The 55,041-nt window shown below is 69.2% G+C and carries 55 protein-coding genes (1 of these 55 only partly in view); 20 read left to right on the top strand and 35 right to left on the bottom strand.

Annotated elements, in window-relative coordinates:
• Positions 1-338 (top strand): integrase core domain-containing protein (locus G398_RS0106520; protein ID WP_026852999.1); only part of this gene is annotated, 338 nt, incomplete at its 5' end.
• Here the strand turns inward: G398_RS0106520 and G398_RS0106525 are convergent.
• Genes G398_RS0106525 through G398_RS16760 form a run of 3 tightly spaced genes read right to left on the bottom strand, consistent with a single transcriptional unit; the run spans position 335 to position 4,112 of the window.
• Positions 335-2,266: a PP2C family protein-serine/threonine phosphatase gene (locus G398_RS0106525; RefSeq protein ID WP_026853000.1), complete on the bottom strand. Its 1,932-nt coding sequence runs from the start codon at positions 2,264-2,266 to the stop codon at positions 335-337. The two genes, G398_RS0106520 and G398_RS0106525, sit on opposite strands and share 4 nt — an antisense overlap.
• 7 nt (positions 2,267-2,273) lie before the next feature.
• The gene (gene fabG / locus G398_RS0106530; RefSeq protein WP_026853001.1) at positions 2,274-3,020 is read right to left on the bottom strand and encodes a 3-oxoacyl-[acyl-carrier-protein] reductase; all 747 of its coding nucleotides are present in this window, start codon (positions 3,018-3,020) and stop codon (positions 2,274-2,276) included.
• Between the two features lie 60 nt (positions 3,021-3,080).
• Positions 3,081-4,112: an alpha/beta hydrolase gene (locus G398_RS16760; RefSeq protein WP_043484042.1), complete on the bottom strand. Its 1,032-nt coding sequence runs from the start codon at positions 4,110-4,112 to the stop codon at positions 3,081-3,083.
• 117 nt (positions 4,113-4,229) lie between these two features.
• Here G398_RS16760 and G398_RS0106540 point away from each other — a divergent pair, with 117 nt between their 5' ends.
• From G398_RS0106540 to G398_RS0106565, 6 genes are read left to right on the top strand one after another with little or no spacing between them, the layout of a single operon-like run.
• Complete coding sequence (locus tag G398_RS0106540) at positions 4,230-4,709, top strand: MarR family winged helix-turn-helix transcriptional regulator (RefSeq protein ID WP_026853002.1); 480 nt, start codon at positions 4,230-4,232, stop codon at positions 4,707-4,709.
• Positions 4,710-4,747: 38 nt separating this feature from the next.
• Positions 4,748-6,136, top strand: coding sequence for a TolC family protein (locus tag G398_RS0106545; RefSeq protein WP_026853003.1), 1,389 nt, complete (start codon positions 4,748-4,750; stop codon positions 6,134-6,136).
• 11 nt (positions 6,137-6,147) lie between these two features.
• Positions 6,148-7,260 carry an HlyD family secretion protein gene (locus G398_RS0106550; RefSeq protein ID WP_026853004.1) on the top strand — a complete coding sequence of 371 codons (1,113 nt, stop codon included), beginning with the start codon at positions 6,148-6,150 and terminating at the stop codon, positions 7,258-7,260.
• A complete protein-coding gene (locus G398_RS16765; protein WP_084512125.1) occupies positions 7,257-7,691 on the top strand; it encodes a GxxExxY protein in 435 nt (144 codons plus the stop codon). Before G398_RS0106550 ends, G398_RS16765 begins: the two co-directional genes overlap by 4 nt.
• Before the next feature lie 49 nt (positions 7,692-7,740).
• The gene (locus G398_RS16770; RefSeq protein WP_043484045.1) at positions 7,741-9,303 is read left to right on the top strand and encodes a DHA2 family efflux MFS transporter permease subunit; all 1,563 of its coding nucleotides are present in this window, start codon (positions 7,741-7,743) and stop codon (positions 9,301-9,303) included.
• Between the two features lie 22 nt (positions 9,304-9,325).
• The gene (locus tag G398_RS0106565) at positions 9,326-9,991 is read left to right on the top strand and encodes a cytochrome c (RefSeq protein WP_157492309.1); all 666 of its coding nucleotides are present in this window, start codon (positions 9,326-9,328) and stop codon (positions 9,989-9,991) included.
• Between the two features lie 100 nt (positions 9,992-10,091).
• On the opposite strand, the gene G398_RS0106570 is transcribed toward G398_RS0106565, so the two are convergent.
• From G398_RS0106570 to G398_RS16785, 9 genes are all read right to left on the bottom strand, one after another.
• Positions 10,092-10,613, bottom strand: coding sequence for a ferritin-like domain-containing protein (locus tag G398_RS0106570; protein WP_026853006.1), 522 nt, complete (start codon positions 10,611-10,613; stop codon positions 10,092-10,094).
• Positions 10,614-10,623: 10 nt separating this feature from the next.
• Positions 10,624-11,499, bottom strand: a complete 876-nt coding sequence (locus G398_RS0106575; RefSeq protein ID WP_026853007.1) for a 2-oxoacid:ferredoxin oxidoreductase subunit beta — start codon at positions 11,497-11,499, stop codon at positions 10,624-10,626.
• An 8-nt stretch (positions 11,500-11,507) separates the two neighbouring features.
• Positions 11,508-13,298 carry a 2-oxoacid:acceptor oxidoreductase subunit alpha gene (locus G398_RS16775; protein WP_052571604.1) on the bottom strand — a complete coding sequence of 597 codons (1,791 nt, stop codon included), beginning with the start codon at positions 13,296-13,298 and terminating at the stop codon, positions 11,508-11,510.
• A 160-nt stretch (positions 13,299-13,458) separates the two neighbouring features.
• Entirely contained in the window at positions 13,459-14,397 is a 939-nt protein-coding gene (gene fabD / locus G398_RS0106585; RefSeq protein WP_026853008.1) for an ACP S-malonyltransferase, read from the bottom strand.
• Positions 14,398-14,531: 134 nt separating this feature from the next.
• Entirely contained in the window at positions 14,532-15,557 is a 1,026-nt protein-coding gene (gene plsX, locus G398_RS0106590) for a phosphate acyltransferase PlsX (protein WP_026853009.1), read from the bottom strand.
• 4 nt (positions 15,558-15,561) lie between these two features.
• On the bottom strand, positions 15,562-15,747 hold the full coding sequence (gene rpmF, locus G398_RS0106595; protein WP_026853010.1) for a 50S ribosomal protein L32: 186 nt from the start codon (positions 15,745-15,747) through the stop codon (positions 15,562-15,564).
• Between the two features lie 45 nt (positions 15,748-15,792).
• Positions 15,793-16,326, bottom strand: coding sequence for a YceD family protein (locus G398_RS0106600; protein ID WP_026853011.1), 534 nt, complete (start codon positions 16,324-16,326; stop codon positions 15,793-15,795).
• Positions 16,323-16,823, bottom strand: coding sequence for a type II secretion system protein (locus tag G398_RS19430; RefSeq protein WP_052571607.1), 501 nt, complete (start codon positions 16,821-16,823; stop codon positions 16,323-16,325). Before G398_RS19430 ends, G398_RS0106600 begins: the two co-directional genes overlap by 4 nt.
• A gap of 88 nt (positions 16,824-16,911) precedes the next feature.
• Positions 16,912-18,366 (bottom strand): sigma-54-dependent transcriptional regulator, encoded by a 1,455-nt coding sequence (locus G398_RS16785; RefSeq protein WP_052571608.1) that lies wholly within the window; start codon positions 18,364-18,366, stop codon positions 16,912-16,914.
• A 63-nt stretch (positions 18,367-18,429) separates the two neighbouring features.
• Here G398_RS16785 and G398_RS0106615 point away from each other — a divergent pair, with 63 nt between their 5' ends.
• The 5 genes from G398_RS0106615 to rfaD all read left to right on the top strand — a co-directional run bounded on the left by G398_RS0106615 (position 18,430) and on the right by rfaD (position 23,478).
• Entirely contained in the window at positions 18,430-19,548 is a 1,119-nt protein-coding gene (locus tag G398_RS0106615; RefSeq protein ID WP_026853012.1) for a glycosyltransferase family 4 protein, read from the top strand.
• Positions 19,539-20,504 carry a glycosyltransferase family 9 protein gene (locus G398_RS19435; protein ID WP_052571610.1) on the top strand — a complete coding sequence of 322 codons (966 nt, stop codon included), beginning with the start codon at positions 19,539-19,541 and terminating at the stop codon, positions 20,502-20,504. Before G398_RS0106615 ends, G398_RS19435 begins: the two co-directional genes overlap by 10 nt.
• A 27-nt stretch (positions 20,505-20,531) precedes the next feature.
• Positions 20,532-21,494: a DUF1573 domain-containing protein gene (locus G398_RS19440; RefSeq protein ID WP_052571611.1), complete on the top strand. Its 963-nt coding sequence runs from the start codon at positions 20,532-20,534 to the stop codon at positions 21,492-21,494.
• Between the two features lie 67 nt (positions 21,495-21,561).
• Positions 21,562-22,512 (top strand): DMT family transporter, encoded by a 951-nt coding sequence (locus G398_RS0106630; RefSeq protein ID WP_026853013.1) that lies wholly within the window; start codon positions 21,562-21,564, stop codon positions 22,510-22,512.
• A gap of 30 nt (positions 22,513-22,542) precedes the next feature.
• Positions 22,543-23,478 carry an ADP-glyceromanno-heptose 6-epimerase gene (rfaD, locus tag G398_RS0106635; protein WP_026853014.1) on the top strand — a complete coding sequence of 312 codons (936 nt, stop codon included), beginning with the start codon at positions 22,543-22,545 and terminating at the stop codon, positions 23,476-23,478.
• A 150-nt stretch (positions 23,479-23,628) separates the two neighbouring features.
• Here rfaD and G398_RS0106640 read toward each other — a convergent pair whose 3' ends face one another.
• The 18 genes from G398_RS0106640 to G398_RS0106725 form a co-directional block, all read right to left on the bottom strand.
• Complete coding sequence (locus G398_RS0106640; RefSeq protein ID WP_026853015.1) at positions 23,629-24,795, bottom strand: PP2C family protein-serine/threonine phosphatase; 1,167 nt, start codon at positions 24,793-24,795, stop codon at positions 23,629-23,631.
• Between the two features lie 25 nt (positions 24,796-24,820).
• Entirely contained in the window at positions 24,821-25,159 is a 339-nt protein-coding gene (locus tag G398_RS0106645; RefSeq protein WP_026853016.1) for an anti-sigma factor antagonist, read from the bottom strand.
• On the bottom strand, positions 25,153-26,346 hold the full coding sequence (locus G398_RS0106650) for a TIGR04552 family protein (protein ID WP_084512131.1): 1,194 nt from the start codon (positions 26,344-26,346) through the stop codon (positions 25,153-25,155). Before G398_RS0106650 ends, G398_RS0106645 begins: the two co-directional genes overlap by 7 nt.
• A gap of 68 nt (positions 26,347-26,414) precedes the next feature.
• The gene (locus G398_RS0106655; RefSeq protein WP_026853018.1) at positions 26,415-26,714 is read right to left on the bottom strand and encodes an ATP synthase F0 subunit C; all 300 of its coding nucleotides are present in this window, start codon (positions 26,712-26,714) and stop codon (positions 26,415-26,417) included.
• A 158-nt stretch (positions 26,715-26,872) separates the two neighbouring features.
• On the bottom strand, positions 26,873-27,604 hold the full coding sequence (atpB, locus tag G398_RS16800; protein WP_084512134.1) for a F0F1 ATP synthase subunit A: 732 nt from the start codon (positions 27,602-27,604) through the stop codon (positions 26,873-26,875).
• Between the two features lie 16 nt (positions 27,605-27,620).
• Positions 27,621-28,013: a hypothetical protein gene (locus G398_RS0106665; RefSeq protein ID WP_026853019.1), complete on the bottom strand. Its 393-nt coding sequence runs from the start codon at positions 28,011-28,013 to the stop codon at positions 27,621-27,623.
• A complete protein-coding gene (locus G398_RS16805; protein WP_043484051.1) occupies positions 28,000-28,239 on the bottom strand; it encodes an AtpZ/AtpI family protein in 240 nt (79 codons plus the stop codon). Before G398_RS16805 ends, G398_RS0106665 begins: the two co-directional genes overlap by 14 nt.
• A 226-nt stretch (positions 28,240-28,465) precedes the next feature.
• The gene (locus G398_RS0106675; RefSeq protein ID WP_043484054.1) at positions 28,466-29,929 is read right to left on the bottom strand and encodes an NADH-quinone oxidoreductase subunit N; all 1,464 of its coding nucleotides are present in this window, start codon (positions 29,927-29,929) and stop codon (positions 28,466-28,468) included.
• Complete coding sequence (locus G398_RS16810; protein WP_052571615.1) at positions 29,929-31,620, bottom strand: complex I subunit 4 family protein; 1,692 nt, start codon at positions 31,618-31,620, stop codon at positions 29,929-29,931. Before G398_RS16810 ends, G398_RS0106675 begins: the two co-directional genes overlap by 1 nt.
• Before the next feature lie 21 nt (positions 31,621-31,641).
• Positions 31,642-33,975: an NADH-quinone oxidoreductase subunit L gene (gene nuoL, locus G398_RS0106685; RefSeq protein WP_026853021.1), complete on the bottom strand. Its 2,334-nt coding sequence runs from the start codon at positions 33,973-33,975 to the stop codon at positions 31,642-31,644.
• Between the two features lie 20 nt (positions 33,976-33,995).
• The gene (gene nuoK / locus G398_RS0106690) at positions 33,996-34,298 is read right to left on the bottom strand and encodes an NADH-quinone oxidoreductase subunit NuoK (protein WP_026853022.1); all 303 of its coding nucleotides are present in this window, start codon (positions 34,296-34,298) and stop codon (positions 33,996-33,998) included.
• Positions 34,298-34,849, bottom strand: a complete 552-nt coding sequence (locus G398_RS0106695; protein ID WP_026853023.1) for an NADH-quinone oxidoreductase subunit J family protein — start codon at positions 34,847-34,849, stop codon at positions 34,298-34,300. Before G398_RS0106695 ends, nuoK begins: the two co-directional genes overlap by 1 nt.
• A 34-nt stretch (positions 34,850-34,883) precedes the next feature.
• Positions 34,884-35,387, bottom strand: coding sequence for a NuoI/complex I 23 kDa subunit family protein (locus G398_RS19445; protein WP_052571617.1), 504 nt, complete (start codon positions 35,385-35,387; stop codon positions 34,884-34,886).
• Between the two features lie 10 nt (positions 35,388-35,397).
• The gene (locus G398_RS0106705; protein WP_026853024.1) at positions 35,398-36,564 is read right to left on the bottom strand and encodes a complex I subunit 1/NuoH family protein; all 1,167 of its coding nucleotides are present in this window, start codon (positions 36,562-36,564) and stop codon (positions 35,398-35,400) included.
• A gap of 19 nt (positions 36,565-36,583) precedes the next feature.
• The gene (locus tag G398_RS0106710; RefSeq protein WP_026853025.1) at positions 36,584-37,684 is read right to left on the bottom strand and encodes an NADH-quinone oxidoreductase subunit D; all 1,101 of its coding nucleotides are present in this window, start codon (positions 37,682-37,684) and stop codon (positions 36,584-36,586) included.
• Between the two features lie 3 nt (positions 37,685-37,687).
• Positions 37,688-38,566, bottom strand: coding sequence for an NADH-quinone oxidoreductase subunit C (locus tag G398_RS19450; protein WP_052571619.1), 879 nt, complete (start codon positions 38,564-38,566; stop codon positions 37,688-37,690).
• Positions 38,566-39,075, bottom strand: coding sequence for an NADH-quinone oxidoreductase subunit B (locus tag G398_RS0106720; RefSeq protein ID WP_026853026.1), 510 nt, complete (start codon positions 39,073-39,075; stop codon positions 38,566-38,568). Before G398_RS0106720 ends, G398_RS19450 begins: the two co-directional genes overlap by 1 nt.
• Positions 39,066-39,452, bottom strand: coding sequence for an NADH-quinone oxidoreductase subunit A (locus G398_RS0106725; protein ID WP_483788286.1), 387 nt, complete (start codon positions 39,450-39,452; stop codon positions 39,066-39,068). The genes G398_RS0106720 and G398_RS0106725 overlap by 10 nt, the downstream gene beginning before the upstream one ends.
• A 101-nt stretch (positions 39,453-39,553) precedes the next feature.
• Between G398_RS0106725 and G398_RS16825 the strand changes: the two genes are divergently transcribed.
• Positions 39,554-41,185, top strand: coding sequence for a GspE/PulE family protein (locus G398_RS16825; protein WP_052571620.1), 1,632 nt, complete (start codon positions 39,554-39,556; stop codon positions 41,183-41,185).
• Positions 41,186-41,195: 10 nt separating this feature from the next.
• Here the strand turns inward: G398_RS16825 and G398_RS19455 are convergent, their stop codons facing one another.
• The 3 genes from G398_RS19455 to G398_RS0106745 are packed head-to-tail and all read right to left on the bottom strand — an operon-like array spanning position 41,196 to position 47,348.
• A complete protein-coding gene (locus tag G398_RS19455) occupies positions 41,196-43,664 on the bottom strand; it encodes a protein kinase domain-containing protein (RefSeq protein WP_052571623.1) in 2,469 nt (822 codons plus the stop codon).
• Positions 43,665-43,710: 46 nt separating this feature from the next.
• On the bottom strand, positions 43,711-45,597 hold the full coding sequence (locus G398_RS0106740; protein ID WP_026853028.1) for an FUSC family protein: 1,887 nt from the start codon (positions 45,595-45,597) through the stop codon (positions 43,711-43,713).
• Positions 45,594-47,348, bottom strand: a complete 1,755-nt coding sequence (locus G398_RS0106745; protein ID WP_026853029.1) for an ABC transporter ATP-binding protein — start codon at positions 47,346-47,348, stop codon at positions 45,594-45,596. The genes G398_RS0106740 and G398_RS0106745 overlap by 4 nt, the downstream gene beginning before the upstream one ends.
• Positions 47,349-47,458: 110 nt before the next feature.
• Between G398_RS0106745 and G398_RS21905 the strand changes: the two genes are divergently transcribed.
• Genes G398_RS21905 through G398_RS16840 form a run of 3 tightly spaced genes read left to right on the top strand, consistent with a single transcriptional unit; the run spans position 47,459 to position 50,162 of the window.
• Entirely contained in the window at positions 47,459-48,814 is a 1,356-nt protein-coding gene (locus G398_RS21905) for an ABC transporter substrate-binding protein (RefSeq protein WP_026853030.1), read from the top strand.
• The gene (locus G398_RS21910) at positions 48,811-49,458 is read left to right on the top strand and encodes a hypothetical protein (protein ID WP_026853031.1); all 648 of its coding nucleotides are present in this window, start codon (positions 48,811-48,813) and stop codon (positions 49,456-49,458) included. Before G398_RS21905 ends, G398_RS21910 begins: the two co-directional genes overlap by 4 nt.
• The gene (locus G398_RS16840; protein ID WP_052571624.1) at positions 49,455-50,162 is read left to right on the top strand and encodes a hypothetical protein; all 708 of its coding nucleotides are present in this window, start codon (positions 49,455-49,457) and stop codon (positions 50,160-50,162) included. The genes G398_RS21910 and G398_RS16840 overlap by 4 nt, the downstream gene beginning before the upstream one ends.
• Positions 50,163-50,249: 87 nt before the next feature.
• On the opposite strand, the gene G398_RS0106765 is transcribed toward G398_RS16840, so the two are convergent.
• Positions 50,250-51,500, bottom strand: a complete 1,251-nt coding sequence (locus tag G398_RS0106765; protein WP_169720625.1) for an L-serine ammonia-lyase, iron-sulfur-dependent, subunit alpha — start codon at positions 51,498-51,500, stop codon at positions 50,250-50,252.
• Positions 51,501-51,575: 75 nt separating this feature from the next.
• Between G398_RS0106765 and G398_RS0106770 the strand changes: the two genes are divergently transcribed.
• The gene (locus tag G398_RS0106770; protein ID WP_026853033.1) at positions 51,576-52,046 is read left to right on the top strand and encodes a peroxiredoxin; all 471 of its coding nucleotides are present in this window, start codon (positions 51,576-51,578) and stop codon (positions 52,044-52,046) included.
• A gap of 411 nt (positions 52,047-52,457) precedes the next feature.
• On the opposite strand, the gene G398_RS0106775 is transcribed toward G398_RS0106770, so the two are convergent.
• Positions 52,458-53,237 carry an enoyl-ACP reductase FabI gene (locus tag G398_RS0106775; protein WP_043484057.1) on the bottom strand — a complete coding sequence of 260 codons (780 nt, stop codon included), beginning with the start codon at positions 53,235-53,237 and terminating at the stop codon, positions 52,458-52,460.
• A 160-nt stretch (positions 53,238-53,397) separates the two neighbouring features.
• Here G398_RS0106775 and G398_RS0106780 point away from each other — a divergent pair, with 160 nt between their 5' ends.
• From G398_RS0106780 to G398_RS0106790, 3 genes are all read left to right on the top strand, one after another.
• Entirely contained in the window at positions 53,398-53,658 is a 261-nt protein-coding gene (locus tag G398_RS0106780; protein ID WP_211229054.1) for a type II toxin-antitoxin system Phd/YefM family antitoxin, read from the top strand.
• Positions 53,655-53,948: a type II toxin-antitoxin system RelE/ParE family toxin gene (locus tag G398_RS0106785; protein WP_026853036.1), complete on the top strand. Its 294-nt coding sequence runs from the start codon at positions 53,655-53,657 to the stop codon at positions 53,946-53,948. Before G398_RS0106780 ends, G398_RS0106785 begins: the two co-directional genes overlap by 4 nt.
• A gap of 590 nt (positions 53,949-54,538) precedes the next feature.
• Positions 54,539-55,041, top strand: partial view of a tetratricopeptide repeat protein gene (locus G398_RS0106790; RefSeq protein ID WP_157492311.1) — the beginning only. It continues 580 nt past the right edge of the window; 503 of the gene's 1,083 nt are visible here — the first part of the coding sequence; it begins with the start codon at positions 54,539-54,541; its stop codon lies off the right edge, out of view.

Below are 55,041 nucleotides of genomic sequence, written 5' to 3' on the forward strand. Positions count from 1 at the left end.
TTTCCCATTACGCCAGCCAGGGCGTCCGGGTTCAGCGCATCCTCACCGACAACGGCATGTGCTACCACTCGAAGCTGGTCCAAGCTGTCTGCGAGGCCCAAGACATCCGGCACAGCTTCACCCGGCCTTACCGCCCTCAGACCAACGGCAAGGCCGAACGGTTCATCCAGACAGCCCTTCGCGAGTGGGCCTACCGCCTGGCCTACCAATCCTCAGAACAGCGGAGCCAAGCCCTCAAAGCCTGGCTCCACCACTACAATCACCACAGGTCCCACTCAGCCCTCGGCGGTCTCGCCCCCGCTCAAAAGCTGAACAACGTCCTTGGCCGCGACAGCTAGCGCTTCAGGATGAGCAGCGTCAGGTCGTCCGCCAGCGGGCGCCCCTGGGTGAAGGCCATCACATCCCCGAGGATGGAGGCCTGCAGGTCCTCGGAGGGGCCCGCCAGCAGCGCTTCCAGGCGCGCCTCCCCGTAGAACGCGCCGTCGGGCGCCTGGGCCTCGGACAGGCCGTCCGTGTAGAACACCAGGCCATCACCCGGTTCCAGCACCCCTTCGCTGGCCTCCAGCGCCGCCCTGAACTGGGTGGCGCTGAGGCCCACGCCCAGCCCGCGCGGATGGAGGCGCGACACCCGCCCGTCCGCGCGGCGCAAGAAGGCGGAAGGATGGCCCGCCCGCACGAACCGGTAGCGGCCCGTGCGCGGGTGGAAGGTGCCGTAGGCCAGGGTGAGGAAGAGGTGGCGGTCGTGGCCCTGGCACCAGATCGCGTTGAGGCGGTCGGCCACCTCGACGGGATCGAGGGCCTGCTTGTCCAGGGCGGACAGCACCCCTTTGGTCTCCGCGGCGTAGAAGGCCGCGCTGGTGCCCTTGCCGCTGACGTCCAGGATGAGGAAGGCCAGGCTCCCGTCCGCCAGGGGGAACAGGTCGTAGTAGTCTCCGGCCACCTCGCGGGCCGGCAGGATGGTGGCCCGCACCGAAGGCATCCGCAGGGCCTCCAGGTCCGGCAGCAGGCGCATCTGGACCTCGCGGGCCACGCGCAGCTCCTCCTCCATGCGCAGGCGTTCCTCCCGCTCGGCGGCGGCGGCCTGGAGGCGCCCGGCCATCTCGTTGAAGGCGGAGGAGAGCTGGGCCACCTGGTCGCGGCCCCGGGGCCGGATGCGGGCGGAGAAGTCCCCGTGGCTGAGGCGCGCCACCCCCTCGTGCAGGCCGTTCACGGCGCGGCCCAGGGACCAGGCCAGAACCAGCCCCAGGACCGCCGCCACGGCCTGGGCCATGAGCAGGCCCACCAGCGCCAGGGAGACCATCACGATGGCCTTCACGGTGCCCTCGGACAGCGCCTGCCGCTCGCCGGAGCGGAACCCGGCGAAGAGGGCGTACAGGTTGGTCTCCGGCGTGGCGGTCAGCACCATGGGCCGCCCCGTGGACCAGTCGAGGATGGGGAAGGCCAGGGGCGGCAAGTGGAAGGGCGCGAACAGGCCGGATCCCTGGAGCGCCTGGCCCCTGGCCCAGCTGGCGAGGGTCTCCCGCTGGCCCACGAGGACGGGTGCCTCCTTGTCCGTCCGCCGGCCGCCGGCCTTGATCGTGAGCGTCTCCTCCCCCTTGTGGCCCTCCTTCCGGGGGGTGAGCTGGAACACCACCTGGCCTCCCGCCAGCGCCTGGGCCCGGTCGCCCAGCACGCCCAGGTTCAGCGACAGGAGGCGGTAGCCGCCGGCCTCCTTGCGCACGGCCCGCAGGTAGGTGTCCTTCCGCCCGGCCCCGGCGCCCGCATCCCGGCTGTCCGCCCAGACCATGCCCAGGAAGGCGCCGTCCACCCCCCCGGGCAGCTCGCGGACGTGGTCGACCCAGGCCCCGTGGTAGGTGCGCAGGGCCTGGAGGGCCGCCGCATCCGTGGGTTCCCCGTTGGCGGTCCTCAGGGCCTCCTCCCAGGCCGCCAGCGTCTGCTGGGTGGAGCGGCTCACCTGGGCGCCGAGCCCCAGCCAGCTCAGGGACAGGAGCATCAGGGCCAGGGCCGCCACTGGGAGCACGGACATCAGGGCGAGGATCACCCACAGCCGCCGAGAGACCCGGAACAGGAGCCGGTCCCAGACCCAGCGCAGGGCGCGGCCGAGGAGGACCAGCCCGCCGACCCAGGCCAGGAAGGCCGCGCAGCCGGAGTCCACGGGCCTCAGGGCCAGGGGCAGGCCGAAGGCCAGCAGCACCCAGGGCCAGTGGCGGCGAAGCCGGAAGGCGGCCCAGCCGCGGCGGATCAGGTCTCCCAGGCGACGGAGCATGGCGCGCTCAGGCCATCAGCATGCCGCCGTTGACACTGAGCACCTGGCCCGTGATGTAACCGGCCTCCTCGCTGGCGAGGAAGGCCACGGCGGAGGAGATGTCGTCGGGCGTGCCCATGCGGCCCAGGGGGATCTGCTTGGTGAACTCGGTCTTCACGTCGTCGGGCAGGCCGGCGGTCATGGCCGTCTCGATGTAGCCCGGCGTCACGGCGTTCGCGGTGACATTGCGGCTGGCCAGCTCCCGCGCCACGGACTTGGTGAGGCCGATGAGGCCCGCCTTGGCCGCCACGTAGTTCGCCTGGCCCGGGTTGCCCATCTGGCCCACCACGGAGGCGATGTTGATGATGCGGCCCCAACGCTGCTTCATCATGGGCTTGGTGGCGGCCTGGATGGCCGCCCAGGCGCCCTTGAGGTTGGTGTCGATCACCGCGTCCCAGTCCTCCTCCTTCATCTGGATGAGGAGCTTGTCGCGGGTGATGCCGGCGTTGTTCACCAGGATGTGGATGGCGCCGTGGCGCTCCACGGTGGTCGCCACGGCGGCCTTCACGGACGCGGTGTCCGAGAGGTCCGCCACCACCACGTCCGACTTCCCGCCGGCCTCCGTGATGGCGTCCGCCACCTCCTGGAGCTTCCTCAGCGTGCGGGCCGCGCAAACCACCGTGGCGCCCTGGGCGGCGAGCCGCTTGGCGATGGCTTCGCCGATGCCCTGGCTGGCGCCGGTGACGAGGGCGACCTTGCCCTGAAGGCTGAACATGGGACCTCCGAACGGATGAGGGACCAGTCTAGCAAGGGCCCCGGGCGCGGCCCCGTCCGGCTATTTCAGGGCCTCCAGCCACCGGGCCAGCGGCGCCAGGTCCGCCAGGGGGGTGTCGTCGCCGTAGGCCGCGAGGGCGGAGGCCCCGTCCAGGCCGGTGCGGGGCCGTGTCTCGCGCTTGAAGAGGTGGTTCGCCTCGGGCACCTGGATGACGGTGCCATTGAACCCCGGCGGCACGGCCTCCGGCTGCCAGGTCTGCACGTCGCGGTCCCCCCACGCCACCGCGCAGGGCACCGGCAGGCGCTGGGCCAGGGCCCAGGGATCCAGATCCAGGGTGGCGCGGACGAAGCCCCGGCTCTCTGGCTGGGCCAGGGCCCGGGCCAGCTTGACGACGCCCGGGGCCACTTGGGCGCCGGCCTCCGGCAGGGGCTTGTCGTGGCGGATGGAGGCCTCGGCCGCCTCCAGGTAGGCGAGGTTGGCCTGGGCCACCTCCGCCGGGGCCCCGGCCGCGTCGAGCTGAGCCTTCACCTGGGCGAGGATCACGCGCCCCATGCTGAGTCCGGGCATGGCCAGCAGGAGGGCGGCATCGGCCTCCCCGGCGGCCAGGAGGGACAGCAGGGCGCCCTCGCTGTGGCCCACCAGCAGCAGCTTCTTCCCCTTCGCCTCGGGCAGGGCGCGGGCGGTGCGCATCGCCGCCTTGATATCGCCCACCTGGGCGTCCAGGGAGATGTCGAGCTTGGGGTCCTTCGACCCGATGAACCGCTTGTCGTAGCGCAGGGAGCCGATGCCCCGGCCCTGCAGCCAGGCCGCCAGGTCCCGTCCGCCGTGGCTGGGCACGGGGATCAGGGGATTGGACCACTCCCGGTCCGTGGGGCCCGATCCCGCCACCATGACCGCGAAGTACGGGTGCGCTCCGCCGGCCCGGACGCTGCCCTTCAGGGGGAAGGCGTTGAAGCCCGGGAAGGCGATGGCTCGGTCGGTCGCGGCCGCCTGGACGGCCGGCGCGGTGGCCGGCGCGGGAGCCTGGACCGGCACCGGCTGGGCGAGGGCCCCGAGGGCCGCGGCGGAAAGGCAAGGCCAGACTGGGTTCATGATCTCTCCGGGCGGCGTGGGCATCCCCCACCCAGGTAGATGTTGACAGGGCGGCAGCTCGTTCCCAGAATCACTGCTCTGGCAGTTATTGCTTAGGCACCAAACCAGGAATCCACCATGGACCACGAGCCGGCGGCGGAGCCGCTCTACACCCCCGAGAACTACAACCCGGAAGACAGCCTGGGCCGCCTGATCGCGGACGTCTCCCGGAGCATCCTGGCGGGCTTCGATGAGGAGCTGGCCACCCAGGGCATGGGCATCACCGGGGCCCAGTGGGTGATCCTCATGCGCATCGCCCGGGGCTGCGCCACCACCGCGGCGGAGCTCTGCCGCTTCGGCCACTGCGACACCGGCTCCATGACCCGCATGCTGGACCGCCTGGAGGAGAAGGGCCTGATCCGCCGGGTCCCCAGCAGCAGGGATCGCCGGATCACCCGCCTGGAGCTGACGGAGGCGGGCCAGGAGCTGCTGCCCCACCTGCCCCCGGTGGCCGTCAAGGTGCTGAACGCGCACCTCAAGGGCTTCTCGCGGACCGAGCTGGACCAGCTCAAGGGCTTCCTGAACCGCATCCGGGCCAACAGCGGGCTGCCCGCATGACCCGCCCGACACCGCACTCAAGATCCATGGAGGCTCTCATGTCCTGCACCAGCTCGCGGGCCCTCGGGGCGCTCGCCCTCGCCCTGGCGGGTGCAGGCGCGGCCGGGGCCCAGACATCCCCTGCCCCTGCTCCAGCCCAGGCGGTCCAGCCGGCCCCCGCTCCGGCGCACCAGCCGGCCCACACCGTTCGGCTCACCCTGGTCCAGGCGCTGAAGACCGCCCTCGACCAGAACCCCCGAGTGCAGCAGTCCCTGCTGACCATCGCCGAGAGCGGCGACGACCGCAGGGCCGCCGCGGCCGCCCTCATGCCCCAGGTGGCGGCCCAGGCCTTCGGCCAGCGCAACAAGTACAACCTCGACGCCCTGATGGGCCTGCCGCAGCCAGGCGGCCCCGAGCTGGTGGGCCCCTTCAACTGGGGCCAGGCGGGCGTGGAGGCCCAGGTCTCCCTCTTCGACCTCAGCCTCTGGAAGAAGTGGCGGGCTTCCCGCCATGCGGAGGACGCCGCCCGCGCCCAGGGCCGCGCCGTGCGCGAGGAGGTGGCCGCCCTGGTGGTGGGCCAGTACCTGCGGGCCCTCCGCGCCGCCGCGGCCGTGAAGGCCGGCGAATCCCGGGTGGAGCTGGCCGAGGCCCTGGCGAAGCTGGCGGAGAACCAGCAGAAGCAGGGCGTCAGCACCAAGCTCGACACCCTCCGCTCCCAGGTGCAGCTGCAGACCGAGCGCCAGCGCCTCATCCAGGCCCAGACCCAGCGCACCACCGCCCTGGCCGGCCTGGGCCGCCTGCTGGATCTCGCCCCCGGCACCCGCATCGAGCTGGCCGACACCCTCACGGCTCCAGTCCTGCCCGGCGGAGGCTTCGACGAGGCCTACCGCGCGGGCCTGGCCCAGCGCCCGGAGCTGGCGGCCCTCGACGCCCGGGAGCGGGCTGCGGCGAACCTGCGCCAGGCGGCCCAGGGCCTGCGCCTGCCCACCCTGGTCGCCTCCGGGACCCTGGGGTCCACCGGCCTCCAGTCCGAATCCTGGGCCCACACCTACCAGGTCTCGGTGGGCCTCCGGATCCCGCTCTTCACCGGCGGCCTCGTGTCCTCGCAGATCTCCCGCGCCCGCTCCGAGGAGAGCCGGGTCCAGGAGGCCCGCCGCGATGTGCGCGCCCAGGTGGGCTACGAGGTGCAGGTGGCGCAGGCCGAGCTGGACGCCGCCGCCCACGAGGTGGAGGTCTCGAACCTGGCCGCCACCCTGTCAGATGAGGCCCTCCTCCAGGCCCGGCACCGCTTCGAGGCCGGCGTGAGCAACAACATCGAAGTGATCAACGCTCAGGATGAGCTGGCCCGGGCCACCGACAACCAGATCAGCGCCCTCTACCGCCTGAACCAGGCCCGCGTGGACCTGGCCCGGGCCACCGGCCAGCTCGAACAGACCTTCGCCCGCTGATGGAGACTTCCATGACCCAAGACGCCTCCCCCGTTCAGGATTCCCCCAGCGGCGCGGCCGCCGCCGGCATCTCCAAGGCCATCCGCGCCCTCCTCATCGGCACGCCCCTCGCCCTCCTCCTCGGCGGGGGCATGTGGCTCTACTCCCGCAACCGCGTGAGCACGGACGACGCCCAAGTGGACGGCCACCTGGTGCCCGTCTCCTGCCGCGTCTACGGCACCGTGGAGAAGGTGCTGGTGGAGGACAACCAGGCCGTGAAGGCCGGCGATCCCCTGGTGGCCGTGGACCCCCGCGACATCCAGGCCCGCCTCGACCAGGCCAGGGCCGCGCTCGCCCAGGCCCGGGCCCAGGTCGCGGGCGCCCAGGCCGACCTGGAGCGCTCCCGCGTGGCCTTCCAGCAGGCCAGGGGCTCGGACCTGGAGACGGCCAAGGCCAACCTCGATTCCAAGAAGGCCAGCCTCGACAAGGCGAAGACCGATGTCCAGCGCATGAAGCCCTTGGCGGAGCGCGAGGAGATCTCCGCCCAGCAGTTCGACGGCATCCGCACCCAGGCCGAGGTGGCCGATGGCGACTGGCGCGCCGCCCAGCAGCGCATGGCCTCCCTCCAGCGCGAGGCGGACATCCGCAAGGTGGCCGTGGGCGCGGCCGAGGCCCGCCTGGCCTCCGCCCAGGCCCAGGTGGAGCAGGCCCGCGCCGCCCAGGAGGGCCTGGAGCTGCAGCTCGGCTACACCCGCATCCTGGCCCCTGTGGATGGCGTCGTCACGCGCCGCATCGTGGAGGCCGGCCAGACCATCCAGCCCGGCCAGGGCCTGCTCACCCTCATCCCCCTGCACCAGACCTGGGTGACGGCGAACTTCAAGGAGACTCAGCTCGCGAAGGTGAGGCCCGGCCAGGAGGCCGAGATCAAGGTGGACATGAACGGCGTGGTGCTGAAGGCCCGCGTGGACTCCATCGCCGGCTCCACAGGCTCGCGCATGAGCCTGCTCCCCCCCGAGAACGCCGTGGGCAACTTCGTGAAGGTGGTCCAGCGCATCCCCGTGAAGATCCACATCGACGAGGCCGACGCCCAGAAGGTCATCCTCCGCCCCGGCATGAACGTCGAGGCCACGGTGTTCGTGAAATGAAACCACACTCGCAGAGGATCGCGGAGGAGGCTGAGGGTCGCGGAGACTTTCCCCATGCTGCCGTCACCGAATCCATCATCGCCGCAGCCATCAAGGTCCAGAAGGCCTCGGGGCCTGGGCTTCTCGAATCGGCATACCAGGCCTGCCTGATCCACGAGCTCAAGAAGGGCGGGCACGCGGTCCCCAGCCAGGTGCCGCTGGACATCCAATACGATGACCTCCGCATCGAAGGGGCCTACCGCATGGACCTCCTGGTGGATGGCGTCGTGGTCGTGGAGCTGAAGACCGTGGATCACCTGCTGGATCTTCACCATGCCCAGGTCTTCAGCTACCTCAGGTTCTCAGGCAAGGAAGTGGGCCTTCTTCTCAATTTCTGGTCCTGGCCCCTGAAAGACGGCGGCATCAAACGAATCGTGAGAACCAGAACTTGATCTCCGCGATCCCAGCTTTCTCCTCACTTCTCTGCGAGTGTCGTTTTCTATGAACTCCCACCGCCGCATCAATCCCTGGGTCATCGCCCTCACGGTGATGATCGCGACCTTCATGGAGGTCCTGGACACCAGCGTGGCCAATGTGGCCCTGCCGCACATCGCGGGGAACCTGTCGGCGACGGTGGAGGAGACCACCTGGGTGCTGACCTCGTACCTGGTGGCGAACGCGGTGGTGCTGCCGCTGGGCGGCTACTTCTCCAGCCTCATGGGCCGCAAGCGGTTCTACCTCACCTGCGTGACCCTCTTCACCTTGGCCTCCTTCCTCTGCGGCATCGCGCCGTCGCTGGGCTGGCTCATCTTCTTCCGCATCCTCCAGGGCCTGGGCGGCGGCGGCCTCCAGCCCATCTCGCAGGCCATCCTGGTGGAGACCTTCCCCCACGAGAAGCGCGGCGCGGCCATGGCGGTCTACGGCATGGGCGTGGTGCTGGCCCCCATCATCGGCCCGGTGCTGGGCGGCTGGATCACGGACAACTTCAGCTGGCACTGGATCTTCCTCATCAACATCCCCGTGGGCTTCCTCTCCTTCACGCTCACCAGCGCGCTGGTGCAGGATCCACCCACCTTCCACCGCATCTCCCTGAAGGAGGGCGCCCGCCTCGACTACCTGGGCATCGGCGTCCTCACCCTGGGCCTGGCCTCGCTGGAGATCGTGCTGGACGAGGGCCAGCGCAAGGACTGGTTCAGCTCGGGCTTCATCGTCTTCTTCGCCATCGTCGCGGTGGTGGCCCTGCTCTTCGCCATCCTCTACGAGCTGAAGAAGGAACGGCCCATCGTGGACTTCCGCCTGATGAAGGACCGCACCTTCGCGGTGTCCATCCTCATGCTCTTCGTGCTGGGCTTCGTGCTCTACGGCAGCCTGGCCCTGCTCCCCATCTTCCTCCAGACGCTGCTGGGCTACACGGCCCTGCTGAGCGGCTGGGTGCTGAGCCCCGGCGGCCTGGCCATCCTGCTGATGATGCCGGTGGTGGCCATGCTCCTGAAGAAAGTGGACACGCGCTGGCTCATCGGCTTCGGCTTCTTCACCTGCGGCCTGGGCCTCATCCAGATGGCGGGCTTCAACCTGCAGGTGGACTACCAGACGGCCATGTGGTCGCGCGTGGTCCAGAGCCTGGGCCTCGCCTTCCTCTTCATTCCCATCAATGTCTCGGCCTTCCAGCACATTCCCCACGAGAAGACCGCCTACGCCACGGGCCTCATGAACCTGGTGCGCAACATCGGCGGCAGCACCGGCATCGCCCTGGCCACCACGATGCTGGCCCGCCGGGCCCAGGTCCACCAGGCCAACCTCATCGGCAACCTGTCGCCCGGGGAACCCGCCTACCAGGGCTTCCTGGACCGGGCCGCCCAGCTGGGCGTCCTCCGCGGCGGACTCTCCCCCGCGGACGCCGCCCACATGGCCCAGGGCGCGGCCTACGGCACCGTGGTGAAGCAGTCCACCATGATGGCCTTCTCCGACACCTTCTGGTTCATGGGCATCCTCTGCTTCTGCCTCTTCCCCATGCTCTTCTTCATGCGGCGGGGACGCGCCACGGGCGCCGTCCCCATGGAGTGAGCCCGCGGGTACCATGGGCTCCATGAGCCTGCGGAACCAGCCCACCTCCGAACGAGCCTTCGCCACTTTCGTGGTCCTGGCCCTGGCCGCCTTCCTGGCCGGGGGCCTGGCCTTCACCCTCCGCCGAGAGCGGGCGGTGAGCGCCCAGGCCCCGGCGGCCCGGCCCCACCTCCTGGCCGTGCTCGAAGGCGTCATGGCCCCCAATACGAGCCCGGCGGAGCTGGCGGTGTTCCGCACCTGGGTCCAGGGCGGGGCCACGCGGGAGGGCTTCGCCCCCGTGGAGGCCATCGTCGCCAACAACTGCGCCAGCTGCCACGGCGAGGGCGGCCAGTTCCCGCGGATCACCGGCTTCGAGGACCTGCGCCCCCTGGCGCTGGAGGAGACCTCCGAGGGCCTCTTCGACACCCTCGGCGCCCGGGGCCTGCACCTGGCGGCCTTCCCGCTGGTGTTCCTCCTGGCCGCGGTGGTCTACCTGCGGCGCTCGGCCTGGCCCGGGCGCAAGGCGCTCATGGGGGCCTGCGCCGTGGCCGTGCTCTTCGACGCCGGCCAGTGGTGGCTGCGCCAGGGCCATCCGGGCCACGCCTGGGCGGCCTGGACGGCTTCGGGGCTTCTGTCCGCCGCCTTCCTGGCCCTGGCCGTGGTGGTACTGGCGGACCTTTGGCGGGGCCCCGTCGAGGACAAAGCATAAAGATCACCACCAAGACACCAAGGCACCAAGAAAAACGAAGCTGTTCTTGGTGCCTTGGTGTCTTGGTGGTGAGGCCTTTTCCCAGTTCGAGGTGGACGGCCTACTGGGCCGCGGGCTCGTCCACGAAGTCGTCGTCCGAGAGGCCGCTGTCCGGGGGCAGCTTGGCCAGCTCGGCCTTGACGAGGGCCTGGTGCTCGACCTCCTCGTCGCGGAGTTCCTCGAAGAGGGCGCGGACCTTCGCATCCTTCAGGGCGGGGAGGGCCGCCACGAAGAAGGCCTGGGCCTTGACCTCGGAGGCCAGAGCCGCCTTCATGGCCTGGCGCGGGCTCATGAAGGCGCGGGCTTCGTCGAAGTCCGGTGCCTCCACGTCGAAGATCTGGGCCCGGGTGACCGTCCGGGGGGCATCGCCGAAGAGCTGGCCCCGGCGCTCGGCCAGCTCCTGGCCGTGCTTGGCCTCGTTCACCGCCATGAGGCGGAAGAACTTCGCTGCCTCCGGCGTGCGGTGCTGGTCCATCTGCGCCGCGAAATCCTCGTAGCGCTCCTTGGCCTCGTCCTCGATCAGGACGGCCAGATCAAGGGCGTCCTTGAGGGTCAGGCTGGCGAAATCGATCCGTGCGGCCATGGGGCCTCCCTCACTTCTTGATGAAGAGGTCCAGGATGCGCTCCTTGGGGAGGGCGCCCTGGGACAGCTGGACCTGGCGCTCGCGGATCAGGGCGTCGTAGGTCGGCGGCGGCTCGGGGTTCCGGTAGAACACGCCGAGGTGCATCTTCTCGCCGTAGTGCTGGGCCAGGTCCATGGCCGCCAGGCGGTCCGCGGGATCGTGGCCGAGCTCCTTCAGCGAGGCGCTGATGGCCTTGAGGCCCTTGATCTGCTGGGCCTCCTCGCCGTAGGTCACGCAGGGGGACTGGACGTTCACGAAGGCGAAGCCGGGGTAGCGGATGGCCTCCTCGATGATCGCGGCCATGCCCGCCAGGTCCGTGGGCGAGGCCTGGGCCACGAAGCCGGCGCCGTAGGCTAGCGTGTAGAGGAGCGGATTGACGGGGTTCTCGAGGCTCCCGTAAGGCGAGGTGCAGGTGGTGCGGCCCTTCTGGGAGGTGGGCGAGAGCTGGCCCTTGGTGAGGCCGTATATCTGGTTGTCCATCACGATGTACGTGATGTCGATGTTGCGCCGGATCAGGTGGGCGATGTGGCCGCCACCGATGGAGAAGCCGTCGCCGTCGCCGCCGGCCGCCAGCACCAGCAGGTCGGGGTTGGCCAGCTTGATGCCCTGGGCGATGGGGAGGGCGCGGCCGTGGACGGTGTTGAAGCCATAGGCCGTGGTGTAGCCGGGGATGCGGCTGGAGCAGCCGATGCCCGAGATGAAGGCCACTTCATGGGGCGGACGGCCGATGGCGGCCAGGGCGCGGTAGATGCCCTGCACCACGGAATAGTCGCCGCAGCCGGGGCACCAGATGGGCTTCAGGTCGCTCTTGTAGTCCTTCGCTTGGAATTCGCAGGTAGCGCTCATGGTCGACCTCACTCCTGGGGCTGCAGTTTGCCTTCGTGGCTGCGCTGCAGCTCCGAAAGCAGATGGTGGAGGGCCGCGACGATCTCGCCGGGCAGGAAGGGGTTCGCGCCGCTGCGGGCCAGGGACTGCAGGCCCTTGGGCAGGTCGAGGTGCATGCGCAGCACCTTGAAGGTCTGGGCCAGGTGGGACTGCTCGACCACGAGCCCCTTCTGCACGGAGGCGAAGAAATCGGTGTAGGTCTGCTCGGCCACGGGATAGAGCAGGTAGGGCACCATGAGCTTCACGTCCAGGCCCTCGGCCTGGGCCATCTGCAGCGCCTCGCGGCACACGCCGGCCACGCTGCCCCAGGCCACCAGGGCCAGCGGCGCGTCGGGGTTGCCGGTGATCTCGAAGAGGTCCTTGCGCTCCTTCAGCGGGTCCAGCTTCTTGATGCGCTTGTCGTTCATGCGCTGGTGGACGGAGCCGCTGTTCGTGGGCGCGCCGGACTCCACATGCTCGATGCCGGAGGCCAGGTAGGTGCCGCCCTGCATGCCGGGATGGCTGATGGGGCTGATGTGGCTCTCGGTCTGCTTGAACCGCTTGTAGTCCTGCAGGTCCGCGCCCGAGGGCTGGAGCCGGTTGAGGATCTTGAACTGGCTGGTGTCGATGGGATCCAGCGTCTCCTTGCGGGAGGCGATCTCCTGGTCAGAGAGGATGATCACCGGCGTCTGGTAGTACTCGGCGATGTTGAAGGCCTCGACGGTGGTGCGGAAGGTGTCGGCCACGGAGGTCGGTGCCAGCACGGGCCGGATCACGTCGCCGTGGGCGGAGAAGGCCGCGGCGAAGAGGTCGGACTGCTCCGTCTTGGTGGGCAGGCCCGTGGAGGGGCCGCCACGCTGCACGTCCACGATCACCAGCGGCAGCTCGGCGATGCTGGCCAGGCCCATCATCTCGGACTTCAGCGAGAGGCCGGGGCCGCTGGTGGCGGTCATGGCCTTCTTGCCGGCGAAGGAGGCACCCACGGCGGAGCCGATGCCCGCGATCTCGTCCTCGGCCTGCAGCACCGCGCCGCCGTACTTCCAGACGTGGTTCGTGAAGAACTGCATGATCTCGGTGGAGGGCGTGATGGGGTAGCCGCCGAAGAACTGGCAGCCGGCGAAGATCGCCGCGGCGGCGCACATGTCGTTGCCGTCGGTCAGGAGCTTCACCTTGCCCTTGCTGGCAGAGGGCACGACGGTCATGTCGGCCTTGAGGGGGTGCTCCTTGGCGAAGGTCACTCCGGCATCGAAGGCCTTCTGGTTGGCTTCGACGAGCTCCATGCTCTTCTTGGCCAGCTTCTTGGAGATGCCCTTCATCACCGCTTCGCCGCCGATGCCGAACCAGCCGGCGATGAGGCCCAGCACCACGGTGTTCTTGGCGCGCTCGGTGCCGGCGTGTTCCTTGGCCATGGCGGCGATGGGCACCGCGATCACCTGCAGCGGGGTCACGCCCACCAGGGGGATCTGATTCTCGGGCACGCCGGTGGCGGCCTCGTAGATTACCACGGTGGTACCGGCCACGGGCAGCTCGGCGCCGAACTTGAGGAAGTCCTCCCAGTTCAGGGCCACGGCCACATCGAGGTTGCCGCCGGGGTTCAGGACGTGGTCGGTGCTGATGCGGACGCGGCAGGAGGACTCGCCGCCGCGGATCTGCGACCCGAAGCTCTTGGTCATCACGCCGTGATAGCCCTCGGCCGAGGCCGCCTGGAGGAGGGAGTCACCGGCAGAGACGATGCCATCGCCTCCTGAACCGGCCATTCCGAAGACAAGATCCTTGCGCATGGGCACCTCGGGCTGAGGATGATGTAGGCAGGCCCCGGGCCGCTTTGACGCTGCCCGGCACCGCACACTGGGAGACGCAGTGTCGTCTCCTCCACCCTACTCCCGGGGGGCATTGCTTTTCATCACACCTTCCCGGCCGGAAGGCCCTGCCAGCGCTGTGTCAGCCCAGTTGGGCGAGGTCTTCAGGCGCACCCAGACTCAGTGCGGACACCTCCAGGCCCCGCTCCTTGGCCTGGCGCTTCACGAGGCCCGCCAGAACCTTGCCGGGCCCCAGCTCGAAGAACGAGGTGACGCCCCGGTCCAGCAGCAGGTCCAGGGTGGCCTGCCAGCGCACGGCGCCGGGGATCTGCCGCACGAGGCCGTCCCGCAGCGCCTCGGGATCCGAGACTGCGGCTGCGTCCACGTTGTTCACCAGAGGGCAGGCGGGCGCCTTGAAGGCGAGGCCCTTCAGGATGGGCGCCATGCGGGCCTGGGCGGGCTCCATGAGGGGCGAGTGGAAGGGCGCGCTCACGGGCAGCTTCATAGCCTTGCGCCCGCCCCGGGCCTTGGCGGCCTCCAGGGCCGCATCTACGGCTTCGGCGTGGCCGGCGATGACGATCTGGCCGGGGCCGTTGAAGTTGGCGGGGACGACGATCTTCCCGGTGGCGGCGGCAGCCTCGGCGCAGCTGGCCTCCACGTCCGCCTGGCTCATGCCGAGGATGGCCGCCATGGCGCCCACGCCCACGGGCACGGCCTCCTGCATGGCCCGGCCGCGCTCGCGCACGGTGCGCACCGCGTCCTGGAAGCCCAGGGCCCCCAGGGCCACCAGGGCACTGTATTCGCCCAGGGAGTGGCCCGCGGCGAAGTCGGGCTTCGGCAGCCGGTGGGCCCAGGCGCGTACCACCATGGTGCTGTGGGTGAGGATGGCCGGCTGGGTGTGCTCCGTGAGCTTTAGCGTGTCCTCGGGGCCCCCGGCCATGAGCTGCGAGATCGGGAAGCCCAGGGCCGCGTCCGCATCCTGGAGGACGGCCCGCGCCGCCGGCTCAGCCGCGGCCAGCGCCACGCCCATCCCCACCGCCTGCGACCCCTGCCCCGGGAACAGCCACGCCACCTTGCTCATGTGGACCTCCTAGACATCCAAAAAACTCACCACCAAGACACCAAGACACCAAGAACTGCTCAAGAACAGCACTTTGCTTTTCTTGGTGCCTTGGTGTCTTGGTGGTAAATCCTTTTCCCTCTGTTTGGCTGGACTCAGTCTTGCGGGAGCAGCAGGGCCACGCGCTCCTGGATGCGCTCGTGGAGGCGGTGCTCGACGGCGCGCAGGGCGGCGCGGATGGCGTTGCGCACGGCCTTGTGGTCGCTGCGGCCGTGGCCGATGATGCTCACGCCCTTCACGCCCAGCAGCGGGGCGCCGCCGTACTCGGCATAGTCGAGCTTCTTCTTGAACCGCTTCATGGCGGGCTTGGCCAGGAGGCCCGCCAGCTTGGTGATGGGCGATTCCATGAAGCTGTCCCGCAGGCCGCCGATGATGCCCTCAGCCAGGGCCTCGCTGGACTTCAGCACCACATTGCCCACGAAGCCGTCGCAGGCGATGACGTCGAAGTTGCCGTTCCAGATGTCCCGGCCCTCGGCGTTGCCCTCGAAGCGGATCTCCATCTCCCGGAGCATGGCGGAGGCGTCCTTGGTCACGTCCGTGCCCTTGCCGTCCTCCTCGCCCACGCTGAGGATGCCCACGCGGGGCCGCTCCAGGCCCAGCACCTCCTCCGCGTACACCGAGCCCATCACCGCGAACTGGGCGATGTGCTCGGCCCGGCAGTCCACGTTGGCGCCCACGTCCAGGAGCACCGTGGGGGCCCCCTTCATGTTGGGCAGCACGCTGGCCAGGGCCGGCCGGTCCACGCCGTCGAGCTTGCCGATGACGAGGCTGGAGGCCACCATGGCCGCGCCGGTGTGGCCCATGGACACCACGCCGTTGGCCCGCCCCTCGCGCACGAGCTGGGCGGCCACACGGATGGAGCTGTCCTTCTTCTCCTTCAGGATGCTGGTGGCCTTGTCCTCCATGACGACGGTCTGGGAGGCATGCACCAGTTCCATGCGCGTCATCAGCTCCGGCGTGAAGCCGTGCCGGGCCAGCTGCGGACGCAGCACCGCCTCATCCCCGACGAGGATGAGGTAGAGCCCGGGCCAGGCCTGGAGGGCTTCCCGGGCACCCAGCAGCGTCGCATGGGGGGCATGGTCACCCCCCATGACGTCCAATGCGATGCGATGGCTGTCCACCGCCTTAGGCGGTCGCGGAGACGCGGACGGCCAGCTTGCCGCGGTAGAAGCCGCAGCTGGGGCACACGCGGTGGGGCAGCTTGGGGGTCTGGCAGTTGGGGCAGGTGCTGGCGCTCATGGCCTCCAGCGCGTCATGGGTGCGCCGGCGGTCGCGGCGGGCCTTGGAATGGCGGCGCTTGGGATTCGGCATGGCATGCTCCTAGCAAACAGAACGCAATGTTCCAGGTTAAGGGGTTCAGGATTCCGGGTCCAGCTTGATTCCCGCCAGGGCCTTGGTGAGGGCCCGGTTGAGGGCGGAGGGGGCCTGCGCGGATCCGGTCGGGCACTGGCAGGGGCCCTTGTTCCAGTTCTTGCCGCAGGTGGGGCAGAGCCCCTTGCAGTCCTCGGAACAGAGGGGATGCATGGGGGCCTGGAGCTCGAACTGCTCGCGCACCAGCTCGGCCTCGTCCAGGGTGTCCTCGGGCAGGAAGACCACGTCCAGGTCCTGGGAGCCCAGGGTGTGCGAGCCGCGGCCCACCAGGTCCGGGTCCTTGCTGCCCAGGAACTGGCTGGCCACGGAGATGGGGCGGTCCAGGGGCGCGAGGCAGCGGCTGCAGGCGCCCTGCCACACGGCCTGGCCCTTCACCTCCAGGAAGACATCGCCATCGGAGGCCAGGGCGAACACGGACCAGTCCAGGTCCCTCAGGGAGACATCCCCCTCCAGCGCCACCTCCGCGGTGGTGCCGTTCAGGCGGAGGCCCTCCGGGGGCAGCTTGTGGAGGTCGATCACTTCTTGGCTCCGGCATCCGCGGCGGGGGCATCGGCCTTGGGGGCCGCCGTGCTGCCCGACCCGCTGACGGGCGAGGAGGTGGTCACCTGGCCGGGGGTGCGGACGATGGGGCCGGCCTCGTCCTGGTTGCCCGGGTCGCCGGCGCACTTCAGCTCGTAGGTGGCCCGGCTGGACTTGCCTTCATAGGGCTGGCCGAAGGGGTCCTGGGCGGTCATGCCGACCTTGATGAGGCTCTCCTTCACCAGGGAGGAGTTGCCGTCCACCATGGCGTCGAAGCTGCCGAAATCCGGGAAGCGGCCGTGCTTGAGGTAGTACTGGTCCAGCCCCTCGGCCACGATCTTGAGGTCATCCTGGGCCTTGAGGTAGCGGGCCTGGGCCGAGTGCTTCTTGTACTGCGAGAAGCCCAGCGTGCCCAGGACGGCGATGATCATCATCGCCACCAGGAGTTCCAGCAGGGAGAATCCGCGGTCGCGGCGGCGGGCGGGGGTCGGGGTCATGGATGGATCCGGGATGAGGGCTCGTCTGCGGGGCATCCGAGCGTTCCAGTGTGCCAGGAATGGCTGAAAAAGCAAGGTTTCATCGGCTTCATGCGTCCTTGGGGCCCTCGGTTCCAGGGCCTTCGTCGACCGGGGGGGGCGGGAAGTCCGCGGGCCAGGGGAAGTCCTGGGGAAGGGCTTCCAGGCCCCCCAGCTCCGCCAGCCAGTAGCGGTAGGCCCGGAAGCTCATGCCCAGCCGCTTGCCGGCCTTGGTCTTCACGCCGCCCACCTCCTCCAGGGCCCGGCGGAGGAAGTGGCCCTTGAGGGCCGTGAGCCAGGCCTCCAGGTCGAACCCGTCGCAGGGGATCATCAGGGGCACCGGGCGGCCCGCGCCCTCGGCGGGGGCCGCCTGCCCGAAGCCGTCCGGCAGCAGGTCCCGGGTGATGGGCCCGCCGGCGTTCAGAGCCACGCAGCGCTCCATGAGGTTCTCCAGCTCCCGCACGTTGCCCGGGAACCGGTAGGCCAGCAGCTGGGCCATGGTGTCCGCGTGGAGCTGCATGGGGGGCTTGGCCAGCTTCTGGCAGGAGCGCCGCAGGAAGTGCTCGGCCAATACCGGCAGGTCCTCGGGCCGCTCGCGCAGGGGTGGCAGCTCGATCTGGAGGATGTTCAGGCGGTAGTAGAGGTCCTCGCGGAAGGCCCCGGCTTCGGTCCGGGCCCGCAGGTCCCGGTTGGTGGCCGCGATGACGCGCACATCCACGGCCCGCTCCTCCGTGGCCCCCAGGCGCCGCACCCGGCGCTCCTGGAGCACCCGCAGCAGCTTCACCTGGAGGGAGAGGGGCATCTCCCCGATCTCGTCCAGGAACAGGATGCCCCCGCCGGCCTCCTCGAAGAGCCCCCGCTTCATGGCCCCGGCGCCGGTGAAGGCCCCCTTCTCGAAGCCGAACAGCTCGCTCTCCAGCAGGGCCTCGGGCAGCGCCCCGCAGTTCACGGCCACGAAGGGCCCCTTGGCGCGGTCCGAGTAGCGGTGGATGAGCCGGGCCACCACCTCCTTGCCCGTGCCGCTCTCGCCCGTCAGCAGCACCGTCGTATCCGCCCGGGAGACCTTGCCGATGAGGGCATTGATCTTCCGCATGACGGGCCCCACGCCCACCAGCTCGCCCAGGTCCTGGGGCGGGGGGGCGGCCGGCTCCGCCGCGGCCAGGAGGCCTTTCAGCGTGCCGATGAGGTCCTCGTGCTTGAAGGGTTTGGTGATGAAGTCCACGGCCCCCTGGTTCAGGGCCTGCACCGTGGTCTCCGTGGTGGCATAGGCGGTCATGATGACCACCGGCGTCTCCAGGCCCTCCTCCTTCATCCAGGAGAGCAGCTCGATGCCGGAGCCGTCCTTGAGCTTCAGGTCCGAGAGAACCCCGTCGAAGGTGGTCTCCCGCAGGGCCCGCTCCCCCTCCTCGATGCCGGCGACGGCCTCGCAGCGGAAGCCGGCGTCCTCCAGGGCCAGGGTCAGGACCTCCCGGAGGCCGGGCTCGTCCTCCACCAGCAGGATCCGTTGGGTCGTGGCAAGGGACATGGCAACCTGGAGAAGTGACGCGCTAGGTCAGTTATCCTATCTTGCACCCTTGGTTGGAGTCCCGTGAAGCACGTCGTCTTTGCCCACCGGAAGCTGTCCTTCGGGGGGGGCGAGCGGGTGCTCCTGGAGCAGGTGGCGGCCTTGGCGCCCCTGCCCGTGAAGGTTTCCGTGATCTTCCGGAAGGAGCCGGGCAAGCGCGACATCGAACCCGAGCTGCGCCAGCGGAACCCGAACGTCGTGGAGGTGCTCCACCTGCCTGGCGCCTTGGGCGCCTTCCGGTGGCTGCGGCAGACGCGGCCCGACCTCCTGGTGCTCTGCAACCACAAGGGTGTGCAGCGGGCCCTGCCCTGGCTGGCCCGCTTCGGCCGGCGCATCCCCACGGTCCTCACCCTGCACGAGCACTACGAGCGCCACCTGCGGAAGTACCGCGGCGTGAGGGGCCTGGTGGACCGCTGGATCTGCACCTACGACTTCACCGCCGCCGTGCGCGAGCACCTGGGGACCGCCCCCTGCCGCATCATCCACCCCCTGTATCCCCGGCCCGAGGTCCGGCCCGTGGACGCGGAGGCGAGGCGCGCCGCGCGGCGCGCGCTGGGCGTGCCGGAGGAGGGCGTGGTGGTGGGGTACGCCGGCCAGATGGACGCCCGGAAGGCCACCGCCGACGTGGTCCGGTTCGCCGCCCGGCTGGGTGAGCGGCTGAGGGAACCCCTGCACCTGCTGCTGGCAGGCCGGGAGGATCGGGACTACGCGCAGAGCATCCAGGACGCCCTTGAGGATGAAAACCTGGCCAGCCGCTGCACCCGCACGGGCCCGCTGGAGGACCTTTCGCCGGCCTTCGCGGCCCTGGACCTCTACGTCATGACCAGCCGCAACGAAGGCTTCTTCCCCCTGGCCCTCATCGAGGCCCTGGAGCGGGGCGTGCCCGTGCTGGCCCCCTCCGTGGGCGGCATCGGCACCATGCTCAGGGATGGCGAGGGCGGCTTCCTCATCCCCAAGCCCGACGACCGGAAGCCCATCGACGGCGCCCTGCTCCAGGCCGGCGCCGCCCGCATCGCCCCCCTGCTGGCGGATTCCGCCGCCTGGGAGGCCCAGCGGGCCAAGGCCCACGCCTTCGGCACGGCCCTCACCCGGAACTACGATGCCGCGGCGAAGTTCCGCGAGGCGGTGGCGCCATGGCTGTGATCCCCGAGGGCGCCACCTGGGTGCGCTTCCCGCGATTTGTGGGGGACGCCGCCATGCAGCTGCCCGTGCTGCGCCTGCTGCGGGAGATCGGCGCGGGGCCCCTGGTGGTCTGGGGGCCGAAGGCCACCGTGGGCCTGGTGGCGGACACCTGGTTCTGCGACGCGGCCCTGCCCGACGAGGGCAAGCCCGGCCCCTTCGCCATGGCCCGCATCCTGAGGCGGCACCGGGCCGCCCGCAGCATCCACTTCCCCAAGTCCCTGCGGCCCGCCCTGGCGGCCTGGCTGGCCCGGGTGCCCGAGCGCATCGGCGTGGACGAGAGCCTGGCGGGCCCCTTCAACACCCACAGTGGCCCCTTCTGGGAGGCCGATGGGCCCTTCCTGCTGCGCTACCACGCCGTCCTGAAGCGGCGCTGGCCGGACCTGCCCCCCATGCCCTACGCGGATTTCGACCCGGCCGTGCCCATCGAAAAGCCCCGTGAGCGCTACCTCTGCCTCATGCCCGGCTCCACCTGGCCCTCCAAGGCCTGGCCCGTGGCGCACTACCGGGCCCTGCTCCTGAAGGCCCGGGCCGAGGGCTTCGCCGTGGCGGTCCTGGGCTCGCCCGACGAGGCGGAGACCTGCGCGGCCGTGGCCGGAGTGGAGGGGATCGACCTCTGCGGGAAGACCACCCTCAAGGAGGCCGCCGCCTGGATGCGCGGGGCCGCCGCCGTGCTGGGCAACGACTCGGGCCTCAGCCACCTGGCCGCCGCCACCGGCGCGCCCGTGCTGGCCCTCTACGGCGCCACGGATCCCGGCGGGTCCACCCCCTGGGGCCCGGCCAGCCGCGGTCTGCGCAAGGACGGCATCCCCTGCGCCCCCTGCTTCAAGCGGGATTGCTTCACCCCGGGCCACCCCTGCCTGGCGGGCATTGGACCCGACCAGGTGTGGGGCGAGTTGCGGAGTCTCATCTCCGGATAGAATCACAGGTCTTCCACGAGGTCCCGCATGCTCCGCCGCCTCCTCCTCGCCTGCGCCGCCGTCTCCCTCATGGCCCAGGCCCCCGCCATCAGCTTCGACAAGACCCACCACAACTTCGGCCGCATCACGCCGGACCGGAAGGTGGCCGCCAAGTACCGCGTCAGCAACACGGGCAACGCCATCCTCAGCATCACGCAGGTGCGGCCCAGCTGCGGCTGCACGGCCACGGTGATCGGCAAGTGGTCCATCGCCCCGGGCGAAAGCACGGATCTCGAGGCCACCTTCGACCCCCGGGGCCTCAAAGGTGGCGTGCGCAAGTCCATCGAGGTGATCTGCAACGACCCGAAGACCCCGGCCACCAGCCTGACCCTCGAGGCGGAAGTGGTGCAGGAGATCATGCCCTCCGTGGAGTCGGTCTACTTCCACCACGCGCCCAAGTCGTCCACCTCGCGCAGCACGGTCCGCTACGCCAGCGGCAACGGTGAGCCCGTGCAGATCGTGGACGTGAAGGCGCCCGGCGCCCCCTTCCTCTCCTTCGCCTACCGGCAGGAGGGCAAGGACCTGGTGCTGGAAGTGGCCTTCGACGGCCGCAAGGTGCCCGCAGGCCGCTTCCGCGGCGTGGAGCAGGCCACGGTGCGCTTCACGAACCCCCGCATGAGCCAGATGGGCCTGAACATCCAGTGGGAGCTGAAGCCCTCGGTCCAGGCCACGCCGGCCGAGCTGGTCTTCCAGGACGCCGCCGGCCGGGAGCTGCGGCAGAAGCTCGCCCTCAAGCAGGCTGACGGCCACGCCTTCCGCGTCACCGGCAGCCGCTGCTCCCTGTCGGGCGTCCGGGTGGAGGGCCTGGGCCCCCGCTCCGCCAGCCAGGACCTGTCGGTGGTGCTGCCCGCCACGCTGAAGGCGGGCCGGTACAGCGAGGTGCTCTCCCTGACCACCGATGACCCGGATCAGCCTGAATTGACGATCCGCCTGGCCGCCATCTTGAAATAACAGCAGAACGTCAAAGCCTTCGCGATTCCTCCTTCGTCCATCCGGAACGGGGCGATAGCCTGGAGGGATGCCGGAGTCCCGCAGGTCCCACCTCATCGCCGTCTTCGCCATGGCGGCCATCGCGGCCATCTGGGGCGGCGGGTTCCCCGCCACCAAGTACTGCCTCCAGGCAGGCCTGTCCGTGGGGGCCCTGCTGACCCTCCGCTTCGCCGTGGGAACCCTGGGCCTGGGCCTGATGATGCTGCTGCTCCGGGTGCCCATCCGGCGGCAGGAGGCCCTGGACGGCCTCTGGCTGGGGCTGGTGCTGGCGGCCCTGTTCTGGCTCCAGACGGACGGCCTGCGCTTCACCACCACCTCGAAGTCCGGCTTCATCACCGGCCTCTACGTGATCTTCACGCCCCTGGTGGCCCTCCTGGCGGGGGACCGGCTGCGGCCCTCCCACGGACTGGCCGCCCTGGTGGCCCTCGCGGGCCTGGCCCTGCTGGTGCGCGAGCCCGGCGCCGCCTGGGGCGGCTGGAACCGGGGCGACTCCGAGACCCTGCTGGCCTCGGCGCTCTGCGGCGTCCAGATCGTGATGACGGCCCACTTCTCGAGACGCTCCTCGGGCTGGGTGCTGGCCTTCATGCAGGTGGCCGTCACCGGGGCCCTGTCGCTGATCATCACCCTGGCCCTGCCCGCGCCCCACGGCTTCCAGGGCGCTGGCGCCGCGCTCTCCCGGGGCGGCACCTGGGTGTCCCTGGGCTTCATGGGCCTCCTGGCCACCACCCTGGCCTTCTACGTGCAGAGCACCATGCAGGCCCGCCTGGGGGCCACGGAGAGCGCCATCCTCTTCAGCACGGAACCGGTCTGGACGGCCGCCATCGCCATCAGCGGCGTCGTCCCCGGTGTCCTGGAGCACCTGGGCCCGGCCCAGCTGGCGGGCGGCCTCCTCATCCTCGCGGCCACCTTCGTGGCGGAGCTGGGGCCCCGGCTCCTGAAGCGGCTCCAGCGGCCGGAGGCGGAAGAGGCCATCGGATAGCCGGTATCCTGTTGAAGCAGAGGAGTGGGCATGTTCATCGTCACGGGCGGGGCGGGATTCGTGGGCAGCAACCTGGTGCGGGAGCTGAACCGCCGCGGGCACACGGACATCCTGGTGGTGGACAACCTGGCCCGGGCGGAGAAGGCCCGGAATCTGGCGGACCTGACGCTCTCGGACTACATGGACAAGCGCGAGTTCCGCGCCCGCCTGGACGCCGGCACGCTGGACCTGAGCCCCGAGGCCGTGTTCCACAACGGCGCCTGCTCCGACACCATGGAGACCGACGGCCGCTACATGATGGAGAACAACTACGGGGACTCGAAGGCCCTGCTCCACTGGTGCCTGGCCCGGAAGACGCCCCTGGTCTACGCCAGCAGCGCCGCCACCTACGGCGCCAGCACGGCCTTTGAGCCCGTTCCGGCCAACGAGGGCCCGCTCAACGTCTACGGCTACTCCAAGCTGGCCTTCGACCAGCACGTGCGGAGCCTGCTGCCCGCCATCCAGAGCCCCGTGGTGGGCCTGCGCTACTTCAACGTCTTCGGCCCGCGGGAGGGCCACAAGGGCCGGATGATGTCCGTGCTGCACCAGCTGCTGCGCCAGCTGAAGGAGGAGGGCGCCTGCCGGCTCTTCGAGGGCACGGACGGCTACGGGAACGGCGAGCAGCGGCGGGACTTCATCTTCGTCGGCGACATCGTGGCCATCAACCTGCACTTCGGCGCCGGGGCCATGGCCAAGGGCATCGTCAATGCAGGCACCGGGAAGGCCCGCAGCTTCAACGACATCGCGAAGACCCTCATTGCCCACCTGGGTAAGGGCCGCATCGAGTACATCCCCTTCCCCGAAACTCTGCGGGGCAAGTACCAGAGCTTCACCCAGGCGGACGTGCGCAGCCTGCGCGAGGCCGGCTTCACCGCCCCCTTCACGGAGCTGGAGGCCGGCATCCAGGCCACGCTGGCTGAACTCTAGGTTCGCCTCGGATCCTCGAAAGAAGCAGGAACACAGAGGGCACGGAGTTCGCACAGAGGACACAGAGAAAGACAGGTCGGGGTTGTTCTCTGTGCCATCTGTGGCTCTCTGCGTCCTCTGTGTTCCTGGTTTCCCTGCCAGGACAGACCTTCAGGCCCTGCGGTCCAGCACCACGAGCGTCACGTCGTCCACGAAGGGCGCGGGGGCGTTGAAGGTCCGGGCCTGGGCGATGATGGCGGCCGCGGCCTCCTCGGCGCCGGCGGGAAGCTCGGCGCAGATGCGGCGCAGGCCGGCCTCCTCGAGCATGGTGCGGTCCTCCCGCTCCACTTCCACCAGGCCGTCCGTGTAGAGCACCAGGCGATCCTCGGGCAGGAACTCCGCGTCGTGCTCCATGAAGGGGAGCTGCGCGTCCAGGCCCAGCATGAAACCCTTGCCGCGCAGCACCTCGGAGCGCTGGAGGCCGCCGCGGGAACCCCGCACGATGCGCAGGGGGGCGCAGTGGCCCGCGGCCACGTAGCGGATGCGGTCCGTGGCGGGGTCCAGGCGGCCCAGCCAAGCCGTGGCGAACTGCTCCGCCAGGGTGGAGCGGCACAGGTCCTCGTTCATGCCCAGGGCCCAGGCCAGGGGCTCGCCGCCGAGGCGCACCTGGTTCTCGAAGGAGGTCTTCACCATGGCCGAGATGAGGGCGGCGGTGACGCCGTGGCCACTCACGTCGGCGATCATCATGGCCGTGCTCCCGTCCGCCAGGGGCAGGACGGCGTAGATGTCCCCGCCGATGCCCGCCGCCGGCAGGTAGCAGTGGGTGTAGCTCACCCCGCCGCCCTCGCCGGGGAGCTTGGGCAGCAGGCCCATCTGGAGGGCCGCGGCGAGCTCCATCTCCTCGCGCACGCGCTCCTGGAAGGCCGTCAGCTCCTTGTTCTGGCGCCTGATCTCCTTCTGCATCCCGATGAGGCGGAAGGTGGAGTCCACCTTGGCCAGCACCTCCTGGGCATGGAAGGGCTTGGGGATCATGTCGTCGGCGCCCATGGAAAGGCTGCCGATGCGCGAGGCCGTGCCGTCCAGGGCCGAGAGGATGATGAAGTAGATGTCCTGGGTGGTGGGATCGCTCTTCACCCGTTTGCAGAGTTCGTCGCCCGACATCTCGGGCATGCGGAGGTCCGAGATGATGAGGTCCGGCTTGAGGCGGCCCATCTCGCCCATCGCCTCCGCGCCGTTGCCCGCGGTCAGGACCTGGTAGCCCGCCCGCTTGAGGTAGAAGCTGAGGATGTCCCGGATGGGCGCTTCATCATCCACCACCAGGACCACGCCCTTGGCCATGCCGATTCCCCGGTGGCGGCCGGTCTCAGGCGCCGCGGAGGGCGTCCTGCTCCGTGGCGAAGATGGAGAAATAGTTGGTGAGGTTCGTCTGGTCGAAGGTCTTCTTCACAGGTGCGGGGAGGCAGGCCAGGTGGAGCTTGCCGCCGGACTTGTCCACGCTGTTGCGCGCCGCGACGAGAAGGCCCAGGCCGGAGGAATCGATGAAGCTGACGCCTTCCAGGTTGATCACCAGGAGCTTCGGCTGGGCCGTGGCCACCGTCTCCCGGATCACATCCCGCAGCTGGGCGGTCACCTCGAAGTTGACCTTGCCCTGGATGGACACCACAGAGGCGGTGCCTTCTTGGCGGGTCTGGATGTTCAGCATGGCTCCTCCTGAAGGATTCCCTGAAGGACTCTCCGCCGGGCGGCGTCCCGCTGGCGCTGTTTGTATTCGGAATGGGATGCAGGACCAGATCGTGAGCTTTGGAACCCTGATTGTTCCATCACTTGGACTTCATGTGCGAAGAAGAAAGTAAACTCCTCCTGCTCCTGGATCAACTCTGGAATGCCGGCGAGGGCCGCAAGGTCCCCCTGCCCCAGGCCCCGGAGGCGCTCCTGGAGGGTCTCCAGGGCCGAGGTGCCGGGACCTGGAAGGCGGATCAGGGTGCGCGCCGTGAACTGGATGGCTGAGTAATCCTTACTGGAAAACGGGTTCTGTTCAATCCCGCCGCTCTTGAGGGCCAGGGCCCGGCTGAGGGCCTCGCGATCCGAGGGGCTCAGGTCCTGGATCTGGAACATGGGCGGCAGGGTCTCCGTCCAGGCCGCCAGGGCCTCCAGGTCGATCATCAGGTTCCGGCTCCGGCTGGGCTTGATGTGGGTGGGCATCAGCACGTGGTGGTCCAGCAGGAAGCGGATGACCATGAGCACGCCCAGGCGGTCCTCGGCCACGAAGCGGATGCCGATCTGGTCGTAGATGGTCTCGGCCACGTTCTCGGGCTTGTGGAGCATCTTGAGGAGCATGGAGACGCGGTCCTTGTTCTCCTTGCGCTCCACCGCCACCAGCGGCACCTCGTAGGCGCCCCGCAGCAGCCAGCGCCCGCCCTCGCACACGAGGAACTGGTCGTAGCGGTCGAAGACCTGGCGCTGGATCTCGGGCAGGAAGCGCAGGTTCACGTTGTGGTCCACGTGGAAGAGGGTGTGCATCACCCGCAGCACCGCGCAGGACCAGCGGCCGTCCAGGGTCCGCGGGCGCTCCGAGGCCCAGACCAGGAGGTCGAGGGGATCCTCCAGGGTCCGCAGCTCCCGCGGCACATGGAGGCAGGTCCCCTCCAGCACCACGCCCTCCAGGAAGTCGATGGCGTCTTCGTAGACGCGCCCCACGTGGGCCCGGTGGGCGGGGTTGCCCATGTCGTACCCGTAGTTCAGGGCGAAGGTCCAGGCCTCCTCGTGGGACTGGATGCGCAGGCCCTCCAGGTCGATGGGCGATCCCCCGCCCAGGATCACCTTCGTGACCTCCGGGGGCATGGGGAACAGAGCATGGTGGCGCATGACGTCGAGCATCTTTACCAGCATTCCTCAGTATGAATCATAAAAAAACGGGGCGCCCATGAAATGGCGCCCCGTCCTGGATCGTTCGGGTCCTACTTGATGGCGAAGGCGGCGACGAGCACGTAGATCACGAGGGCCTCGATGAGGGCCAGGCCGATGATCATGGTGGTGCGGATGTTGCCGGCGGCCTGGGGATTGCGGGCCACGCCCTCGCAGGCGGCGACCACGGCCTTGCCCTGGGCCAGACCGCAGCCGGCGGCCGCGATGGCGAGGGAGAGGTGGGCCACGAACTGGCCTTCGAAGAGGCTCTTGGTGGCGGCGGCGGGGGCGCCCTGCGCGAAGGCGACGGCGGCCAGGGTGAAGAGGAAGGCGGTGGTGAGGAACTTCTTCATGGTGGTGCTCCTAGGTGGTGCCCTCGGGGTTCGGAATCCCTCGGACAGTTGTGGTAACGAGAATGGATGGCGGCAAGGAGGCCAGGCTTAGCCTGGGCGACGCGCCGGGGGGTCCCGGGGGGGCCTTTGCCCGCTGCGCGGGCACCCCCCGGACAGCACTAATGCTCGTGCGAGACGGCGCCGCTCAGGTAGATGGTCGCCAGCATCGTGAACACGAAGGTCTGGATGAGGCCGAAGAAGAGGCCCAGGAACATCATGGGGATGGGCAGGAGGATGGGCAGCAGGCCGAAGAAGATGCCGGCCACCACGTGCTCGCCCGCGATGTTGCCGAAGAGACGGAGCGAATGGCTGAGGATGCGGCTGAGGAGGCCCAGGATCTCCAGCGGGAACATGAGGGGGGCCAGCCACCAGATGGGGCCGGCGAAGTGGGCCCAGTACTTCACGAACCCCTGCTCCTTCATGCCGTGGAAGTTGTAGTAGCCGAACACCACGAGGGCCGCGCCCAGGGTCACGTTCCAGTTGCTGGTGCCGGGGCTCAGGGCCGGAAGCAGGCCGAAGAGGTTGTTGAAGAAGACGAACAGCGCCATGGTCCCGATGAAGGGCAGGTAGCGCTCGCCGTGGTGGGCGATGTTGTCGTTGATCATGCCCTTGAGCCACTCCACCACGCCCTCGAACATCTGCTGGAGGGGACCGGGGATCCGGGCCAGGTTCTTCCGCACCAGCGCGGTGATGAGCATGGCCAGGAGGGCGGCCAGGGCGGCGTTGAGCAGGTGGTCGTAGCGCTCGATGACGGACAGCGCGGCCCCGTGGGCGAAGCCGGGCCAGGGATGGCGGGCCAGCCCCAGGACCTGGGTGAGCCACTGGGCGAGCAACGATGCGTGGTGTTCCATCTCGGTCGGACCTCAATCAGGCGGCGTCTTCGGGTTTCTGGAAGGCCAGGCGCAGCGCTTCCAGCAGGATACCGGCCACAAAGAGGAGCACCCCCATGGCCAGCGGCAGGGCTTCCGCCGGGTACCTCCCCATCATCCCACGCAGCACCAGCGCGATCAACGCCAGTTTGCCCATGGACAGGAAGCCGTAGAGCCACCTCCGGCGCACGGAGGGCGTCAGCATCCGAGCCGTCAGGAGACGGTGGAGGGTCCAGAAGGCCAGGCTGGCCAGGGCCCCCACGGCGAAGGCCAGGGCGGCCGTCCAGGAGCGCAGGAAGCCCCACAGGGGGATGCCCAGGAGCCCCAGGATCACCATGGCGCCGGTCACGCGGCGGAGGTGGTCCTCGCCCTCGCCGCTAGCCGCGTTCATCGGGGTCCTTCCCTTCCCTGCCCTCGTCCTGGAGCCGCTTCAGCTCCTCCTCGTCCCGCTTGGCCATGCGCCGGTTCACCTTGTAGAGCTCCCAGAAAGCCGCGGCAATGCCCCAGGCCAGGCCGGCCCACTGGCCCACGGCCGGCCGCCCGAACCAGCCACCGATCCAGCGGCCCAGGAAGAACCCCAGGGCGATGCAGAGGGGGAAGGTGAGGCCCAGGGACATGAGGTCCCCCCAGACCGCCCGCTCCCCAGGATCTGCGTCCCCGCCGCGCTTGAAAATCACCGCCCCCCCAAAAAGAAAAGGCGCGGGTCGCCCCGCGCCCCCCAGTGTAAGCCGAGGCCTTCAGACCACACGCCCCGTTCGATGCGCTAAAGAAGAAGCCCGGCTTAGCCGGGCTTCTTCGCGGGGGCCCGGGGGTATGCGCGCAGCGCGAAACCCCCGGACAGCATCACACCCAGGTGATCTTCGCGGCCCAATCCACCAGCCAGGGCCCGAAGGCCGTGGCCACCAGGACCAGGGCGCAGGCCAGGCTCACGATGAAGACCGAGGAGGCGCCCATGGGGGCGGCCTCGCCTTCGGGCTCGCGGAAGTACATCTGGGCGACGACGCCCAGGTAGTAGTAGGCGCCCACGACGCTGGTCAGCAGCGCGATGGTCGTGAGGGTGACGAAGCCCTGCTCGATGGCCAGCTTGAAGAGGAAGAACTTGCCGAAGAAGCCCGCCAGGGGCGGGATGCCGGCCAAGCTCAGCAGGAAGATCATCATCGCGAACGCCAGCACGGGGTGCTTGCGGCCCAGGCCCCGGAAGTCCTCGATGCGCTCGCCCTCGCCCTTGCCCTGGAGGTAGATCACCACGGCGAAGGCGCCCGTGTTCATCACGAGGTAGATGAGCATGTAGAGCCAGACGACCTGCGCCCCGGCCTTGGGATCGCCGGACAGGACGCCCAGCAGCATGTAGCCCACATGGGCGATGCTGGAATAGGCCAGCAGGCGCTTCATGCTCTCCTGCCGAACGGCGGTGACATTGCCCAGGATCATGCTGGCGCCGGCGATGTAGCTGAGGGGCATGACCCAGTCGCCGGACACGCCATGGAGCCCCGCGCCGAACACCCGCAGGAAGGCGGCCAGGGCGGCGGCCTTGGGGGCCGTGGCCATGAACAGGGTGATGGGCGTGGGGGCGCCTTCGTAGGCGTCCGGCGACCACATGTGGAAGGGGACGGCCGCGACCTTGAAGGCCATGCCCATCAGCACCATCAGCACGCCGGAGAACACCAGGAGGTTGCTGGTGGTGGGCGTGAGGGCCAGGGCCTGGTTGAGATCCGCCAGGTTAGTGGTGGCCCCGCCGCTGGCGCCATAGAGCAGGCTGATGCCGTAGACGAGGATGCCGCTGGAGAAGGCCCCCAGAAGGAAATACTTCACGCCCGCTTCCACGCTGGTGGCGCGGTCCCGCAGGTAGGCCACCAGGATGTAGATGCAGATGGCCATCAGCTCGAGGCTGAAGTAGACGGAGATCAGGTCCGAGGCGCCGCAGAGGAAGAGCATGCCCGCCAGGGAGAACAGGATCAGGGCGTAGTACTCCACGGTCTGCTGCTTGAGGCTGTTGAGCAGCTTGACGCTGAGGGACACGGTGACCGCGGCGCCCAGCACGCAGAGCATCTGGAAGCCCCGGGTGAGGCCGTCCATGCGGAACATGCGGGAGAAGCCCTCGCCGTCGGGCGTGCGGCCGATCAACATGGCGGTGATGGCGAGCACCACCAGGGTGATGGGCGCCCAGCGGTGCTTCTCCGTGCGGTTGAAGAAGAGGTCGCCGGGCCACAGCATGAGCGTGGCCACGACCATCAGGAAGAGTTGGGGCGTGATGAGATGCGTGTCCCTAAGGAGCGCATCCAGGAGCCCCTGCGCGAAGCCGCTCATCAGTGGCCTCCGCCGTGGCCATGAGTTTCGGGGGCAGGAGTTTCGTGGACGGGCGCCTCGTGGCCGGCAGGAGCGGCTTCATGGCCCGCCGGGGCGGATTCCTCGTGATGGGCCGGGGCGGCCATGCCCTGCATGCCGACCTTGGCGGCGGCGGCCTGCTGGGCGGCGAGGGCCTGGGCGGCGTGGAAGCCGGGGGTGATCTGCTCGACGAGCTTCTTCACCGGCGCGTCCATCACGTCCATTACCGGCTTGGGATACATGCCGATCCAGAAGGCGACCACCACCAGGGGCGCGAAGTAGAGCACCTCGCGGAGGTTGAGGTCGGCCATCTTCTCGTTGACGGGGGTGATGGATCCGAACATCACGCGCTGGTACATCCACAGCAGGTAGGCGGCGCCGAGGATGATGCCCAGGGTGGCGACGACCGCGGCCCAGGGGAAGGCCTGGAAGGCGCCCATGAGGACCACGCCCTCGCCGATGAACCCGTTCAGCAGGGGCAGGCCCAGGCTGCTCATGGTCATGATCATGAAGATGGTGGCGTAGATGGGCATGTTCTTCGACAGGCCGCCGAAGTCCGCGATCATGCGGGTGTGCCGGCGCTCGTAGACGACGCCCACCGCGAGGAAGAGCCCGCTGGTGCTGATGCCGTGGTTGATCATCTGGAGCATGCCGCCCTTGATGCCGTAGGGGTTCAGGGCGAAGAGGCCCAGCATGCAGATGCCGAGGTGGCTCACGGAAGAGTAGGCCACCAGCTTCTTCATGTCCTTCTGGATCATGGCCACCAGCGCGCCGTAGATGATGCCGATGAGGGACAGGATGAGAAAGGGCTTCAGCAGCATCTTGGTGGCGTCGGGCAGGATGGGCAGCAGGAACCGGACGAAGCCGTAGGTGCCCATCTTCAGGAGGATGGCCGCCAGGATGACGGAGCCGGCCGTGGGCGCCTGCACGTGGGCGTCCGGCAGCCAGGTGTGGAAGGGGAACATCGGGACCTTGATGGCGAAGCCGATGAAGAAGGCCAGCGCCAGGAGGATCTGGTAGGTCTTGCTCTGCTGGGCGATGATCGGCGCCATGGCCTGGAAGCTGGCCAGAGAGAAGTCATAGGCGCCCGTGGCCTGGTGCTGCAGGAAGTAGATGGCCAGGATCGCCACCAGCATCAGCACGCCGCCCGCCAGGGTGTAGAGGAAGAGCTTGATGGCGGCGTAGAGCTTCTGCGGGCCGCCCCAGATGGCGATGAGGAAGTACATCGGCACCAGCATCACTTCCCAGAACAGGTAGAAGAGGAACATGTCCTGGGTGATGAACACGCCCAGCATGGCCGTCTGGAGGACCAGCATCCAGATGTAGTACTCCTTGTGGCGCTCGGTGATGGAGCTGAAGGAGCAGGCGATGGCGATGGGGCCGATGAAGGTGGTCAGCAGCCAGAGCAGGAGGCTGATGCCGTCCATGCCGACGCTGAACTTCACGCCGATGGCGGGGATCCAGTTCCAGGCGTGGGCCCACTGGACGGCGTCGCTGGTCCGGTCATAGGCGAACCAGAAGATGGCGCTCAACAGGAAGCTGGCGATCATCACCAGGAGGGAGCCGATCTCGAAGACCCGGCGCTGGTCCTTGGGCACGAGAAGCAGGACCAGCGCCCCCAGAAGGGGCAGAAAGGTCGCCACCAGCATCAGTGTCGTGTTTGCGGTGAACATGGGGACTCCGACCAATGAGGGCTAGACGAGGAATTTCCAGAAGGCGATGACGAGGAAGCCGAGGATCATCACGAACGCGTAGTGCTGGACACGGCCGCTCTGGACACCGCGGAAGACCTGGCTGGTCTCCTGCACGATGTACTCGACGAGGTCCACAGTGCCGTCCACCAGGTACTCGTCGATCCAGTGCGACAGCCGGGCCCACAGGAGCGTGACGCGGGCCGCGCCATTCACCATGCCATCCACCACCCATGTGTCGAAGCTCCAGAGCTGGGCGGAGAAGCGCTTGATGGGCTCGATGAGGGCCGCCTCGTAGAACTCGTCCACGTAGTACTTGGCGTTCACCCAGCGGTAGAGGTTCGGGAAGCGGGCCACGAAGGCCTTGGCCCGGCTCCAGCTGGGATCCACCTTGTAGATCCACCAGGCCAGGCCCATGGCCGCGGGGGCCCACACCAGGGTGGCCCAGGCCATGAGGCCGTACTCGATGGCGGGCGGGACGTGCTCGCCATGGTGGACGGGCGCGGTCTGGTAGAGCAGCGGCTCGATCCACTTGCTGAAGAGCTCGGCGGGCACGATGGGCAGGATGCGGTGGAGGCTCTCGGGGTAGTTCAGGAAGCCGCCCACCACCGCCAGCCCCGCCAGGATGGCGACGGGCAGCCACATGCGCCAGGAGACCTCATGGGGATGGTGCCCGGCCACGAAGTCGTGGTCCTCCGGATTGTCCGTGTGGTGGTTGTGCGCCTGGTCCAGCTCGTGGGCATGGTCCTCGTGGACCGCGGCGTGAGCGTGGGCGCCATGGGCGTCGTGGGCGTCGTGGCCTCCATGTCCGTGCGCGGCGTGGTCGTCGTGGCCATGGGCCTCGGACTGGACCGTCAGGTTGTAGGGATCATCCCCGGCACCCCGGTAGTTGCCATAGAACGTCATGGCAATGAGGCGCGTCATGTAGAAGGCGGTGCAGAAGGCGCCGAGCATGCCAAGGATCCAGGCCACCAGGTTCAGGGTGGGGCCCGTGTAGTGGCCGTGCTGGTACCAGCCCTCGAACACCTTCCAGAGGATCTCGTCCTTGGAGAAGAAGCCCGAGAAGGGGAAGATGCCGGCGATGGCGAAGGTGGCCAGGATCATGCTCATGGCCGTGATGGGCATGAGCTTCTTGAGGCCGCCCATGTTCCGCATGTCCTGCTCATGGTGGCAGGCGGCGATGACGGCGCCGGATCCGAGGAAGAGGCTGGCCTTGAAGAAGGCGTGGGTGAAGACGTGGAACATGCCGGCGCTGAAGGCCCCGGCCCCCATGCCCATGAACATGAAGCCCAGCTGGGACACGGTGGAGTAGGCCAGCACCTTCTTGATGTCGTACTGGGCCAGGCCCATGGTGGCGGCCACGAAGGCCGTCAGGGAACCGAAGGCCAACACCACCGCGAGGGCCACGGGGGCATTCACGTAGATGAAGTTCAGCCGCGTGATCATGTAGAGGCCGCTGGTCACCATGGTGGCGGCGTGGATCAGCGCGCTGACAGGCGTCGGGCCCGCCATGGCGTCTGGCAGCCACACATAGAGGGGGATCTGCGCGGACTTGCCCATGGCGCCCACGAAGAGGCAGCAGCCGATGACGTTGAACCACCAGGTGGGGCTGGCCGTGTGGCCGTAGAGCGTGATGGCCGGCAGGGTCGCGATCCCGCGGACCGAGCCCATCAGGGTGTCGTAGTCGAGGGTCCCGAAGACCTGGAAGATCAGGAAGAACCCGAGCATGAAACCGAAGTCGCCGATGCGGTTGGTGACGAAGGCCTTCTTGCCCGCGACGGCGGCGAATTCCTTCTCGAAGTAGAAGCCGATGAGCAGGTAGGAGCAGAGGCCCACTCCCTCCCAGCCCAGGAACATCATCAGGATGTTGGCGCCCAGCACCAAGTTCAGCATGCTGAACACGAAGAGGTTCAGGTAGGCCATGAAGCGGTAGTAGCGGCCGTCGTTCCGTTCCTCGGCCATGTAGCCGGTGCTGAACAGGTGGATCAGGAAGCCGGCGCCCGAGACCAGCAGGGCCATGCAGCCACTGAGCACGTCGAACTTATAGGCCCAGGCGACCTTGTAGGTCGTGAGGCCGCCGAGCACGCGGGCCCCGCCGACGTCGAACCAGGTCCAGAGGGTCTGGTGGAGGGAGCGTCCGTCCGCAGGCAGGCCGGCGAGCTGGATGAAGTGCCAGAGGGTGAGGAGGAAGGCCACGCCCACGCTGCCGAGGGCGAAGAAGTCCACGACCTTCGTGTTCCGGAGCTTCCGGCCGGAGAGGCCGTTGATGAGGAAGCCGAAGAAGGGGAGGAAGGGAATCAGCCAGAGGTAGCTGCTCGGATGGGAGGCGGCGGTCATTGCGTGTTCCATGGTCGTCGTCATCCCTTCAGCAGGTTGATGTCGTCCACCTGGACGGTGTCACGCTTGCGGTAGAGGGCGACCACGAGCGCGAGGCCCACGGCGACCTCGGCGGCGGCGAAGCCCATCACCAGCAGGGCGAAGGCCTGGCCGGCGACCGAGCCGTTGTGGCGGGCGAAGGCGATGAAGTTCAGGTTGGCGGCGTTGAGCATGAGCTCCACGCACATGAGGATGATCAGGGCGTTGCGGCGGATGAGGACCCCCGCAATGCCGATGGAAAACAGGAGGAAGGAGATGAGGAGGACCGCGTTCAGGCTGACCATCACACCCGCTCCGTCTTTGCCAGCACCACGGCGCCCACCAGGGCCACCAGCAGGATCACGCTGAGGATCTCGAAGGGCAGGAGGTAGTCCGCGAAGAGGCCGCGGCTCACCGCCTGGGCGTTCTGATGCGCCACGTCGAGGCCCTTGGCCAGGTCCGGTCGGAGCACCAGGGCTTCCGGCGAGGCGGCCCCGAAGATCGTCTTGCGGAACACCGCGAGGAAAGCCGCGGCGCCGACGGCGACGGTGAGGACCGCGTAGCGCGACTGGAGCTGGAAGACCTCCCCCTCTCGCTTCTTGCTCATCTCCACGAGCATGACCACGAAGAGGAAGAGCACCACGATGCCCCCCGCGTAGACCAGGATCTGGGCCATGCCCAGGAACTCGGCCTCCAGCGAGAGGAAGCACCCGGCGATGCTGAGCATCGCGAACAGGAAGCCCAGCACGCTGTGCACGGCGCTCCGGGAGGCGATCATGAGCACGGCGCCGGCGAGGGCCATGACGCCGAAGATGGCGAACATGTTCCGGCCGATCGTTTGGATGAGATGTTCCATGGGACGTCCTCTGGGTATGCGCGAAGGGATGGGATCAGTCCTCGGCCACGCTGTACTTGCCCACCGGGGAGAGCTCGAACATGTTCTGGGCGGTGCCTTTCGTGCCCAGGGAGAAGTCCTCACGGTTGTAGGCGGCCAGCTCGAACTGGTGGTTGAGGATGATGGAATCGAACCCGCAGCTCTCCACGCAGAACTCGCAGAAGATGCAGCGCTCCATCTCGAAGTCGTAGCGGACGGGGAAGGGCATCTTGCGGCCTTCCATCTTGCCCTTCTCGATGGTGATCACCTGGGTGGGGCAGATCTTCTCGCAGGCCAGGCAGCAGACGCACTTGATCTCGCCCTGCTCGTCCTTGAGCAGCGTGAGGCGCCCGCGGTAGCGGGGCTGGACCTTGGCCGGGACTTCCGGGTACTCGCCCACGATGTGGAAGGGCACCTTGCGCCGGTTGGCGGTGAAGAAGACCTGGCCGAAGTGCTTGCCCGTGACGGACAGGCCCTTGGCGATGTCGGTGGGGATCAGGGTCCTCAGGAACTTGTTCATGGTCGGCCCCTTAGACAGCGAAGCAGCGGATGGCGGCCGCCAGCAGGAGGTTGACCAGCGCCAGCGGGATCAGGTACTTCCAGCCCACGGCCATGATCTGGTCGTACCGGTAGCGGGGGATGGTGCCGCGGACCCAGATGTAGGTGAAGAGCAGGAAGATGATCTTGGCCACGAAGAAGATGGCGTGAGGCTCGCCGAACCAGGACAGGAAGCCGGGCAGGTAGGGGTTCAGCAGGCCCTGGAGGCCGAAGGGCAGCAGCCAGGGGCCGCCCAGGAAGAAGGCGGAGGCCAGGGCCGACACGACGGTCATGTTGATGTACTCGGCCAGGTAGAAGAGGCCGAACTTCATGCCGGAGTACTCGGTGTGGAACCCCGCCACCAGCTCGTTCTCAGCCTCGGGCATGTCGAAGGGGAGGCGGTTGGTCTCGGCGAAGCCGCAGGTGAGATAGAGCAGGAAGCCGATGACCTGGGGCACCAGGGCCCAGATCGGCATGCCCACCGCCATGCGGGTGGCCATCTCGGTGAAGTTGAGGCTGGCGGCCAGGACCACCGGGGCCAGGAGGCTGAGGGCCAGGGGCACCTCGTAGCTCACCATCTGGGCCGCGCTGCGCAGGCCACCCAGGAGGGGGTACTTGGAGTTCGAGGACCAGCCGGCCAGGACGATGCCGTAGACGCCCACGGTCGCCACACCCAGGATCCAGAGCAGGCCCACGTTGATGTCGGCGATGCCGCCGGAGACGGGCAAGCCGCCCACGAGGGGGAACCAGGTGGGGAAGGTGAAGAAGGTGCCGGGCACGAAGGAGATGGCCGCGAACACCACCACCGCGGCCACCATGCTGATGGACGGCGCGAGGAAGAAGACGAACCGGTCCGCCTTATCGGGGATGATGTCCTCCTTGATGATCAGCTTCACCACGTCGGCCAGCAGGCCGGGGATGCCGCGCCAGTAGGAGAGGACGGGCACCTTGCCCATCTTCCACATGCCGCGGTTCAGGAAGCCGGAGAGGCCGGTGTGCCCGCTGGCGATGCGCGTGGAGCCCAGGCGCATCTGGAGGTGGCCGAGCACCTTGCGCTCGGCGAACACGGTGAGGGGGACGACGACGAAGACGAAGATCACCACCAGCAGGCACTGGATGAGGGTGATCACGATGGATTGGGTGAGGGTCGGGGTCGGCATGTCTTGGGATCCTCGTCGGCTAGCGGTCGATCTCGCCGAGCACGATGTCCAGGGAGCCGATGGCCGCGACGACGTCGGCGATCAGCCCACCCTCGGCCATCTTGGGCAGGGACTGGAGGTTGATGAACCCGGGGGCCCGCACATGGAACCGGTAGGGATTCAGCGAGCCCTTCTCGCCCACGAGGTAGTAGCCGATCTCGCCCTTGGGCGACTCGGTGGCGTGGTAGACCTCGTTGACCTCGGACCGCAGGATCTTGGGGAGCTTGGCCATGACGGGGCCTTCCGGCATGCCGTCCATGCACTGCTGGATGATGCGGGCGCTCTGCCGCATCTCCGCCATGCGGACCTCGTACCGGGCGTAGGTGTCGGCCTCGGTGCGGGTGGGCACCTCGAAGTCCATCTCGGCGTAGGCCGCGTAGGGGAAGGCCTTGCGGATGTCGTAGGCCACGCCGGCGGCACGCAGCATGGGGCCCGTGACGCCCAGGGCGATGGCGTCCTCGGCGCTGAGCTTGGCCACGCCGATGGTGCGCTTCTTCCAGATGCGGTTCTCGGTGAGCAGGGCCTCGTACTCGTCGAGGCAGTCGGAGAACTTGGCCAGGAACTTCCGCACCATCTTCTCGAAGCCCGGAGGCAGGTCCTCGCGCAGGCCGCCGATGCGGAAGGCGGTGGTGGTCAGGCGCGAGCCGCAGAAGGCCTCGTTGATGTCCAGCACGTCCTCGCGCTCACGGAAGGCGTAGAGGAACACCGTCAGCGCGCCGATGTCCATGGCGTGGGTGCCCAGCCAGATGAGGTGCGAGGCGATGCGGTTGAACTCGTTCAGCAGGGTGCGGATGTACTGCGCGCGGCGCGGCACGGTGATGCCGAGCAGCTTCTCGTTGGCCTCCGCCCAGCCCAGGTTGTTGGCCACGGCGGAGCAGTAGTCCATGCGGTCCGTCCAGACCTGGCCCTGGAAGAAGGACTGGTTCTCGCAGATCTTCTCCACGCCGCGGTGGAGGTAGCCGATCATGGGCCGGCAGTGGGTGACGGTCTCGCCGTCCAGCCGGAGCTTCACCCGGAGCACCCCATGCGTGGACGGGTGCTGCGGGCCCAGGTTGATTTCCATTTCCTCGTTCTTGAACATGGATCACTCCGCCTTGGGCTGCTTCAAGTTGATGCCCAGCTGGCCGGCCTTCTGGAGCGCGATCCGCTCGAGCATGCCGCCGCGGTCCTCGCGGAAGGAGATGTCGCGCTGGCCCCAGCCCACGGTCGGGTAGTCCTTCCTCAGCGGGTAGCCCTCCCAGTCCTCGGGGCAGAGGATGCGGGTCATGTCCGGATGGTTCTGGAAGCGGATCCCGAGCATGTCGTAGATCTCGCGCTCCATCCAGTTGGCGCTGGGGTAGAGCGAGCAGGCGCTCTCGGGCGCGAAGCCCTCGGGCACCAGGATGCGGAGCCGGAGCCGCTTGCGGCGGCTGATGCTCGTCAGGTGATAGACCACGCTGCAGGCGAAATCCTTGGCCGCCGGGTAGTGGGTGCCGGACTGGTCGGCCAGCATCTCGTATTTCAGGGCGGCCTCGTCGCGGCAGAACGCCAGCGCCTCGTGGATGGCCTCCTTCTTCACCTGGCAGACCAGCTCGCCGGCCTGCTCGAAGACCTCCTCGACCTTGTCGCCCAGGAGGGCCTGGAGCTTCAGGAGATCAGGGTCGGTGGCCTCCTGGGGCACAGGCGGCTTCATGTCCGTGTCGTCCTTGCGGGGGACAGGCCGGACCGGCGGCTTGGGGGCGTCCTTCCCTTCGGCTTCGGCCTTGGCCTTGGCGGTCTCGTAGTCGGCCAGGGTCTTCTGCCACTTGGCCTCATCGGCCTCGGCGGCGGCCTTCTGCTCGGCCACGTAGGTGCGGTGGCTCGGCAGGGGCACCGTCTTCGGCATGGTGATCTGCCGGTTCGGGGCGGCCTTGTAGTCGTAGACGTAGGGGCCGGCCGGCGCTTCCGGGGTTTCCGGAGTCTGGGGGGCGTTCGGTTCCGACATCAGCCGACCTCCTCGAAGATGTCCTTGTACCGGTCGGCCAGGCTGCTGGTCATGATCTTGTCCTGCAGCTTGAGGAAGCCGTAGATGAACGCCTCGGGCCGGGGCGGGCAGCCGGGGATGTAGACGTCCACGGGGATGACCTTGTCCACGCCCTGGATGGTGTGGTACGAGTCGAAGGGCCCGCCGGCGGTGGCGCAGGAGCCCATGGCCATCACCCACTTGGGCTCGGGCATCTGGTCGTAGAGGGTCTTGATGATCGGGGCCATCTTGTAGGTCACCGTGCCGGCGATGATCATCAGGTCCGCCTGCCGCGGGCTGGCGCGGAAGATGCCGGCGCCGAAGCGGTCGAAGTCGAAGCGGCTGGCGCCGGCGGCCATCATCTCGATGGCGCAGCAGGCCAGGCCGAAGGTCACGGGCCACACGCTGGAGGCCCGGGACCAGTTCATGACCTTCTCGACCTTGGTGGTGATCAGGATGTGCTCAAGGGCGGAGGGTTGGTTCATTCCCATGTCAGGGCTCCCTTGGACCAGATGTAGCCGTAGCCGAACAGCAGCAGGAACAGGAACAGGCCCAGTTCGATGAATCCGAAGATGGCCAGTTCCTTCATCTGGATGGCCCAGGGCATCAGAAAGACTGTTTCCACGTCGAACACGAGGAACATCACTGCCACCAGATAGTAACGAACGGAGAATTTCTCCCGCGCCTCGCTGGTCGTGACGATGCCGCATTCGTAGGTGGAGTATTTCGCCGCGCTGGGCCAGCTCGGGCGCAGGAGCCGCGACAAGTTCAGGATGATGATCGGCAGGGCCACTGCTACCAGGATCAGCAGCAGGATGGACGCGTACCCGCGCATGGAGCCTCCAGGACCAGTCATTGTGCGGCGCAGGTACGGCGCAGGTCAACGATCGAAGCCCACCGATGCATCGTTTGTGACCCATGCCCCAATCCGGCCCTCCGGGCCGGGGTGCCTTCCAGTAGGATGTTTCCATGACTTTTCCCAATTCCCCGGACCCCGCGGACGCCGTCGAGACCGGCGATCCGGCCCTGACTGACTTCCGGCCGGCCCGGGAGCTGTATCCCACCCTGGACCTGACCCGGGAACTGGTGGAATTCGCGCTTTTCCAGGCCATCCCCCTCGACCTGATGCTCAAGCACCACTTCGTGCCGGTGCAGGAGCGGGAGGGCGTCCTGTGGCTGGCCATGGCCGATCCCCTGGACATTCCCACCCAGGACCTCCTGCGGCAGCAGCTCAAGCGGCCCCTCCGGTTCGCCGGCGCCCCCCTGGCCCAGATCCAGGAAGTGCTGAAAAAATCGGAGAGCGGGCAGAAGGTCATGGACGAGGCCGGCGAGGCGCTCAAGATCCAGGTGCTCCACGAGGAGGATCTCGACGACGAGGTGCTCGACCTGGAGCGCCTGACCGACAAGGACGAGGCGCCCATCGTCCGCCTGGTGGACACCACCATCTTCAACGCCCTGCAGCGTCGCGCCTCCGACATCCACCTGGAGACCACGGCCACGGGCTTCCAGATCAAGTACCGCATCGACGGCAGCCTCTACCCGGCGGCCGAGCCCATCGACCGGCGCTTCGCCTCGCCCATCATCAGCCGCATCAAGGTCATGTCCGAGCTGGACATCGCCGAGAAGCGCAAACCCCAGGATGGCCGTTTCAAGCTCAAGGTGCGCGGCCGGGCCATCGATTTCCGCGTGAGCATCATGCCCACCATCCACGGCGAGGACGCGGTGATCCGCATCCTCGACAAGGAGAACCTCACCGAGGAGTTCCAGGCCCTGAGCCTGGAGATCCTGGGCTTCTCCGACCACGAGCTGAAGCGCCTGCGCCGCTTCTCCCGCGAACCCTACGGCATGTTCCTGGTGACGGGCCCCACGGGCTCCGGCAAGACCACCACCCTCTACGCCGTGCTGAGCGAGATCAAGGCCCCCGAGGACAAGATCATCACCATCGAAGACCCCGTCGAGTACCAGCTCGAGGGCGTCACCCAGATCCCCGTGAACGAGAAGAAGGGCCTCACCTTCGCGCTGGGCCTGCGGTCCATCCTCCGCCACGATCCCGACAAGATCCTCGTGGGCGAGATCCGCGACCCCGAGACGGCCCAGATCGCCATCCAGTCCGCCCTCACGGGCCACCTGGTCTTCACCACCGTCCACGCCAACAACGTGCTGGACGTGATCGGCCGCTTCCAGCACATGGGCGTCGAGGTCTACAACTTCGTCTCGTCCCTGAACTGCATCCTGGCCCAGCGGCTCATCCGGGTGCTCTGCCCCAAGTGCAAGCGGTCCGCCCACCCGCCCTCCCCCCAGGAGCTGGAGGAGAACGGCGTGGACGAGGCCTGGCTGCGCAGTGCCACCCTCTTCGACCGCGTGGGCTGCGTGGACTGCCACGGCACGGGCTTCCGCGGCCGGCAGGCCATCATCGAGTTCATGGGCCTCAACGACGAGATCCGCGAGCTGCTCATTCAGCGGGCACCCACCCGCGAGGTGAAGGCCGCCGCCCGCCGCGGGGGCATGCAGTTCCTCCGCGAGAGCGCCATCGAGAAGGTGCGACTGGGCATCACCACCTTCGCCGAGATCAACAAGGTGACCTTCCGCGACGGAGCCTGATCACCCCTGCTCAGCGTGCATCTGGCGGGGCCTTGGTGCGCTTCACAAGTTCGCGCAGCTCCGCCAGGGCCGGCTCGAGCGACCTCGGGAATTCCCCTCGGGCCTTCGCCGCCTCCGCTTCCGCCAGGAAGGTGGCGGCGTAAGCCCGAGCCGCCGAGACAGCCCGGGCATACCGTGGATCGCCATGGAGCTTCTGCATGTCGGGATCCACGAGCAGCCAGTCCAGGTAGGGCGGAAAACCCGAGTTCGTGCACTGGTCCAGCAGCCAGAGAGCCTCCTCACGCAGGCCTAGGCGGACCAGCAGGGGAGCATAGAATACGGTGCGGTTCACCCAATCCATGGCTCCCATATCCGCCAGGCGCCATTTCCCGTGGGCCTCCCGCGCCAGCCGCCTCCCGCCCTCCAAGTCCCCATCCATCAGGAACCGCATGAGCCGAGAGACCGTCTCCCATGTGACTTCCGTGTAGGCCTTCCGGGCCTCACCATAACGGCCCGCGTGGAACAAGGAGAAATACAGGATCCAGGTATGGAACCCCGGCTGGTTCTCCGCCCGTGCGGCCCGCTCCGCCATCGCGACCCCTTCAGCGGTGTGCCCCTGCATCGTCAGGCACATGGCTGCCCACGAGTAGCCCAGCGGGTTCAGCGGATTCAGCTCCACGCTCCTCAGACCGGCAGCTTTCTGGAACCCGGCCGTGGGGGCCACGGCCCCCAGCGTGATGTAGCCCCGGGCCTCGGTCGGCGCATGGTGCGTGGCCTTGATGGCGAACACCGTCACGGCCACGGGATCGACCTTGGGCCGGTTGACCTCGATGCGGCTCCGGACTGCCCAGGCGCGCCCGCAGCGGGGATCCAGAGTCAACGCCCGCGCCACCCACTGCTCTGCCTCCACGCCGGCCCGGGCATCCCTCGTGATGAAGTGCTGGGAGTCGAAGAGCCCGGCGATCTCGGCGACCAGGCGCGCATTGGTGGGGTCCAGCGAATGGGCGCGCCGGAAGGCCGCCAGCGCCTGGTCGAAGTCCCGTGGGTCCTTGCTGTTGGCGTAGCGCTGCTGGAAGAACACGCCCTCCCGGAGGCCGAGTTCCACCTCCACTTTCGACGGGTCACCCCCGAGCCCACGCGAATCCTGAGGGGCGCTGCTCAGTTTCAGGAAGCCGATGAGCGAATCCGCCGCCTGTTCCAGAAGCTGCTGGTAGGTTCCGCGCGATCCTTCGAACCGGCCCGCCCACTTGACCTTCAAGGTGGCCGTCTCGACCAGCTGGACCGTCAGGATGAGTCTCTCCCCCTGGGTGGTCACGGAGGTCACCACCAGGTTCTCCACCCCATAGGCCTCTGCGATCCTCCCCAGGTCCCCATGCACCTTCTCGACCTGGTAGCTGGAGGGCGGCACCTTCGTGTCCACCCCCTCCACGCCCGCCAGCAGGGCCGAGAGCGTGTGGGGAATGGCGTCCGCGAGGAAAGCCGATTCGGCGGGCCCCACCACCTTGGTGGGCAGGGCCACCAGGTTCGGGTTCCGGGGTAGCTTCTGGGGCCCCGGTTTCCAAGCGGCCCAGCCCAAGGCCACGGCCACCCCCGCCAAAGCGGTCCCCATCAGGACCGGCCCTGCGCGGCGCCTCCATCCCAGCGGGGGGGGATCCACCGGTTGGCCCTCCACGGAAGTGGCCTGCCGGCGCAGGGAGGCCAGCTGCCGCGCCAGCTCCTTCGTCGAGCCATACCGCTTCCCCGGGGATTTCTCCAGGCATCGTGCCACCACGGACGCCAGCGCGCCGGGCGGCACCAGGGGGGCCGGGTCCCCATGCACAATCGCGGCGAGCGTCTCGGTGACCGAAGGCCCCCCGAAGGGCTGGCGCCCGCTCAACATCTCGTACAGCACCACTCCCAGGCTGAACTGGTCCGTGCGGAAGTCCACCGGACGGCCGCAGGCCTGCTCGGGGCTCATGTAGGACGCCGTGCCCAGCACCATGCCTGCCATGGTTTCCTCGCTCGAGCCCTTCCTTCCCACCGCTCCCTGCTTCGCCAGGCCGAAGTCCAGGATCTTCACGACCCGGTCCCGCGTGAGGAACAGGTTCTCCGGCTTCAGATCCCGGTGGACGATCCCCCGCTCGTGGGCCGCGGCGAGGCCTGCCGCGATCTGCTCGGCCAGATCCACCACCCGCTCCGCAGGAAGGGCCCCCTGCCCCATCAGGGTCCGGAAGGTCTGCCCTTCCAGGAGCTCCATCACCAGGAAGGGGGAGCCCTCATGGGTTCCGAGATCGTGGACCGTGAGAAGGTTCGGGTGGCTCAGCGCACCCACCGCACGCGCCTCCTGCTCGAAGCGCTTCAGCCGCTCCCGGTCCTCGGCGAACCCTTCGGGCAGCACCTTGATGGCCACTTCGCGGCCGAGTTTGGGATCCTCCGCCCAGTACACCTCTCCCATGCCTCCCTTCCCCAGCAAGGTGAGGATCCGGTAGGGACCGAGGTTCGTTCCAGGCGCGAGGCTCATGGAGCACGACCGTAGGTAGAGTCTCAGCAGGCTAGCAGAATTCCGGCTAGGCGGACCGGCCGAAGTTCAACAGTTCCGCCGACGTCTCGAGGCCTTCGGCCAGGTCGAGCATCACTTCCCGCAGGGCGGTTTCCGGAGTGGCGTCGGCCTGGGTGCGCATGACCCGGGCTGTCCCGTGGGGGTCGTCCACCAGCCGCCGCAGGGCGTCGAAAACCTCCCGCTTGCGGCCTCCCCCCACGGCGTCCGGGATCTCGTGCAGCTGCTCGATGGCGTGCCCCAGGCTCAGTACCGCCAGGAGGCCCTTGGGCCAGCGCCGGCCCAGGTCCTTCGCCCGCCCCAGGTGCAGGGACAGCCGCAGGATCTGCCGGGCCCCCCGCGCCCGCCAGTCCGCGAGGGCCTCGCCCGGATCGGGCTCGACCATCCGCAGCAGGTCCCGCCGGATCACGCCGACGGCCTCTTCCGCCTGCTTCACGGAGCTTCGCGGCATCAGAATGTAGCTGCCGGCCACCACACAGGCCGCGGCCGCCAGGGCGGCGGAGCCGCCGACGATGTCCAGGGTGCTCGCCGCCACCGTGGCGCCGGCTTGGCTGGCCAGCAGGAAGCACATGTTGAAGTCCACGCCGGCGATGGCCGTGCGGGGGTGGGCCCGCAGGAAGCCCCCCAGCAGCAGGAAGGGCGCCAGGGTCCACCACAGCGCCGGGGGCGAGGGGAAGGCCGGCTGCAATAGGAGGCGATAGAGCGCGGCCACGAAGGCCCCGGCCACCACGCCGATCAGCAGCTTGGGCGCCACGCGCTGGGGCAGGGCCATGGAGCCGAGCACCAGGGGGAAGATGCACACGCCCACGGCGGCCTGGACCACCAGAGGCGAGCCGGACCCACGGGCCAGGGCCGCGGCCAGGAAGGTGGCGGCTCCCGAGGCCAGGGCCGTGCGCCCGGCCTGGGGCCACTCCCGGTGGGGCGCGAGGACGGCCAACTCCCGCTGGAACGGGAGGGCCCTGGAGGGTCCCAGAGGCCGGGCCAGCGCCGCATTGGCCTCCAGGAGGCGGGCCAGGGCGCTGGCAAGGCGCTCGCCTCCGGCCTCCGGCTCGATGGGGGAGGGCTCCTCCGGGGGTTCCGCCTCCGAGCGCAGGCGCTCCGCCACGGATTCCAGCCTGGGAGCCAGCCCCTCCGTCCAGCCGGCCGGCGCGGGTTCCCGGGGCCGGAGGGCCACCGCGGCGCTCATGACCCCCAGCGTGCCCACCACCAGCGAATCCACGTCGTGCAGCCGCCGGTAGCCCTCGAAGGAGCCCGCCAGGGTCAGGCGCGCGGAGGCCTCCACCTCGCTGACCTCCGCGAGGATGCGGCGCTTCTCCGCGCCCATGGCCGGGGCCCCGTGGCACAGCACGTCCGCGGCGTAGGCCACGGCGTCCGCCGACAGGTTCCGGATCTGGAGGAAGAAGGCCTGGGCCGGCGACTTGGGCGTGGCCAGCCCGGTGATGACGGTGGCCACCAGCACCCCGATGAGCGTGCACTCCACCCGCGCCGTGGCGAGTTCCAGGGAGGCTCCGGGCGCCAGCACGGAGGGGACGACGACGATGGAGGCGGTGATTCCCGCCAGCAGCGCCCCGTAGCCGTGCACCCCGCGCAGGACGTGGGTGAGGCCCCCGTTGAGGGCCACCCACAGGCCCAGCAGGGCGAACTGGACATAGGGGCCCACGGGCACATGGAGCAGCGCGAAGCCCACCGCCGCGCCCAGCAGGGTCCCCACCACGCGGAAGAGGGCCCGCTCCAGAAGGACTCCGCGCGAGGCCTGCGCCACCACCCACACCGGCATGGCGGCCCAGTAGGCGTTCTGCACGTGGACCAGGGTGGCGATGGCGAAGGCCACCCAGGCGGACAGGGCCAGCGCCAGCCCCCGCACCACCACCGCACGTTCGATGACCGGGACCTTCACACAGTTCCCTTCACCAGCTCCCGCTCAAGGCTCTGCAGCCGCTTGAGGCGCGCGAACAGGCCCGGCTGGCCCGCCAGGGCCTCGGGCGTGTCCAGCTGGACCGCCCGGCCCTCCTCCAGCACCAGCACCCGGGCGCAGGTCTCGGCCACGAAGACGCGGTGGGTGGCCAGCACCAGGGTGGACTTGCCGAGGAAGGCGCGCAGGTTCTCGAGGATGCGGCTCTCGGTCTCGGCATCCACCGCCGACAGGGCGTCATCCAGCAGCAGCAAGCGCGGCCGGCGCAGCAGGGCCCGGGCCAGGGCGGTGCGCTGGCGCTCGCCGCCGCTGAGGGCCACGCCGCGCTCGCCCACCACGGTGTCCAGCCCCTGGGGCAGGCGCTGGATGAGGTCGTCCATGGCCACCACCCGCGCGATCTCCCAGAGTTCCTCCTCCGTGGCCTCGGGCCGGCCCATGGCCAGGTTCATGCGCAGGGTGTCCGAGAAGAGGAAGGCCTCCTGGGGCACCCAGCCCAGGCCCGCCCAGTGGCGGCGCAGGGTGGCGTCGGACAGGGGTTTGCCGTCCACGAGCACGCGGCCGGCCTGGGGCGCGCGGAGGCCCGCCAGCACCTGCAGCAGCAGGGTCTTGCCGGACCCGATCCCGCCCACCACTGCCAGGCTGTCGCCGGGGGCGAGGGACAGGTCCAGGGGACCGACGCCGCGGCCGGTCTCGAAGCGGTGGCTCACGCCCTCCAGATCCAGGCCCGCCGGCGCCCCGGGAAGGGTGATGGCCTCGGCCGGCGGAAGGGCCTTCTCGGGGCCGAGGAGGAGCTGGTCCAGCCGCTCCTGCCCGGCCTTGGCCCGCTGGAAGAGGTTGGCCGACCAGCCCAGGCTCATCATGGGCCAGGCCAGGGCCACCAGGAAGCCGGTGAAGGCGGTGAGGTCGCCCAGGTTGAGGGCGCCCTGCACCACGAGGCTGCCGCCGTAGGCCACCAGCACCAGGGCGGACACGCCGCTGATGAAGGCGGACAGGGGGGCGTAGGCGCTGAAGATCACGGATTGCTTCATGCTGAGGGAGGCGTGGCGCCGGCTGAGGGCGCTGAACTGGGCCACCCGGGCCTCCTCCAGCCCGAAGGCCTGCACCACCCGCTCGCCGCTGATGGTCTCGTGGCTGTGGGTCGTGAGGGCCGAGAAGGCCAGCTGCAGCTTCTGCTGCACCACATGGCTCCACTTCCCGATGACGTAGAAGCCCAGGGCCAGGAAGGTGAAGGGCAGCATGACCGCGACGGTGAGCTTCCAGCTGGTGCTGAACATGAGGCCCAGCGTCACCGGCAGGATGGAGAGCACCTGGAGGAAGCTCATCAGCCCGGGCCCCGTGGCCATGCGCACCGTGCCCACGTCGTCGCCCAGGCGGGACATGAGGTCGCCCACCCGCTGCCGCTCGTAGAAGGCGAAGGGCCGGGAGAGCAGGAAGGTGTAGAGGGACTCGCGCTGCTCGCGCTCCACATCGCGGCTGAGGCCGATGAGCGTGTTGCGCATGAGGTAGCGGCCGATGCCCGCCGCCGCCGTGAAGGCCATCATCCAGGCCAGGAAGACCCGGGAGCCGTGCCAGTCGTGGCGCTCCAGGGCGTGCACCGCCCGGCCGGACCAGTAGGGCACCACGGAGGCGGCCACGCTGCACAGGATCGTGGCGGCCAGGCCCCAGTAGAGGGTGCGCCGGTGGCGGGCCATGAGCGGCCACCACCAGAACAGCTTGGATTCAGAAAGATCCGCCACGGGGCCTCCGCCATTCAGAGTAGCAACAGGCATCGGCCCGTGGCGCGGGCCCCTTGGCAGGGCCCCCGGGGCCCGGGCATGCTGGGGGAAACTTCCTCGAGCTCCCAGCCATGCGGAATCGCCTCGCCGCCTTGATCTTCGTCTCGCTCTCGGCCCTGGCCCAGGCGCAGATGGTGGAGGAGTCCCTGCCCCGGGATCCAGGGCCCCTGGACCTCATCCGCGGCGACAGCTACGAGCAGTGGATCTTCCAGTCCCTGGCCGGCGACGCCCTGGTGGGCCTGGGACCTGCGGGCCAGGCCGTGCCGCGCCTGGCCTCCTCGTGGAAGTTCCAGAAGGACGGCGCCCTCCTCTTCACCCTGCGGGGCGACGTCCGGTTCACGGACGGCAGCCCGGTCACGGCCGAGGACGTGCTGTGGACCTTCGCGGAGATCGGCCGAGATCCCAAGGCCAGCCCCACCAAGCGCGCCATCCTGGAAGGCGCGAGTTCGGGCCTCCAGGACGGCCGCGTGTGGATCCGCTCGCCCAAGCCCCCGGGCCGGCTCCTGCTGGAGCTGGCCCGCGTGCCCATCGCCCAGAAGGGCCACCCGGACCGGGGTTCCGGCCCCTTCCTCTACCAGAAGGAGGCGGCGGCCTGGACGTTCACCCGGCGGGAGCACTTCCTGAAGCCGCGCATCGACGGCCTCCGCTTCCGCCTGCTGCCGGACTCCGGCGCCGTGCTGCAGGCCCTCCAGAAAGGCTGGCTCACCATCGGCGCTCCGCCGCCGCGCCCCCTGGCGCCGCCCGCCTCCCACCGCGTGCTGGTCCAGCCCATGAACGCCCAGCTGGTGGTGTGGAGCCGCCCGGGCCTGGGGCCCCTCCAGCTCCTGGAGCGCTGGCGCCAGGATGCCTTCCCGCCCGGCCTTCTGGGCCAAAACGCCCGGCCCAGCCGGGGGCTGTGGCCCGAGAGCCTGGGTTTCGAGCCCCAGGCCATCGACACCGGATCGGCCCCGCCCCTGCCTCCGGGCCGCCTGAAGCTGCTCTACGCCGCCGGGGAGCCCTTCACGGAAAACCTGCTGCTGGCCCTGCGGGAGCGGGCCCGAAAGGACGGCTTCGAGCTCCAGCTGGCGCCCCTGGAGCAGGCCCTCCTCGTGGACCGGCTGCGCAGGGGCGACTTCGAGCTGGCCTGCTCCGTGGTGGTCTTCGAGCCGCACCCCTGGGCCGCGCTGGAGTACCTGGAGCCCAAGGGCCCCATGAACCTCACGGGCTGGCGCGATCCCCAGGCCCCGGCGCTGACGGCGGGCCTCCGCCAAGCCGGCGATGCGGCCTGGCGGGACCTCCAGGCCCTCTGGGCCCGGCATCCCGCGACCCTGCCCCTCCTCGATTTCCAGAGCGTGATCTGGGTGGACAAGCGCCTCGGCGTGGAGCCCAGCGTCCTGGGCCTCTACCTCGGCACCCCCGGCGCCGCGGGCTGGCGCTGGAACCGGTGAGGCGGGCCCTCCTCCAGGGCGCTGCCGTCTGGGCCCTGGCCTTCGGCCTGGCCTGGACCCTGCCGGGCGCCCTGTGGCGGCCGGTCCCGCCCCCGCCCTTCCCCACGCACGCCCTGCTGCCCGCGGGCCTCGCCCTGGGGACCCTGGCCCTCACGGCGCCGCTGCTGGCCTGGCTCGGCGGGCCCACCCTGGCCGAGCGGCGCCCCCTGGCCCTGCTGGAGGCCCCGCCGGACCTGCTCTGGGCCGGCCTCCTCCTCGCCCTCTGGCCCGCGGCCTGGGGCCCGCCGGGCCAGGGCGGCTGGGTCGCCGCCTTCCTCCTGGCCGCCCTCCCCGGCGAGGTGCGCTGGCTGGCTTCCGCCCTGCCGGGCGAGTGGCCCTTCCCCGCGGCCTGGGGAGCCCGCGTGGTTCGGCGGGCCCGGCGCCTGGCCCTGGCCCGCCTCGCCCGCCGCTGGCTTGCGGCGCGGCTGCCGGTCTGGCTCACGGCCTCGCTGGTGCTGGAGCGGCTCCTGGGCGTGCCGGGCCTGGGCATGGACTGGATGGACCGCGTGGCCGGCCGGGACCGCACGGGCCTCGCGGCCTGGGTGGCGGCCCTGGCCCTGCTCTGGCTGCTGTCGCACACCATGGACGCGGAGGCCGCCCCGTGAAATGGCGCCTCGTCTTCCTGCTGGCCCTGGCCCTGCCGGAACAGCCCCTGGACCCCTTCCGCGGAGGGCTCCCGGCCTCCCTGGGGCACCCCCTGGGCATGGACGAGCTCGGGCGAGATGCCCTCCTGCGCCTGCTGCTGGCCGGGGGCCGCAGCGTGGGCTTCGCCAGCGCCTGCGCCCTGCTGGCCATGAGTCTCGCGCTCCTGCTGGCCTGGCGGGGCCGGCGCTGGCAGGGCGGCCTCTCGGCCCTGCGGAGCCTGCCTCCGGTGCTCTTCCTCCTGCCCCTGGCCGCCGCGGCCGGAGGTCTCGGCCTCCTCAGCCTCTTCCTCCTGCTGGGCCTGCTGCTGGCCCCCCATCTCGAGCCGCCCCTGCGCTCCAGGCTGGAGGCCTTCTTCCAGTCCCCGGCCTGGGCCGCGGAGCGGGCCCTGGGCGCCCCCTCGCGCTCGACGCTCCGCCGCTGGTCCCCCTGGGCCCTGGATCAGGCCGCGGCCCTCTTCCCCAGCGCCTGGCTGGGCGCCCTCTGGGGCGAGGCCACCCTGTCCGCCCTGGGCCTGGGTCCCGGACCCGATCACGACAGCCTGGGCCGGCTGCTGCTGGAGCAGCTGCCCCGCCTGGGCACCGATCCCACCCCGCTGGGCTGGGCCGCCCTGGCGCTGGTGCTGGGCCTGGCGTGGGTGTCCACGCCGGGGCAGAAGCGCGGCTGAGGCCCGCCAATTGAAGCGGGGAATGAATTCAGGCGGAGATGAATGGAGATGGCCGGGATGGGCTCGGCGGCGCCGTGGTGAGCGCTCCTAGAGCTTGGCCTGCATGATGTCCAGGATCTCCCCGTCGGCGCAGGCCATGCCCTGCTGGGCCAGGCGGCCCAGGTGGGCCAGGGAGGCCTCGCCGCTGGCGCCCACGATGCCGTCGGTCTCAGGGATGCCGAAGCCCGACAGCGCAAGCTCCGCCGAGCGGAAGGCGGCTTCGACGCCCGTCATGGCCTTCATGGCGCAGCCGATCTTGGCGCCGTCACAGATGAGCCCGGCCAGGTTGCCCACCATGTTGTGGATGGCCAGCTCCATCTGGGGGATTCCGCCGCCGCCCAGGTGGACGAGGCCCACGGCGATGCCGATGCCCGCGGCGTTGGAAGCGCCGCACACGGCGGACAGTGTGCCCAGGCGGTGCGTGGTGGCCGTGGTCAGCAGGCAGGCCAGGGCCAGGGCCTCCTCGATGCGGGGCTCCGGGTGCCCCTTGTGGCGCGCCCAGAGCCCCAGGGCCACAGACACGGTGATGCCCTTGTTGCCCGACCCCGCCAGGGACATGACCGTGAGCGGCTCGCCGGACATGCGGCCCAGCACGCCGGAGCTCACCAGCCGCGGGATGCGCAGCCAGGGCTCCCCATCCGGACCCGGCACGAAGCCCGCCGGCAGGTGCCTGATGCTGTGCTCGGCCATGGCCAGGTTCAGGGCCAGGCCCTCGCGCAGGCGCGCCCGGTCGGCCTCGCCGATCGTCCCCGCCAGGGCCACCAGCTCCGCCAGGGGCATGGTGCCGACCTGCGCGCGGATGCGATCGCCCGCGTCAGGCCCCGCCTGAGCCGCGGCCACGGGCACCGCGATCCCGTCCGCCTCCAGCCGCGCCACGCGGGTGTGCTCCTGCTCCAGCACGGCCCGGCCCACACCGCCCTCGCAGGCCACGGTGCAGTCGATGTAGAGGTCCGATCGGGAGGCATCCACCTCCACGTGGAGGGCGCCGCGCTCCAGCAACCGCTCGGCCGCCGCCAGAGCCTCCGGAGTCACCGACTCGAAGATCTGCAGGGCCGGCGTGGGATCGGGCAGGACCGCTCCCAGGGCCAGGGCCAGGAGCACCCCCGTGCGACCCCCACTGTTGGGAATGCCCACAGCGTGGCAGTTCTTGTAGGTGCGGACGTCGAGCACCAGCCGGGCCATGCGCGGCTCGCCCCGCCCCTGGCGGGCGGCCAGGCAGGCGGCATAGGCCACCGCCGCAGGCTCCGTGCAGCCCAGGGCCGGCTTCCATTCGGCGGACAGGTACTCGGTCAGGTCCATGGTCATCCTCGCGGCCCCATTCTGGCCTCGGCCTAGCTTCTCCCGGATCACATGGGGTGCGCTACCCTACGGCCCATGTCGAACCTCCTCGGATCCCCCCTTCCCGCCTTCTCCCTCCAGGACGACCAGGGCGCCACGGTCACGAACGCCGACCTCAAGGGCCGCTGGACCGTGCTCTACGCCTATCCCAAGGACAGCACCCCCGGCTGCACCACCGAGGCCTGCGACTTCCGCGACAGCTGGAGCCGCGTGCAGACCCTGGGCGCCCAGGTCTACGGCCTCAGCCGCGACAGCCTGAAAAGCCACCAGAACTTCATCGCCAAGCAGAGCCTGCCCTTCCGCCTGCTCTCCGACCCCGACTGCGCCCTCCTCAAGCCCCTGGGCGCCTTCGGGAAGAAGGTGATGTACGGCAAGGAGGTGGAAGGCATCATCCGCTCCACCTTCCTCGTGGACCCCAAGGGCCTCATCCGCCACGCTTGGCCCAAGGTCAGCGTGAAGGGGCACGTGCAGGAGGTGCTGGACGTCCTGGCCAAGCTGAAAAGCTGAGACAGGATTAACAGGACCTGCTTATCGGCCAAGCTCAGCCCCATGTTCGCAAGATGAAAGGCTGGAGCCGGAGATGACGGAGAAACGGCCTCGGATCCACAGATTTGCACAGATTGAAAACGGGGCTGCGGCTGATTTGGGGGTGCAGCTTCGCGAGCGTGGGCTCCATGGGGGGCGCCTTCGGCGGGCCCACGCATGGTGGGTCGAGCCCCCTCCGCGCTCTCCGTGCGCCCGAAGGGCGGTCTCTGCGCCCTCTGCGTTCCGCTTTTCTGGCTGAGGCTCGCCGATAATCAGGTAACAGGATTAGATGCTGGATCAACAGAATTAAAGATTAAAGCAGTTGGCCTTAATCCTGTTAATCCATCTTTTCAATCCTGTTAATCCTGTCCCCGTCTTTCGGACAGCCGGCGCTCACCCCGCCATGATGCTGAAGCCGCCGTCCACGTAGAGCACTTGGCCGGTGATGCCGCGGCCCATGTCGCTGACGAGGAACACGCCGGCATCGCCCACTTCCAGCTGGTCCGTGTCCCGCTGCAGGGGGGTGTGGGAGCGGTGGGCCTTCAGCTTGGAGCCGATGCCGGGAATGGCCGAGGAGGCCAGGGTCTTGATGGGGCCCGCGGAGATGGCGTTCACGCGGATGCCCTGGGGGCCCAGGTCGGCGGCCAGGTAGCGCACACTGGACTCCAGGGCGGCCTTGGCCACGCCCATCACGTTGTAGCCGGGCACCACGCGCTCGCCCCCCAGATAGGTGAGGGTCACGACGGCGCCGCCTTCGGTCATGAGAGGCTGGGCCGCATTGCAGACGGCCGCCAGGGAGTAGGCGCTGATATCGTGGGCCACACGGAAATCCTCCCGGCTGGTCTCCACGAAGCGGCCCTCCAGGGCCTGCCGGGGCGCATAGGCCACGGCGTGCACCACGAAGTCCAGCTTGCCCCACTTCTTGCGGATCTCGTCGAAGGCCATGACGATCTGGCTGTCGCTGCCCACGTCCATGGGCAGCAGCAGGGGGTTCTTGAGGTCCGCCGCCAGCTCGCGGACGTTCTCGCCCAGGCGCTCGTTCTGGTAGGTCAGGCAGAGCTGGGCGCCGGCCTCGGCCACCTTCTGGGTGACGCCCCAGGCGATGGACCGCTTGTTCGCCACGCCGATGACCAGGCCCCGTTTCCCTTCCAGCAATCCACCCTTGGCGCTCATGCGATCTCCTCCAGAGTCGTGTGCAGACAATCACTTAGCATAGCCGAACCCGCGCCGCCACGCTATACCCGGAGTCAGGATGGAGGCTGCCGCGATCAGGGATGACCGGGCTCTTGACGAAGTGATACAAAAGGATCACTCTCCCATCATGGAGAGGCCGATGATGAAGCTGGTGCCGGTCACCGAAGTCAAGCGTCGCGCCACCGAGGTCATCGCGAGTCTCAGAAAGTCCCGTTCAGCTGTGATGGTGACTGAGCATGGCCGCGAAGCCGCCGTCATGGTGGATGTGGACACCTGGAACAGCCTCCAGCGGCGTCTTGAAATCCTGGACCTGGTGGCCAAGGGCGTCGCGGACCTTCGGGCCGGCCGGGTGACCTCCCAGGAGGACGCCAAGCTCCGCCTGGCTCGGTTTGCCAAGTGAAGGTCCAGTGGGCCGATCGGGCCCTCCAGGATCTGGAGGATGTCCTCGACTACATCCACTGGGACAACCCCGTCGCAGCCAGGAGCATCCATCGCAGGGTGTTCGAGAAAACGGAGAAGCTCAGGGATTTTCCAGACCTGGGGCCCATCTCGACAGAGGCCGGCGAACCCTTCCGGGAGATCCTCGTGAAACCCCAGCGGATCCTCTACCTGCATGAGGATGGGACCGTGACCATGGTCGCGGTCTTCCGGGAGGAAGCCGATCTGCGGGCCATTCGCGAAGCGGATTGAGGCCACCCAGCCCAAAGGCATCATCGGCCGCTGATTTCAGTGATTGCGGTGATTGGGCCTCGGGTGCTTCCCGCCCGGGCCGGCCGAAGGCCGCTTCCGACCGCGCCGGAAGACAGGGAGCCCAGGCAGCGCTGGGACGGGACCATCGTTTTATCCCTGCAATCACGAAAATCGGCGGCGGAAAAAGTTCTTCCCCCAATCCTGTTCATCCAGCTTTCAATCCTGTTACCTGATTATCGGCGAGCCTCAGCCAGAAAAGCGGAACGCAGAGGGCGCAGAGACCGCCCTTCGGGCGCACGGAGAGCGCGGAGGGAGCTCGACCCACCATGCGTGGGCCCGCCGAAGGCGGCCTCCGGCGTTGCCGGAGGTCATGGGGTGCGCGACCCTGGCGCCCCCCATGGAGCCCACGCTTGCGAAGCTGCACCCCCAAATCAGCCGCAGCCCCGTTTTCAATCTGTGCAAATCTGTGGATCCGAGGCCGTTTCTCCGTCATCTCCGGCTCCAGCCTTTCATCTTGCGAACATGGGGCTGAGCTTGGCCGATGAGCAGGTCCTGTTAATCCTGTCTTCGCTTTCGCTTGAAGGATGCCCGTGCTCCTCTCCGTCCCCATCGCCCTCCTCGCCTTGGCCCAACCCACGGCTCCCACCTTCCGCGCCGACCTGGACGCCGGACGCTACCTCAAGGTGCTGGGGGAGTCCGAGGCCCGGCTGCGCCAGAACCCGAACGACGCGGCGGCCTGGGCCGCCAAGTCCCAGGCCCTGTCCAGCCTCCAGCGCTTCACCGAGGCCCACGCCGCCGCGGACCGGGCCCTGGCCGCGAATTCGAGCCTGGCGGATGCCCTGCTGGCCCGGGGCCTCGCGCGGGCGGGCGAGGCCATCCGCCAGCGCGACCTCGGCAGCCTGCGCGGCGCCCTGGGCGCCATGGACGACCTCCGCGCCGCCACTGCGGCGGATCCCACCCTGGCCCCCGCCTGGATGAGCCTGGGCCTGGCCTATGAGATGCTGCCCGGCCTCCTGGGCGGCTCCACAAAGAAAGCCCTGCGCTGCGCCGACCAGCTGCGCCGCGTGGCTCCGGCCCGGGGCGACTTGCTCCA

The organism is Geothrix fermentans DSM 14018 (assembly GCF_000428885.1).
Classification (GTDB): domain Bacteria; phylum Acidobacteriota; class Holophagae; order Holophagales; family Holophagaceae; genus Geothrix; species Geothrix fermentans.

Excerpts from the sequence above, each read along its gene's own strand:
- G398_RS0106525 (WP_026853000.1), bottom strand. The coding sequence starts at position 2,266 with ATGCTCCGTCGCCTGGGAGACCTGATCCGCCGCGGCTGGGCCGCCTTC.
- fabG (WP_026853001.1), bottom strand. The coding sequence starts at position 3,020 with ATGTTCAGCCTTCAGGGCAAGGTCGCCCTCGTCACCGGCGCCAGCCAG.
- G398_RS16760 (WP_043484042.1), bottom strand. The coding sequence starts at position 4,112 with ATGAACCCAGTCTGGCCTTGCCTTTCCGCCGCGGCCCTCGGGGCCCTC.
- G398_RS0106540 (WP_026853002.1), top strand. The coding sequence starts at position 4,230 with ATGGACCACGAGCCGGCGGCGGAGCCGCTCTACACCCCCGAGAACTAC.
- G398_RS0106545 (WP_026853003.1), top strand. The coding sequence starts at position 4,748 with ATGTCCTGCACCAGCTCGCGGGCCCTCGGGGCGCTCGCCCTCGCCCTG.
- G398_RS0106550 (WP_026853004.1), top strand. The coding sequence starts at position 6,148 with ATGACCCAAGACGCCTCCCCCGTTCAGGATTCCCCCAGCGGCGCGGCC.
- G398_RS16765 (WP_084512125.1), top strand. The coding sequence starts at position 7,257 with ATGAAACCACACTCGCAGAGGATCGCGGAGGAGGCTGAGGGTCGCGGA.
- G398_RS16770 (WP_043484045.1), top strand. The coding sequence starts at position 7,741 with ATGAACTCCCACCGCCGCATCAATCCCTGGGTCATCGCCCTCACGGTG.
- G398_RS0106565 (WP_157492309.1), top strand. The coding sequence starts at position 9,326 with ATGAGCCTGCGGAACCAGCCCACCTCCGAACGAGCCTTCGCCACTTTC.
- G398_RS0106570 (WP_026853006.1), bottom strand. The coding sequence starts at position 10,613 with ATGGCCGCACGGATCGATTTCGCCAGCCTGACCCTCAAGGACGCCCTT.
- G398_RS0106575 (WP_026853007.1), bottom strand. The coding sequence starts at position 11,499 with ATGAGCGCTACCTGCGAATTCCAAGCGAAGGACTACAAGAGCGACCTG.
- G398_RS16775 (WP_052571604.1), bottom strand. The coding sequence starts at position 13,298 with ATGCGCAAGGATCTTGTCTTCGGAATGGCCGGTTCAGGAGGCGATGGC.
- fabD (WP_026853008.1), bottom strand. The coding sequence starts at position 14,397 with ATGAGCAAGGTGGCGTGGCTGTTCCCGGGGCAGGGGTCGCAGGCGGTG.
- rpmF (WP_026853010.1), bottom strand. The coding sequence starts at position 15,747 with ATGCCGAATCCCAAGCGCCGCCATTCCAAGGCCCGCCGCGACCGCCGG.
- G398_RS19430 (WP_052571607.1), bottom strand. The coding sequence starts at position 16,823 with ATGACCCCGACCCCCGCCCGCCGCCGCGACCGCGGATTCTCCCTGCTG.
- G398_RS16785 (WP_052571608.1), bottom strand. The coding sequence starts at position 18,366 with ATGTCCCTTGCCACGACCCAACGGATCCTGCTGGTGGAGGACGAGCCC.
- G398_RS19435 (WP_052571610.1), top strand. The coding sequence starts at position 19,539 with ATGGCTGTGATCCCCGAGGGCGCCACCTGGGTGCGCTTCCCGCGATTT.
- G398_RS19440 (WP_052571611.1), top strand. The coding sequence starts at position 20,532 with ATGCTCCGCCGCCTCCTCCTCGCCTGCGCCGCCGTCTCCCTCATGGCC.
- G398_RS0106630 (WP_026853013.1), top strand. The coding sequence starts at position 21,562 with ATGCCGGAGTCCCGCAGGTCCCACCTCATCGCCGTCTTCGCCATGGCG.
- rfaD (WP_026853014.1), top strand. The coding sequence starts at position 22,543 with ATGTTCATCGTCACGGGCGGGGCGGGATTCGTGGGCAGCAACCTGGTG.
- G398_RS0106640 (WP_026853015.1), bottom strand. The coding sequence starts at position 24,795 with ATGGCCAAGGGCGTGGTCCTGGTGGTGGATGATGAAGCGCCCATCCGG.
- G398_RS0106645 (WP_026853016.1), bottom strand. The coding sequence starts at position 25,159 with ATGCTGAACATCCAGACCCGCCAAGAAGGCACCGCCTCTGTGGTGTCC.
- G398_RS0106650 (WP_084512131.1), bottom strand. The coding sequence starts at position 26,346 with ATGCTGGTAAAGATGCTCGACGTCATGCGCCACCATGCTCTGTTCCCC.
- G398_RS0106655 (WP_026853018.1), bottom strand. The coding sequence starts at position 26,714 with ATGAAGAAGTTCCTCACCACCGCCTTCCTCTTCACCCTGGCCGCCGTC.
- atpB (WP_084512134.1), bottom strand. The coding sequence starts at position 27,604 with ATGGAACACCACGCATCGTTGCTCGCCCAGTGGCTCACCCAGGTCCTG.
- G398_RS0106665 (WP_026853019.1), bottom strand. The coding sequence starts at position 28,013 with ATGAACGCGGCTAGCGGCGAGGGCGAGGACCACCTCCGCCGCGTGACC.
- G398_RS16805 (WP_043484051.1), bottom strand. The coding sequence starts at position 28,239 with ATGTCCCTGGGCCTCACCTTCCCCCTCTGCATCGCCCTGGGGTTCTTC.
- G398_RS0106675 (WP_043484054.1), bottom strand. The coding sequence starts at position 29,929 with ATGAGCGGCTTCGCGCAGGGGCTCCTGGATGCGCTCCTTAGGGACACG.
- G398_RS16810 (WP_052571615.1), bottom strand. The coding sequence starts at position 31,620 with ATGTTCACCGCAAACACGACACTGATGCTGGTGGCGACCTTTCTGCCC.
- nuoL (WP_026853021.1), bottom strand. The coding sequence starts at position 33,975 with ATGACCGCCGCCTCCCATCCGAGCAGCTACCTCTGGCTGATTCCCTTC.
- nuoK (WP_026853022.1), bottom strand. The coding sequence starts at position 34,298 with ATGGTCAGCCTGAACGCGGTCCTCCTCATCTCCTTCCTCCTGTTTTCC.
- G398_RS0106695 (WP_026853023.1), bottom strand. The coding sequence starts at position 34,849 with ATGGAACATCTCATCCAAACGATCGGCCGGAACATGTTCGCCATCTTC.
- G398_RS19445 (WP_052571617.1), bottom strand. The coding sequence starts at position 35,387 with ATGAACAAGTTCCTGAGGACCCTGATCCCCACCGACATCGCCAAGGGC.
- G398_RS0106705 (WP_026853024.1), bottom strand. The coding sequence starts at position 36,564 with ATGCCGACCCCGACCCTCACCCAATCCATCGTGATCACCCTCATCCAG.
- G398_RS0106710 (WP_026853025.1), bottom strand. The coding sequence starts at position 37,684 with ATGTTCAAGAACGAGGAAATGGAAATCAACCTGGGCCCGCAGCACCCG.
- G398_RS19450 (WP_052571619.1), bottom strand. The coding sequence starts at position 38,566 with ATGTCGGAACCGAACGCCCCCCAGACTCCGGAAACCCCGGAAGCGCCG.
- G398_RS0106720 (WP_026853026.1), bottom strand. The coding sequence starts at position 39,075 with ATGGGAATGAACCAACCCTCCGCCCTTGAGCACATCCTGATCACCACC.
- G398_RS16825 (WP_052571620.1), top strand. The coding sequence starts at position 39,554 with ATGACTTTTCCCAATTCCCCGGACCCCGCGGACGCCGTCGAGACCGGC.
- G398_RS19455 (WP_052571623.1), bottom strand. The coding sequence starts at position 43,664 with ATGAGCCTCGCGCCTGGAACGAACCTCGGTCCCTACCGGATCCTCACC.
- G398_RS21905 (WP_026853030.1), top strand. The coding sequence starts at position 47,459 with ATGCGGAATCGCCTCGCCGCCTTGATCTTCGTCTCGCTCTCGGCCCTG.
- G398_RS0106765 (WP_169720625.1), bottom strand. The coding sequence starts at position 51,500 with ATGGACCTGACCGAGTACCTGTCCGCCGAATGGAAGCCGGCCCTGGGC.
- G398_RS0106770 (WP_026853033.1), top strand. The coding sequence starts at position 51,576 with ATGTCGAACCTCCTCGGATCCCCCCTTCCCGCCTTCTCCCTCCAGGAC.
- G398_RS0106775 (WP_043484057.1), bottom strand. The coding sequence starts at position 53,237 with ATGAGCGCCAAGGGTGGATTGCTGGAAGGGAAACGGGGCCTGGTCATC.
- G398_RS0106780 (WP_211229054.1), top strand. The coding sequence starts at position 53,398 with ATGATGAAGCTGGTGCCGGTCACCGAAGTCAAGCGTCGCGCCACCGAG.